The organism is Microcystis sp. 0824 (assembly GCF_003112475.1).
Lineage (GTDB): Bacteria > Cyanobacteriota > Cyanobacteriia > Cyanobacteriales > Microcystaceae > Microcystis > Microcystis aeruginosa_C.
On the sequence record NZ_BDSM01000046.1, the window covers coordinates 197,436 to 254,496 of the forward strand.

The 57,061-nt window shown below is 41.5% G+C and carries 54 protein-coding genes, 2 tRNA genes and 4 pseudogenes (2 of these 60 only partly in view); 36 read left to right on the forward strand and 24 right to left on the reverse strand.

The genetic code is table 11. The annotated features are described in order from the left end of the window. On the reverse strand, positions 1-41 hold the 5' end (the start) of the coding sequence (locus tag N0824_RS14865) for a glycosyltransferase family 4 protein (protein WP_108937299.1). The gene continues 1,186 nt to the left of window position 1, outside the view; the window shows 41 of its 1,227 coding nt (coding positions 1-41); it begins with the start codon at positions 39-41; its stop codon lies off the left edge, out of view. Continuing rightward, positions 38-697 carry an HAD-IIIA family hydrolase gene (locus tag N0824_RS14870; RefSeq protein ID WP_108937300.1) on the reverse strand — a complete coding sequence of 220 codons (660 nt, stop codon included), beginning with the start codon at positions 695-697 and terminating at the stop codon, positions 38-40. The genes N0824_RS14865 and N0824_RS14870 overlap by 4 nt, the downstream gene beginning before the upstream one ends. A gap of 90 nt (positions 698-787) precedes the next feature. Between N0824_RS14870 and N0824_RS14875 the strand changes: the two are divergent. The 4 genes and pseudogenes from N0824_RS14875 to N0824_RS14890 all read left to right on the forward strand — a co-directional run bounded on the left by N0824_RS14875 (position 788) and on the right by N0824_RS14890 (position 5,685). Beyond that, positions 788-1,975, forward strand: a pseudogene (locus N0824_RS14875) (RNA-guided endonuclease InsQ/TnpB family protein). Positions 1,976-3,153: 1,178 nt separating this feature from the next. Then, positions 3,154-3,813, forward strand: a complete 660-nt coding sequence (locus N0824_RS14880) for an SIS domain-containing protein (RefSeq protein ID WP_108937301.1) — start codon at positions 3,154-3,156, stop codon at positions 3,811-3,813. A 37-nt stretch (positions 3,814-3,850) separates the two neighbouring features. Beyond that, entirely contained in the window at positions 3,851-4,876 is a 1,026-nt protein-coding gene (locus tag N0824_RS14885; RefSeq protein WP_108937302.1) for a dehydrogenase, read from the forward strand. Positions 4,877-4,968: 92 nt separating this feature from the next. Next, positions 4,969-5,685 (forward strand): nucleotidyltransferase family protein, encoded by a 717-nt coding sequence (locus tag N0824_RS14890; RefSeq protein ID WP_108937303.1) that lies wholly within the window; start codon positions 4,969-4,971, stop codon positions 5,683-5,685. Positions 5,686-6,248: 563 nt separating this feature from the next. Here the strand turns inward: N0824_RS14890 and N0824_RS14900 are convergent. The 3 genes from N0824_RS14900 to N0824_RS14910 form a co-directional block, all read right to left on the reverse strand. Beyond that, entirely contained in the window at positions 6,249-7,157 is a 909-nt protein-coding gene (locus N0824_RS14900; protein ID WP_108937304.1) for a glycosyl transferase family A, read from the reverse strand. A 10-nt stretch (positions 7,158-7,167) separates the two neighbouring features. After that, complete coding sequence (locus N0824_RS14905; protein WP_108937305.1) at positions 7,168-8,109, reverse strand: transposase; 942 nt, start codon at positions 8,107-8,109, stop codon at positions 7,168-7,170. A gap of 588 nt (positions 8,110-8,697) precedes the next feature. After that, positions 8,698-8,916: a hypothetical protein gene (locus N0824_RS14910; RefSeq protein ID WP_108937306.1), complete on the reverse strand. Its 219-nt coding sequence runs from the start codon at positions 8,914-8,916 to the stop codon at positions 8,698-8,700. 151 nt (positions 8,917-9,067) lie between these two features. Here N0824_RS14910 and N0824_RS14915 point away from each other — a divergent pair, with 151 nt between their 5' ends. The 4 genes from N0824_RS14915 to N0824_RS14930 all read left to right on the forward strand — a co-directional run bounded on the left by N0824_RS14915 (position 9,068) and on the right by N0824_RS14930 (position 11,918). Continuing rightward, positions 9,068-9,994, forward strand: a complete 927-nt coding sequence (locus N0824_RS14915; RefSeq protein ID WP_108937307.1) for a cation diffusion facilitator family transporter — start codon at positions 9,068-9,070, stop codon at positions 9,992-9,994. Between the two features lie 46 nt (positions 9,995-10,040). After that, positions 10,041-11,117: a dTDP-glucose 4,6-dehydratase gene (rfbB, locus tag N0824_RS14920; RefSeq protein ID WP_108937308.1), complete on the forward strand. Its 1,077-nt coding sequence runs from the start codon at positions 10,041-10,043 to the stop codon at positions 11,115-11,117. A gap of 194 nt (positions 11,118-11,311) precedes the next feature. Further along, positions 11,312-11,560 carry a 30S ribosomal protein S16 gene (gene rpsP, locus N0824_RS14925; RefSeq protein ID WP_002780060.1) on the forward strand — a complete coding sequence of 83 codons (249 nt, stop codon included), beginning with the start codon at positions 11,312-11,314 and terminating at the stop codon, positions 11,558-11,560. Beyond that, on the forward strand, positions 11,553-11,918 hold the full coding sequence (locus tag N0824_RS14930; protein ID WP_002801906.1) for a KH domain-containing protein: 366 nt from the start codon (positions 11,553-11,555) through the stop codon (positions 11,916-11,918). Before rpsP ends, N0824_RS14930 begins: the two co-directional genes overlap by 8 nt. A 9-nt stretch (positions 11,919-11,927) precedes the next feature. Here the strand turns inward: N0824_RS14930 and obgE are convergent, their stop codons facing one another. Further along, a complete protein-coding gene (obgE, locus tag N0824_RS14935) occupies positions 11,928-12,956 on the reverse strand; it encodes a GTPase ObgE (protein WP_046660782.1) in 1,029 nt (342 codons plus the stop codon). Positions 12,957-13,151: 195 nt separating this feature from the next. On the opposite strand from obgE, the gene sppA reads away from it, so the two are divergent. Further along, on the forward strand, positions 13,152-14,963 hold the full coding sequence (sppA, locus tag N0824_RS14940; protein WP_108937309.1) for a signal peptide peptidase SppA: 1,812 nt from the start codon (positions 13,152-13,154) through the stop codon (positions 14,961-14,963). 53 nt (positions 14,964-15,016) lie between these two features. Then, the gene (locus N0824_RS14945) at positions 15,017-17,176 is read left to right on the forward strand and encodes a ComEC/Rec2 family competence protein (RefSeq protein WP_108937310.1); all 2,160 of its coding nucleotides are present in this window, start codon (positions 15,017-15,019) and stop codon (positions 17,174-17,176) included. Here N0824_RS14945 and N0824_RS14950 read toward each other — a convergent pair. Further along, on the reverse strand, positions 17,166-17,696 hold the full coding sequence (locus N0824_RS14950; protein WP_108937311.1) for a universal stress protein: 531 nt from the start codon (positions 17,694-17,696) through the stop codon (positions 17,166-17,168). The two genes, N0824_RS14945 and N0824_RS14950, sit on opposite strands and share 11 nt — an antisense overlap. A 744-nt stretch (positions 17,697-18,440) precedes the next feature. Here N0824_RS14950 and N0824_RS14960 point away from each other — a divergent pair. The 3 genes from N0824_RS14960 (at position 18,441) to N0824_RS14970 (ending at position 20,624) form a co-directional block, all read left to right on the forward strand. Then, the gene (locus tag N0824_RS14960) at positions 18,441-19,205 is read left to right on the forward strand and encodes an acyl carrier protein (protein ID WP_233256452.1); all 765 of its coding nucleotides are present in this window, start codon (positions 18,441-18,443) and stop codon (positions 19,203-19,205) included. Between the two features lie 85 nt (positions 19,206-19,290). Then, positions 19,291-19,677 (forward strand): hypothetical protein, encoded by a 387-nt coding sequence (locus tag N0824_RS14965; protein WP_108937312.1) that lies wholly within the window; start codon positions 19,291-19,293, stop codon positions 19,675-19,677. A 2-nt stretch (positions 19,678-19,679) separates the two neighbouring features. Beyond that, the gene (locus N0824_RS14970; protein ID WP_108937313.1) at positions 19,680-20,624 is read left to right on the forward strand and encodes an NAD(P)-dependent alcohol dehydrogenase; all 945 of its coding nucleotides are present in this window, start codon (positions 19,680-19,682) and stop codon (positions 20,622-20,624) included. A 10-nt stretch (positions 20,625-20,634) separates the two neighbouring features. On the opposite strand, the gene N0824_RS14975 is transcribed toward N0824_RS14970, so the two are convergent. Next, positions 20,635-21,870 carry a bifunctional sterol desaturase/short chain dehydrogenase gene (locus N0824_RS14975; RefSeq protein WP_108937314.1) on the reverse strand — a complete coding sequence of 412 codons (1,236 nt, stop codon included), beginning with the start codon at positions 21,868-21,870 and terminating at the stop codon, positions 20,635-20,637. Between the two features lie 211 nt (positions 21,871-22,081). Here N0824_RS14975 and N0824_RS14980 point away from each other — a divergent pair, with 211 nt between their 5' ends. Beyond that, on the forward strand, positions 22,082-23,509 hold the full coding sequence (locus N0824_RS14980; RefSeq protein ID WP_108937315.1) for a glycosyltransferase family 2 protein: 1,428 nt from the start codon (positions 22,082-22,084) through the stop codon (positions 23,507-23,509). 138 nt (positions 23,510-23,647) lie between these two features. Here N0824_RS14980 and N0824_RS14985 read toward each other — a convergent pair whose 3' ends face one another. After that, a complete protein-coding gene (locus tag N0824_RS14985; protein ID WP_108937316.1) occupies positions 23,648-23,866 on the reverse strand; it encodes a hypothetical protein in 219 nt (72 codons plus the stop codon). A gap of 27 nt (positions 23,867-23,893) precedes the next feature. Here N0824_RS14985 and N0824_RS14990 point away from each other — a divergent pair, with 27 nt between their 5' ends. After that, a complete protein-coding gene (locus N0824_RS14990; protein ID WP_108937317.1) occupies positions 23,894-24,853 on the forward strand; it encodes a DUF4351 domain-containing protein in 960 nt (319 codons plus the stop codon). Between the two features lie 150 nt (positions 24,854-25,003). On the opposite strand, the gene N0824_RS14995 is transcribed toward N0824_RS14990, so the two are convergent. From N0824_RS14995 to N0824_RS15005, 3 genes are all read right to left on the reverse strand, one after another. Beyond that, a complete protein-coding gene (locus tag N0824_RS14995) occupies positions 25,004-25,438 on the reverse strand; it encodes a PIN domain-containing protein (RefSeq protein WP_002782003.1) in 435 nt (144 codons plus the stop codon). Continuing rightward, on the reverse strand, positions 25,429-25,641 hold the full coding sequence (locus tag N0824_RS15000; RefSeq protein ID WP_002738971.1) for a DUF2281 domain-containing protein: 213 nt from the start codon (positions 25,639-25,641) through the stop codon (positions 25,429-25,431). Before N0824_RS15000 ends, N0824_RS14995 begins: the two co-directional genes overlap by 10 nt. 94 nt (positions 25,642-25,735) lie before the next feature. Further along, positions 25,736-25,993 (reverse strand): hypothetical protein, encoded by a 258-nt coding sequence (locus N0824_RS15005; protein ID WP_108937318.1) that lies wholly within the window; start codon positions 25,991-25,993, stop codon positions 25,736-25,738. Positions 25,994-26,020: 27 nt separating this feature from the next. On the opposite strand from N0824_RS15005, the gene N0824_RS15010 reads away from it, so the two are divergent. From N0824_RS15010 to N0824_RS15040, 6 genes and pseudogenes are all read left to right on the forward strand, one after another. Continuing rightward, complete coding sequence (locus N0824_RS15010; RefSeq protein ID WP_108937319.1) at positions 26,021-27,001, forward strand: DUF4351 domain-containing protein; 981 nt, start codon at positions 26,021-26,023, stop codon at positions 26,999-27,001. 168 nt (positions 27,002-27,169) lie between these two features. After that, positions 27,170-27,415 (forward strand): UPF0175 family protein, encoded by a 246-nt coding sequence (locus N0824_RS15015; protein ID WP_002739258.1) that lies wholly within the window; start codon positions 27,170-27,172, stop codon positions 27,413-27,415. Beyond that, positions 27,412-27,908 (forward strand): annotated as a pseudogene (locus N0824_RS15020) (DUF3368 domain-containing protein). Before N0824_RS15015 ends, N0824_RS15020 begins: the two are co-directional and overlap by 4 nt. 154 nt (positions 27,909-28,062) lie before the next feature. Continuing rightward, positions 28,063-31,155: a Calx-beta domain-containing protein gene (locus N0824_RS15030; RefSeq protein WP_199224920.1), complete on the forward strand. Its 3,093-nt coding sequence runs from the start codon at positions 28,063-28,065 to the stop codon at positions 31,153-31,155. A gap of 179 nt (positions 31,156-31,334) precedes the next feature. After that, positions 31,335-32,300 carry an o-succinylbenzoate synthase gene (locus N0824_RS15035; protein ID WP_108937320.1) on the forward strand — a complete coding sequence of 322 codons (966 nt, stop codon included), beginning with the start codon at positions 31,335-31,337 and terminating at the stop codon, positions 32,298-32,300. Then, positions 32,276-33,619 carry a 2-succinylbenzoate--CoA ligase gene (locus tag N0824_RS15040; protein ID WP_108937321.1) on the forward strand — a complete coding sequence of 448 codons (1,344 nt, stop codon included), beginning with the start codon at positions 32,276-32,278 and terminating at the stop codon, positions 33,617-33,619. The genes N0824_RS15035 and N0824_RS15040 overlap by 25 nt, the downstream gene beginning before the upstream one ends. A 9-nt stretch (positions 33,620-33,628) precedes the next feature. Here the strand turns inward: N0824_RS15040 and N0824_RS21035 are convergent, their stop codons facing one another. Continuing rightward, positions 33,629-33,769, reverse strand: a complete 141-nt coding sequence (locus tag N0824_RS21035; protein WP_199224921.1) for a hypothetical protein — start codon at positions 33,767-33,769, stop codon at positions 33,629-33,631. 94 nt (positions 33,770-33,863) lie between these two features. Here N0824_RS21035 and N0824_RS15045 point away from each other — a divergent pair, with 94 nt between their 5' ends. Further along, positions 33,864-35,336 (forward strand): NADH-quinone oxidoreductase subunit M, encoded by a 1,473-nt coding sequence (locus N0824_RS15045; protein ID WP_108937322.1) that lies wholly within the window; start codon positions 33,864-33,866, stop codon positions 35,334-35,336. A gap of 62 nt (positions 35,337-35,398) precedes the next feature. Here N0824_RS15045 and N0824_RS15050 read toward each other — a convergent pair whose 3' ends face one another. Continuing rightward, entirely contained in the window at positions 35,399-36,562 is a 1,164-nt protein-coding gene (locus N0824_RS15050) for a cysteine desulfurase family protein (RefSeq protein WP_108937323.1), read from the reverse strand. Between the two features lie 468 nt (positions 36,563-37,030). Between N0824_RS15050 and N0824_RS15055 the strand changes: the two genes are divergently transcribed. Further along, positions 37,031-37,432, forward strand: a complete 402-nt coding sequence (locus N0824_RS15055) for a phage integrase SAM-like domain-containing protein (RefSeq protein WP_052275881.1) — start codon at positions 37,031-37,033, stop codon at positions 37,430-37,432. 120 nt (positions 37,433-37,552) lie between these two features. After that, positions 37,553-38,116 (forward strand): DUF4334 domain-containing protein, encoded by a 564-nt coding sequence (locus N0824_RS15060; RefSeq protein ID WP_108937324.1) that lies wholly within the window; start codon positions 37,553-37,555, stop codon positions 38,114-38,116. Here the strand turns inward: N0824_RS15060 and N0824_RS15065 are convergent. From N0824_RS15065 to N0824_RS15075, 3 genes are all read right to left on the reverse strand, one after another. Continuing rightward, complete coding sequence (locus N0824_RS15065; RefSeq protein WP_104397557.1) at positions 38,095-38,517, reverse strand: Mov34/MPN/PAD-1 family protein; 423 nt, start codon at positions 38,515-38,517, stop codon at positions 38,095-38,097. The genes N0824_RS15060 and N0824_RS15065 overlap by 22 nt on opposite strands. 87 nt (positions 38,518-38,604) lie before the next feature. Then, positions 38,605-39,867, reverse strand: a complete 1,263-nt coding sequence (locus N0824_RS15070) for a glycosyltransferase (RefSeq protein WP_108937325.1) — start codon at positions 39,865-39,867, stop codon at positions 38,605-38,607. Positions 39,868-39,944: 77 nt separating this feature from the next. Beyond that, positions 39,945-40,940: a formylglycine-generating enzyme family protein gene (locus tag N0824_RS15075; RefSeq protein WP_108937326.1), complete on the reverse strand. Its 996-nt coding sequence runs from the start codon at positions 40,938-40,940 to the stop codon at positions 39,945-39,947. Positions 40,941-41,027: 87 nt separating this feature from the next. On the opposite strand from N0824_RS15075, the gene N0824_RS15080 reads away from it, so the two are divergent. From N0824_RS15080 to N0824_RS15090, 3 genes are all read left to right on the forward strand, one after another. After that, complete coding sequence (locus tag N0824_RS15080) at positions 41,028-42,368, forward strand: glycosyltransferase family 39 protein (protein ID WP_108937327.1); 1,341 nt, start codon at positions 41,028-41,030, stop codon at positions 42,366-42,368. A 263-nt stretch (positions 42,369-42,631) separates the two neighbouring features. After that, positions 42,632-44,341, forward strand: a complete 1,710-nt coding sequence (gene menD, locus N0824_RS15085; protein WP_108937328.1) for a 2-succinyl-5-enolpyruvyl-6-hydroxy-3-cyclohexene-1-carboxylic-acid synthase — start codon at positions 42,632-42,634, stop codon at positions 44,339-44,341. A 55-nt stretch (positions 44,342-44,396) separates the two neighbouring features. Then, complete coding sequence (locus tag N0824_RS15090; protein WP_108937329.1) at positions 44,397-45,626, forward strand: hypothetical protein; 1,230 nt, start codon at positions 44,397-44,399, stop codon at positions 45,624-45,626. Positions 45,627-45,632: 6 nt separating this feature from the next. On the opposite strand, the gene N0824_RS15095 is transcribed toward N0824_RS15090, so the two are convergent. Both N0824_RS15095 and N0824_RS15100 read right to left on the reverse strand, forming a co-directional pair. Further along, entirely contained in the window at positions 45,633-46,043 is a 411-nt protein-coding gene (locus N0824_RS15095) for a salt stress protein, Slr1339 family (RefSeq protein WP_108937330.1), read from the reverse strand. 173 nt (positions 46,044-46,216) lie between these two features. Continuing rightward, positions 46,217-46,474, reverse strand: coding sequence for a chlororespiratory reduction protein 7 (locus tag N0824_RS15100; protein WP_108937331.1), 258 nt, complete (start codon positions 46,472-46,474; stop codon positions 46,217-46,219). An 82-nt stretch (positions 46,475-46,556) separates the two neighbouring features. Here N0824_RS15100 and N0824_RS15105 point away from each other — a divergent pair, with 82 nt between their 5' ends. The 3 genes and pseudogenes from N0824_RS15105 to N0824_RS15115 form a co-directional block, all read left to right on the forward strand. Further along, positions 46,557-47,981: a YdiU family protein gene (locus tag N0824_RS15105; RefSeq protein ID WP_108937381.1), complete on the forward strand. Its 1,425-nt coding sequence runs from the start codon at positions 46,557-46,559 to the stop codon at positions 47,979-47,981. Positions 47,982-48,374: 393 nt separating this feature from the next. Then, positions 48,375-48,635: pseudogene (locus N0824_RS15110) on the forward strand (transposase); the annotation flags it as partial. Positions 48,636-48,821: 186 nt separating this feature from the next. Then, positions 48,822-49,196 (forward strand): annotated as a pseudogene (locus N0824_RS15115) (transposase); the annotation flags it as partial. On the opposite strand, the gene N0824_RS15120 reads toward N0824_RS15115, so the two are convergent. Then, positions 49,130-49,564: a hypothetical protein gene (locus N0824_RS15120; RefSeq protein ID WP_199224924.1), complete on the reverse strand. Its 435-nt coding sequence runs from the start codon at positions 49,562-49,564 to the stop codon at positions 49,130-49,132. The pseudogene N0824_RS15115 and the gene N0824_RS15120 sit on opposite strands and share 67 nt — an antisense overlap. A 175-nt stretch (positions 49,565-49,739) precedes the next feature. Here N0824_RS15120 and N0824_RS15125 point away from each other — a divergent pair, with 175 nt between their 5' ends. The 5 genes from N0824_RS15125 (at position 49,740) to N0824_RS15140 (ending at position 53,574) form a co-directional block, all read left to right on the forward strand. Beyond that, complete coding sequence (locus N0824_RS15125; RefSeq protein WP_108937382.1) at positions 49,740-51,743, forward strand: acyltransferase family protein; 2,004 nt, start codon at positions 49,740-49,742, stop codon at positions 51,741-51,743. A 108-nt stretch (positions 51,744-51,851) separates the two neighbouring features. Beyond that, positions 51,852-52,714, forward strand: a protein-coding gene (locus tag N0824_RS15130; protein WP_233256455.1) for an IS5 family transposase whose coding sequence is annotated in 2 segments (ribosomal slippage) — positions 51,852-52,500 and positions 52,500-52,714 — 864 coding nt in all. Because the reading frame shifts where the segments join, the coding sequence is not laid out codon by codon here. Between the two features lie 19 nt (positions 52,715-52,733). Continuing rightward, positions 52,734-52,886: a hypothetical protein gene (locus N0824_RS20765; RefSeq protein ID WP_158269560.1), complete on the forward strand. Its 153-nt coding sequence runs from the start codon at positions 52,734-52,736 to the stop codon at positions 52,884-52,886. Positions 52,887-53,089: 203 nt separating this feature from the next. Continuing rightward, positions 53,090-53,308: a hypothetical protein gene (locus N0824_RS15135; protein WP_108937332.1), complete on the forward strand. Its 219-nt coding sequence runs from the start codon at positions 53,090-53,092 to the stop codon at positions 53,306-53,308. Then, positions 53,305-53,574 (forward strand): type II toxin-antitoxin system RelE/ParE family toxin, encoded by a 270-nt coding sequence (locus N0824_RS15140; protein ID WP_108937333.1) that lies wholly within the window; start codon positions 53,305-53,307, stop codon positions 53,572-53,574. The genes N0824_RS15135 and N0824_RS15140 overlap by 4 nt, the downstream gene beginning before the upstream one ends. Before the next feature lie 62 nt (positions 53,575-53,636). On the opposite strand, the gene N0824_RS15145 is transcribed toward N0824_RS15140, so the two are convergent. From N0824_RS15145 to N0824_RS15155, 3 genes are all read right to left on the reverse strand, one after another. Next, positions 53,637-53,708 (reverse strand) — tRNA-Gly (locus N0824_RS15145). A 261-nt stretch (positions 53,709-53,969) separates the two neighbouring features. Continuing rightward, the gene (locus N0824_RS15150) at positions 53,970-54,824 is read right to left on the reverse strand and encodes a prohibitin family protein (protein ID WP_108937334.1); all 855 of its coding nucleotides are present in this window, start codon (positions 54,822-54,824) and stop codon (positions 53,970-53,972) included. Between the two features lie 3 nt (positions 54,825-54,827). Continuing rightward, on the reverse strand, positions 54,828-55,301 hold the full coding sequence (locus tag N0824_RS15155) for an EVE domain-containing protein (protein ID WP_108937335.1): 474 nt from the start codon (positions 55,299-55,301) through the stop codon (positions 54,828-54,830). Between the two features lie 320 nt (positions 55,302-55,621). On the opposite strand from N0824_RS15155, the gene N0824_RS15160 reads away from it, so the two are divergent. Further along, on the forward strand, positions 55,622-56,971 hold the full coding sequence (locus N0824_RS15160; protein WP_108937336.1) for a cell wall metabolism sensor histidine kinase WalK: 1,350 nt from the start codon (positions 55,622-55,624) through the stop codon (positions 56,969-56,971). A gap of 19 nt (positions 56,972-56,990) precedes the next feature. Here the strand turns inward: N0824_RS15160 and N0824_RS15165 are convergent. Further along, positions 56,991-57,061 (reverse strand) — tRNA-Glu (locus N0824_RS15165) (it continues 2 nt past the right edge of the window).

Genomic DNA, 57,061 nt, shown 5'->3' on the forward strand with positions numbered 1-57,061 from the left:
GGATAGGGAAAGTTATTGCAAGAAAGGACTAATATTCTCATAATTCTGCCTCGGCAGCGGTTTTTGACAACAATTCTACCGTTTCCTTTAGTTGGCCATACACGGGAATCTCAACTGGGTATTTCTCGATCTCCCCAAGGGTGACTTTTCCTCGCCCTGTTAAGAGCAATACGGGCTGACAACCGGCTTCTAGGGCGCATTCTAGATCGCTGGGCGCATCACCGATAAACAACGAGCCAGCTAAGTCGATTCCGTACTGGTGGGCGGCCGTCAGCAGCAGGTAGGGGGAAGGTTTGCGGCACAGACAACCTTCGTCGGGATGGTGCGGGCAGATGGCAAGATCGTGAAAATCCACGCCCAATTGTCGGTATTCCTCAATCATGCGCCCGTGAATCGCCGCCAGATCGTCCCAAGTGAAATAGCCCCTAGCAAGTCCCGATTGATTGGTAATGATGATCAGCAGATAATCGGCATCCTGCCACTGTTTTAAGGCTGCTGCTGCCCCGGCGGGAATGCTCACCTGTTCTGGTTTACTCAGGTAGGGGATATAGTCGATAACTACCCCATCTCGATCGAGAAATAAGGCTTTGTTCTTTTTTGCTCTATCTTCGCTTTCGCGGTCAGAATTGCCGGGAGGTGGCGGAGATGGGTATTTTAGGTCGTCGTCATTGACGGAAATTGCGGGGAAAGGATTCATCGAAAATTTGGGTCTGAAACCCCGCCATTTTACGGCGGCTTTATCTTTAAATACTAGCGCATTTACACGATATATTCTAGAATGCGAGACATGGAAAAAGCTTATTCGTTTCGATTTTACCCCACACCCGAACAAGAGTCGCTATTGCGGCGCACTTTGGGCTGTGTAAGATTAGTTTACAATAAAGCTCTCCACGAACGAACACAAGCTTGGTACGAAAAGCAAGAAAGAGTAGGATATGCTGAAACTTCTTCAATGCTAACCGATTGGAAAAAACAAGAATAATTAAACTTTCTCAACGAGGTAAGCTGTGTACCCTTACAACAAGGGTTAAGACACCTACAAACAGTTTTTACTAACTTCTTTGCTGGTCGTACTAAGTATCCTAACTTTAAGAAAAAACATCAAGGAGGAAGTGCCGAATTTACCAAATCTGCTTTTAAATTTAAAGACAGACAAATCTATTTAGCTAAATGCACAGAACCTTTACCTATTCGATGGTCAAGACACATCCCAGAAAGCTGTGAACCAAGTACAGTAACAGTCAGGCTACATCCATCTGGACGTTGGCATATCTCAATTAGATTTGATGACCCAAGGATTAAGCCTTTACCAGTAACAGATAAAGCCATCGGAATTGACTTAGGAATTAGTAGCCTTGGGATTACCAGCGATGGTGACAAAGTATCTAATCCTAAGCATTTTAAGAAACATTATCGGAGGTTGCGAAAAGCACAAAAAAGCCTTTCTAGGAAGAAAAAAGGCTCAAAAAATCGAGAAAAGGCAAGAATCAAAGTAGCCAGAATTCACGCTCGAATCACCGATAGTAGAAAAGACCATTTACATAAGCTAACCACTCAATTAGTTCGGGAAAACCAAACGATTGTAGTTGAGAATTTAGCCGTCAAGAATATAGTCAAAAACCCGAAATTATCTCAGGCAATATCTGAGTTAGTTGGGGATAAATCACTCGACAATTATCCTATAAATGCCGTTGGTATGGGAGAAATTACATCGAAATAGATAGATGGTTTCCTAGTTCTAAGTGGTGTAGTAATTGCGGGCATATTGCCCTTGAAGATGCCGTTAAATGTTCGAGAGTGGGACTGTCCAAGCTGTGGGACACACCATGACCGAGATATTAACGCCAGTAAAAATATTTTGGCCGCAGGGCTTGCGGTGTCAGTCCGGTTCGCGACCATAAGACCAGAACAGAGTAAAACTGGGGCGGCAGGTGCGGAACCCCGCAAGGGAAAGAAGCAGAAACCTAAATCGTGAGGTTTGGGAATCACCGTCCGTTTACGGCGGCGAGGATGTCAATATGTTGGACTTTTTAGAGTCAGGGACTAGAATTCTCAGTTCTTCTGTCAGGGACGAGAGCTTGAACCGATGGACAGACAAAATTCGAGGGATTGTAGCGATTTGTGCTAGTTTTCTCGGCTAAATTGCTTCTCCTTACTATCTAGGTGTCAGAGTAGAGCAATCAGGGCATACTATACGCCGTCAGGCCTTTGGGCTTTTGATTATATCGGCGGTATTGTCAGGAATTGTTAACATTTTTGTCCAGCCACACAAAAGGCCAAGACTGGCCAAGGTGGAATCCCCCGCTCAGAAATCCCCCATCCCGGCCAGAATACATCAAAAATTTATCAAAATTTTGGGTTTAAAACCCCGTCCTTTTAGGACGGCTTTGTGTTAAACCAATTTACAAGCGAAGATAGATATACATTTCAGCCGTTGAACTATTTATAGCGTTTCCTAAGCTAGTGAGGTACACCTGTTTTTCTTCCCCTTTGCCTTTTGCCTCTTGCATGAGTGCCTAAAACCCATAACTTTTGTACCTCAGCAGACTGAAAAACGCTATAGTTATTACACCAGACAAAGGTAAGCTGTGACTAGGTTGTAATTTTTGGAGATGTCTAATGGTGCTAAGTACCTAAGCAAAATTAATTACACATATCTAACCCCCTCCTTGCCTCTTGCCCCTTGCATGAGTGCCTTTCTTCACTAGGAAATTTATTTTGCACGACTACTTATAGCCCCAGGCGTAGCTTCGTTGGTCGCTTAAGCATTTATACTTATTCCACAAGTGGGATGCTCCCGATTCTGGTCTTTTGATAGTATTCAATGTAATGACAGAATGATTGAGAGTTAAATTTATTCAAGTAATAAAAATTGGAAAATCAAACCTATGCGAATGGTAGAAAAATCAAACAAAAAATTAGATATAGCGTTTCCGGTTCTTCGTTACTTGGTATGGTTCGATAGGGGGGCATAAATCGACTAAATCCTTATCTGGCAAGAGACTTAATTGATTAGTTCGCTCTAGAGCAAAAACAATTAACAAAAATCGCAGTAATGTCTGTTTCTATAAGAGTTTCATCCCTTATAACCCTGTCCGTTGCATGAGACAAACCGAAGAGCCGCGTTTCCTGTTCGCAAGAGGTACATTATCGATGTTGAAAAGCTTAATTAGCAAAGGTTTAACTGTGCCACACAGGTGTGAGAACCGCTATAGTTTCCAGAGTGATCCGTCTCTGTCAATTTTAATCAAGACTGAATTGGAAGAAGCTTATAACCTGAAAAAAAACCTACTAACTGAAACAAAATATCTAGAAAAAATCCAAGAGATTTGCCAAGTATGTATCAATGCTTATCGCAACAACCACAAAGTATTAGTGGCCGGTAATGGGGGCAGTGCCGCCGATGCTATCCATTTTGGCGGTGAGCTGCACGGCCGATTTCTGAAAGAAAGAGAGTCTTTACCGGTTCGCATCCTCAATAGCGATATCGCTAGTTTAACAGCGATCGCTAACGATTATGGTTACGAATATATTTTTAGCCGCCAGATAGAAGCGGAAGGGAATCCGGGTGATGTGTTTATCGGTATTTCCACTTCGGGAAATTCCGCTAATATCCATCAAGCTCTCCAAGTTTGTCAAGCAAAAAGTCTCACTAGCATCGGTTTAACTGGGGCGAAGGGATTAGCTCTAGAGGAAAAAACCGATTATTGTTTGATGATTCCTAGTACCAGTACCCCTCGCATTCAAGAAGGTCATGGTTTTGTTCTCCATATTATTTGTTTAGCGATCGAAGAAGCGCTCTTTACTAACTAAAATCTACTAGCAAAAAATCAACCTAAACAGCCTACCTATGATCATCAGAACCAAAGCTCCTTTAAGATTAGGTTTAGGTGGAGGCGGCACAGATGTAGAGCCTTACTGTAGTCTTTATGGAGGTTACGTTCTCAACGCTACTATCGATCTCTATGCCTACTGTACAGTCACGGAAATTACTGACAAACAGGTCATTTTTGTTGCCGCCGATCGAGGAGAACAACAAATAGAAACCCTTCAGTTTCCTCTCCCCTATAACGGTGTTCTCGATCTGCATAAAGCGGTCTATAATCGTTTGATTAAAGACTTTAATCAAGGGCAACCTTTGCCGCTGCAAATCACTACCTTTTCCGATGCGCCGGCTGGTTCGGGATTAGGTTCTTCTTCTACCCTAGCCGTAGCCATAGTTAAAGCCTTTGTGGAACTGTTAAAATTACCCCTAGGCGAGTACGATATCGCCCATTTAGCCTACGAGATCGAACGAATTGATTTAGGCTGGTTAGGGGGCAAGCAGGATCAGTACACTGCCACTTTTGGCGGTTTTAATTTTATGGAATTTTATGAACAAGATCGAGTCATAGTTAATCCTTTGCGGATTAAAAATTGGGTGATCAATGAATTGGAAGTTTCTCTGATCCTCTACTATACAGGCATTTCTCGCTACTCATCTCAAGTAATTGAGGATCAAATTCAGAATGTCCAAGAAAAAAATGATCAAGCGATCGCCGCTACCCATCAACTCAAAAAAGAGGCAATTCTCTTTAAAGAAGCACTGCTTAAATCAGATTTTATGGGGATAGCAGAAATTCTGAGAACTTCTTGGGAAGCGAAAAAGAAATTATCCAAATTAATTAGTAATCCCCAGATTGATCGCATTTATCAGGTAGCTAGGGAAACTGGGGCCTATTCAGGCAAAATATCGGGAGCCGGTGGCGGTGGTTTTATTATCTTTATGGTCGATCCTACCAAGAAAATCGAAGTAACTAAAGCTTTGAAATCAGCAGGAGGCCAAGTGATTAATTTTCACTTTACCAAATACGGAACCCAAGCATGGACATTATAGCAAACCAAGGATCAACGGGGAAGGATTGTCCCCATAACCCTAAAAATAGTTTTTAAAAGATTGGCAATAATTCAAATTTTTGAGGTGTATCTATGGATGTAATTATTCTGGCGGGTGGGTTAGGAACTAGGTTGCGATCGGTGATCAACAGTTTACCAAAACCCATGGCTCCCGTTGCCGACAGACCTTTTTTAGAATATCTATTAGATTACCTAATCTCTCAAAAAATTACCCAGAAATTTTTAGTTTCTGTGGGCTATGAACATCAGAAGATTATCGATCATTTTGGCGATCAATACAAGGAATACGAGCTAACTTATTTGATAGAAGATACATCCTTGGGAACTGGAGGAGCAATCCGGTTGGCACTCAATAAAATTGAAACCGAACAAGCATTAATTGTTAACGGAGATACCTTATTTAATGTCAATTTATCCGCCTTAATTAATTTACATAGTCAAAAGAAATCCCTGATAACTGTTGCTCTGAAGCCGCTAACTGACTTTGATCGTTATAATAATGTTATGCTAGACGATGACCAAAAAATTATCGGGTTTGAACCCAAAAAATATCAAGATAAGGGCTATATTAATGGCGGCATATATTGTGTATGGAAAAAAATATTGTCTGGCTTTGATCTGCCATCAAAATTTTCTTTTGAGGACGACTTTCTCAAAGTTTATACCGATAAAATTCCTATGTATGGCTTTATTTCTGACGAATATTTTATTGACGTAGGTATCCCTCAAGATTACGAAAAAAGTCAGATTGAATTACCTGAACTTTTTAATTCCCGAAATCGGGTTTAACCTCGCGATTAATAGACTTTTTGTGGTTCTTCGGTTTGTCTTATGCAACGGACAGGGTTATAAGGAATGAAACTCTTATAGAGAAAAACATTTGGCTATTTTTGTAAATTGTTTTCGGCCTAGAGCGAACTAATCAATTAAATCTCTTGCTAGATAATGATTCAGTCGATTTATGCTACCCTATCGAACCATACCAAGGGCTCTTCGGTTTGTGTTATGCAATGGACTGGGGTTATAGGGGATGTAACCCTTATGTAGAAAGGCATTTGGCGATTTTTGTCAATTGTTTTTCATCTAAAGCGAACTCATCAATTAAGTCTCTTGCCAGATAAGGATTTAGTCAATTTATGCCCCCCTATCGAACCATACCAAGTAACGAAGAGCCATACCAAGTAACGAAGAACCAGAAATAATGAGGCAGAGAGTAGTTAAAGAGGAAACCCTGACAGCATATAGCTTATAGAGGCAACTTCAATTGAGCCTAGTAATGGATAAAGCCTATCTAGGTGACTTGAGTGATTCGGAAATAAAACCAGATTAGTAAAGTATCACAGAATAATTAGTCATGGTTTCCAGAGACTTTTGATTTTGGTCTTGATGCCATTGTATAACTCCTCGAAAAAGAGATTCCATAAATAACCATACTGGGGAAATCTTTTGACCAGTAAAGCATCGGAAGGAAAAAGAATTCTTGGGCTTTTCATGGAGTAGGGTTTGACTATATATCTTATTTGATTGGGTTCGGGCATCCAATGGCCGATATATATATCTTTTTCAAAAAACTTCGCTTGCAGAAATAACCCTAAAGCTCTATCAAATCCCCAGAGAGGCAACCAAGTTAAAATTTCTCCTATCCTCATGTTGCGGACAAAATCATCTAAGGCTTCTTTCACTAAGGCAGTCTTCCAAATATTATTATTGAACGGTTCTAGATGACAGCCATGAATATCTTTTCTTTTGCCGTAGGGCCATAAAGCTAGTCTTAACTCGAAAGGATTATCTAGGGGAGCGATAGGAACTTCCACTAAATCTTGGTACTTATTTTGTCTTTTTCTAGAGACATTTAACTGATTGATAGCGGGTAGCTCTGGCCAAGGAGCTTTAATTCTTTCCTCATCGAGATAATCAATTTTCTCCTTATGGAGACGCAAGAGCCAACTTTGGGGAAAATTATCAAAGTAATCTTTCGCTAAGGCAACCACCTCGGGATGCAAGAAATCATCATCATCGAGAGCCAACACATATTGACCGGAAGCATTGAGAAGACCGACGGCCCTCTGGGCCGTTTCTCCCTGATAAAGACTATGAAAAGTTTTCACTCTGGGGTCTTCTACGGAAGGGGTAACTGCTCCGGGAGGATAAACTAAAATAAATTCTACTTCCCCTTGAATTGCCAGAAGTTGTTGCAACCAATGTTCGGAAAATTTGCCCAGAGTTGGAGTAACGATTGATAGAATTGGTGAGTTGGTCATGATTAGCTGACTATCCCTCTTTTCCTAGTCGATAAAGCACATATTTTTTGGGAACTTCCCTGAGATTGGTAATCACCAGATTCCACATATATCCATACTGAGGAAAACACTTGACTAGGAAAATTTCTGATAAAATGCCATAGCGATTTAGTCTTCTATATTCGGGGGGATTGTTCTCCATGCGTAACTGTTCTGGAGATGGCATGAGATGACCGATGATTTTCCCTTGCCCCTGCTCGAAAAACTTAGCTTGAAGAAATAAACCCAAAAGACGATCTAAACACCAAAAGGGAATATACTTAAACGGACCCATTAATGGTAACAAACCAACGATATCTTTGCAGGTTGCTTGTACCATTTGAGTTAGCCAGACTTTTTTATCAAAATTTTCAGTATGAAGACCGTGGTGATCTTTTCTTTCGCGCACAAAGCACATCAAATCTAACTTTCTTTTGTCAAAAGGAACGATGGGAATTTCCTTTAAGTAGCCACTTCGATCTGAGCCATCCTGATTTTTGGAGCTTTTATCCCACACCAGTAGTTCTTCTATCTGGGGCAGCGGTTGCCAGGGAGCGGTCAGTTCTTTTGTTTCTCCATACTGAAATCGCTTAGTACAGAGTCTCATCACCCAGCTATCTGGAAATCGCTGGAAATACTGTAGAACCATGGTCAAGATATCGGGATGAAGAAACTCATCACAATTAATGGTTAGTGTGTAAGGTGCTGTCGCATTCATCAATCCACTAATTCTTTGAATAATTTCTCCCCGCAAGGGACTGACTATTTGCTGTACCCTGGGGTCGGAAGTGGGATACTTAGGTGCTCCTGGTGGATGAACCAAGATAAATTCTATTTCTCCCTTGACCTCGGTCAGCGCATTAAACCAGTGGTCAGCAAATCCTTCTCGGGTCGGAATAACAATTGATAGGCTTGGTGTTGACACCTTGTCCATAATAAAAAATTTTTTCCTCTATTTTTTGATGCCATTGTATCATAGTTCTCCGGCAACGAGGAAAATCTCTGGAAGATCGGAAGGCTGAGAGGTCAAGAGTGGGAATTCAAGAGAAATAAAATCCATATTCAACTTGTTTACATTAGAGTTATTGCCTAATTAATTTTTGATAGTTCAAAAATGAGAAAAATAGGCATAAAATTGCATAAAATCCTTAAATATAGCGTTTCCTAAGCTAGTGAGGTACACCTGTTTTTCTTCCCCTTTGCCTTTTGCCTCTTGCATGAGTGCCTAAAACCCATAACTTTTGTACCTCAGCAGACTGAAAAACGCTATAGAGCATTTAATTGATTAATGATCATTCTTAATTTTCCTGACTCCTGACTACTGGCTCCTTACTCCTCACCTAAGGTCAGATTTTTGATTTTTGCAAGAGGTCTATTCCTAAAATCTGATTTCTAGGTTTTTTTATCTGGCTCTTCGTTCCTGGAGAGTACGAAGTTTAGAGTGGTGAAATCGAGTAATGGTTATGGGGCTAAGTCCAGCAGATCAGGATTGGGGATGGGATCGGGATTGGCGGCAAGTAATTTAGGCAAAAGTGGACTGGGCGGGTTTTGCGAGAAAAAGGCTTGGGCGAGGTTGTTGCGGGGCGAGTAGAGCAATCCGCTCGCTAGGCAAGCCATGGCGGGGAAGAGTGCGAAACCAGCGGGGGAAGTCTGCCCAAATGGTCTTAGGCAATTCTAAACTGAGAACTGGGAGCAAACCAAGGGCAGTAACAAAACCTTCAAAGGCTTCGACTTTAGCCAAAATTTGAGCCTGATCATCCTGGGGATAGTCAGATTTCCCCCCGGCAAGAACTTTGCACTGTCCAGTACTCTAGAAGAGCCAAAAGTAAAAAGGAAAAAAACGGAGATAGGAGTGGGAAAATTAATACTGATAACTGATAACTGATAATCCTGTGGCTGTTTTAAGAGATAATCGGGCTACCGTCCAAAAGGTTCTTTGGATCACCCTGCTGCTGAACATTTTGGTTATGGCGATCAAAGCGGGGGTGGGTTTGAGAATTGGTGCTTTAAGTCTGCAAGCGGATGCTCTCCATAGTGTCACCGATAGTGCGAATAATGTCTTGGGATTAGTAGCGATGCGGTTTTCCTCTCCCTATCCCGATCGAGATCATCCCTACGGACATCTGAAATACGAAGCGATCGGAGCTTTAGCGATCGCCGCCTTTTTGGGAATTGCCTGTTTTGAAATCTTGCAAGGGGCGGTCATGCGTATTATTAAAGGAGGAAAACCCGTCGAGATTGCAGGTCCTGAGTTATGGTTATTAATTATCGTTTTAGGGGTGAATATTTTTGTCACCTATTATGAAAGATCCGTGGGGCAGCGTGTCGGTAGTGCGATTTTGATTGCCGATGCTCGTCATACCATGAGTGACGTGTGGGTGACAATTACGGTTTTATTGGGTTTAGTCGGGGTTTGGGTGGGCAATACGGCTAATATTCCCCAATTACAATGGTTAGATGTGATTTTGTCCTTTCCCGTCGCTTTTTTGGTGTTTAGCAGTGGTTGGAAAGTCCTGATGGAGAATTTACCTTTGTTAGTGGATGAAATGGCGATCGCTCCTGAAGTGATTCATCAAATTGTCCTGGAGGTGCCGGGGGTGCTTAATTGTCATGCGATCGCGTCTCGGGGAGTGGTGGGAAGACAGGTATTTATAGAAATGCACCTAGTTGTCTCCGCTGAAGATGTGGAAACTGCTCACGCAATCACGGAAGCGGTAGAAGCAAGATTAACCCAACAATTTAGCCCTGTGAGAATTTTAATTCACGTTGAACCGCCGGATTATCGCTCCGATCAGATCACTTTTGATGAAGAAGTGTGAAGCAAAAAAGCCTAGAATAAGTAGCGAACTTTTGCTAGAGGTGGCCATGGCGACAGAAAATCAAGCTAGAAGCATAGTAATTACTGGTGGAGCAGGATTTATCGGCTCGAATTTTGTTCATCATTGGTGCGAGAATTATCCTGAGGATCGTGTCATTGTTCTCGATGCTCTTACCTATGCAGGCAATTTGAATAATTTAGGGACACTGAAAGATAGAAAGAATTTCCGTTTTCTGCAAGGGGATATCTGCGATCGAGCTTTAGTTGATGAATTATTTGCTAGTGAAAATATCGATACAGTTGCCCATTTTGCCGCCGAATCCCATGTGGATCGATCGATTCTCGGTCCGGGGGCTTTTGTGCAGACTAATGTGGTGGGAACTTTTACTCTATTAGAAAGTTTTCGGCAACATTGGTTAAGTAATCATCAACCCGATCACTATCGTTTTCTGCACGTTTCCACCGATGAGGTTTATGGCAGTTTAGGAGTAGATGATCCGGCTTTTACCGAAACTACTCCCTATGCTCCTAATAGTCCCTATTCTGCCTCAAAAGCGGGGAGTGATCATCTAGCAAGAGCTTATTTTCATACCTACGGAATGCCGACAATTATTACTAATTGCTCTAATAATTATGGTTCCTATCATTTTCCCGAAAAGTTAATTCCTTTGATGTGTATTAATATTCTTTTGGGTAAACCTTTACCCGTGTACGGGGATGGTCAAAATGTTCGAGATTGGTTATATGTGCGGGATCATTGTCAAGCTTTAGATACAGTTATTCACAAAGGCAAAGCGGGAGAAACCTATAATATTGGCGGAAATAATGAGGTAAAAAATATCGATTTAGTCAGGATGTTATGTGATTTAATGGATGAATTAGCTCCCGATTTACCCGTGAAACCCGCTCAGAATTTAATTACTTTTGTCAAGGATCGGCCCGGACACGATCGCCGGTATGCTATTGATGCCAGTAAAATTCGCACCGAATTAGGTTGGCAACCTCAAGAAACCGTAGAGGGGGGATTAAGAAAAACCATTCAATGGTATCTCGATCATCGGGATTGGTGGCAACCTTTGTTATCCAAAGAATATCAAGAGTATTATGGGAAAGTTTACGGTTAGAGAGGGGTAAAAACTTTAATCTTAATTTTGGGTGTGTTAGCCAAAACTAACACCCTCAAACCTTGTACCTCACTATTAAGATATCGGCGTTATTTTCAATAATATCGAAAGGCTGCCCACCGTTCCCTCGATCGCCACTTGTGGAAATACCGCCTGGATGAGTTAGAATCGGAAAGGAGAATTTTTGAGTAACCATGATCAAATTACGTCTAAAACGCTTTGGTAAAAAACGCGAAGCCAGTTATCGTATCGTTGCGGCCGTTAGCACCAGTCGTCGCGATGGTCGTCCCCTAGAGGAGTTAGGATTCTACAATCCCCGCACCGATGAAGTGCGTCTGGATGAAGAAGGGATTATCCGACGCTTACAACAAGGAGCGCAACCGACGGACACCGTGCGCGGCATTCTCACCAAACAGAAAATTTTCGAGAAAATCAATGCCTAGTACCCCCAATTATCTCGAACTGGTGAAATTTATGATCGAGCCGTTTTTGGAAGATCCAGCCAGTCTGAGATTGGATATCGAGCGCTGTAAGGAAAATGAACGTCTTTGGGTGCGTGTAGCCTTCGATGATGCCGATAAAGGCAAAGTTTACGGCCGGGGAGGACGCAATTTACAGGCGATTAGAACTACCCTAGAAATGGCGGCCGCGAGTGCGGGTCGCTCTCTTTATCTAGAAGTCTATGCGGCCGAAAATGAAGGCGAACAGCGCCGCACCCGTCGTTCTAACGGTAACTTTGAAGGTACGGAAAGAAGACCGAGCAATCGCCGACCACCCGCACCCCGGCAACCCAACAACTAACGAGCAATTTTAGGAAAACAGGGAAGGGGTTTCATCCTCGACCCTCTCCAGTTGCTCTAATTGCTGCCAAACTTTGGCGAGTAAAGTGGTTAATCCGGCTCCCGTAACAGCGGAAATAGTCAAAATCTCCGCATTGGTTATTTTAGCAAACTGCTTTTGATAGTTATCTATCGTTTCCTCGTCCACAGCATCAATTTTGTTGAAAACCAGTATTTGCGATCGCTTTTCTAAGCCTCGACCATAGGCGGCCAATTCTCCCTGGATAATTTGATAATCGGCGATCGGGTCTTCTGATGTCAAGGAGACAAGATGAATTAACAGGCGTGTGCGTTCGATATGGCGTAAAAATTCGTGTCCTAAGCCGATTCCTAGGTGCGCTCCCTCGATTAATCCAGGAATATCGGCGAATACCGTCCCATCTCCCGTGGGTTTGCGTACCACTCCCAAGTTAGGGATAAGAGTCGTAAAGGGATAATCGGCGATTTTGGGACGAGCAGAGGAAACGGCGGAGATTAGGGTGGATTTTCCCGCATTGGGCAGCCCGATCAGTCCCACTTCCGCTAATAACTTCAATTCTAGGCGTAAATGGCGTTTTTCTCCGTCTAAACCGGGTAAAGCGTATTCGGGTGCGCGGTTATTATTGCTTAAAAAGTGGCGGTTGCCTAATCCCCCTTTTCCCCCGGCAGCCACGATTAAAGTCTGTTCGGGAGTGACTAAATCGCCGATAATTTCCTCGCTATCGAGATCGTAAACCACTGTACCACAGGGAACTTTAATAATGCGATCGCTACCGTTGGCCCCGGTGCAGTTGTTCGGACCGCCCCGTTTACCGTCATCGGCCTTAAAATAGCGACTATACTGGAAATCTAGCAGGGTTTGCAGGTTCTGAGTGGCCACAAAAATCACCGAACCACCTTTTCCCCCATTACCACCGGCCGGACCGCCAGCGGGGACGTATTTTTCCCGACGGAAAGCGACAATTCCATCACCTCCCTTACCCCCTTCTACTTCTATTTCGGCGCGATCAATAAACTGCATAAGATTAAATAATTAAAGTGAAAAGTCAAAACCAAAAAACCAATTAGCTGTTAGTGTGCCGCGACCGGTTAATCATACTCCTTAAAATAGAGCGAGAGTAAGTCTTTGGTACATTTGTTTGCAAATAAAAAACTTGTTTCTGGGCGGGGAATCCCTACAATAGGAAAGAGGATAATTAGTAGCAGATGAAAACCGATGGGGCAGTTTTTTAAACAAACTTTCGCTAGTTGCTTGGGAACTTTATTGGGATTATTGGCATTTTCGGTCTTAGGTGTGGGGGGATTAGCATTTTTACTGCTTTCTTCCCTGATTTCTAGCGATAGCTCCTCAGTTAAGGAAAAATCAGTCTTAGTTTTTAACTTAGCCACCAATATCAGCGATGCTCCCCCTAGTTCCAGTTTAGCCGATAGTTTGACCGGTGAGAGTAGGACCACTTTAAATTTGCGACAGGTGATAGCGGCGATCGAAAAGGCCACCCTTGATGATAGTATTGTCGGTCTGTTGCTCTACGGTCGCGGCACTGTCGGTGAATATGGCTATGCTACCCTGACGGAAGTGCGGCAAGCTTTGGCAAATTTTCGCCAATCGGGTAAAAAAATTATCGCCTACGATGTGGAATGGACGGAAAAGGAATATTATCTCGCTTCCGTTGCTGAAAAGGTGATTATTAATCCCGTGGGGAGAATGGAAATTAATGGGTTAAGTAGTCAACAAACCTTTTTTGCCGATGCACTAGAAAAATATGGTGTGGGGGTACAAGTGGTAAAAGTGGGTTCTTTTAAAGGTGCAGTGGAACCCTATACGCGTCAGGATTTAAGTGTCCAGAATCGTCAGCAGCTGCAAACCCTACTCGATACAATTTGGTCTAATTATAGTTCCACAGTGGCCAAAAGTCGCAATTTAACCCCCCAACAGGTGCAAACTATTTCTAATACTCAAGGTATTCTGGAAGCAACCAGAGCGAAAAAGGCGGGTTTTGTCGATGAAGTGGCCTATTTAGATCGAGTAATTGTTTTAGCAAAGGAGTTAACAGGAGAAGCAAAAAATAAAACTAATGAGGAGGTAAATTCTGACTCTTTTTCGCAAATTTCTTTAGCCAATTATGCTAGTTATCTCGATGAGGAGGAAGATAGTAGCAATCAAATAGCGATAGTTTATGCAGAAGGGACAATCGTAGAAGGTCAGGGAGATAGAGGCGAAATTGGTGGGGATAAATTGGCGAAAGAACTGCGAAAATTACAAGGGAAGGAGGAGGTGAAAGCGGTAGTTTTGAGAATTAATAGTCCGGGGGGAAGTGCCACCGCTTCTGAGGTGATTCTGCGGGAAATTAAGCGTTTAGATGCGAAAAAACCAGTAATTATTTCTCTGGGTGACGTGGCAGCTTCTGGGGGTTATTGGATCGCCATGGGGGGTCAAATAATTTTTGCCGATCATGATACAATTACTGGTTCGATCGGTGTGTTTGGATTATTGTTAAATATTCAGAAAATTGCTAATAATAATGGCATCGATTGGGATACGGTGAAAACTGGAAAATTGGCCGATATATCTACTATTACCAGACCGAAAAATCCCCACGAATTAGAAATTTATCAAGGGGCAGTTAATCGGTTCTATGATTTATTTATCGAGACGGTGGCCCAGGGGCGAAAATTATCACCAGATAAGGTTAGAAGTGTGGCCCAAGGTCGCGTGTGGACGGGAAAAGATGCGGTTAAAATTGGTTTAGTTGATCAAATTGGTGGTCTAGAAGCGGCCGTGCAATATGCGGCCAAAACAGCTAAATTAGGGGATGATTGGAGTATTAAAGAATATCCTCGATCGCAAAGTTGGCAAGAAGAACTTTTTTCTAATTTATTGCAAACCTATCTTCCTCCTCTCACTAAAAATAATCATCCTTTGACGCAGGAATGGCAAAATTTTCAGCAGGAATTATTGAAGTTACCTACATTTAACGATCCCCATAGTGTTTATGCTAAGTTACTTTTTAATCTTGATTTTCGCTGATATTATGTAAAAATAATGCCCGCTAATTCTGAAATTCTTTGACAAAAATTTCTATGAATCGCCCTAATAGCGTTATTCTTGGTTTAGCCTATATTCTGGGATTATTATCTACAGGTCTGCTAGATTTTAGTCCCCAGTTAAACCGATGGCAAGAAGTGGTAATTAGAATTATTATTCTTGGTTTAATTACCCTCTTAACCACAATTTTTATCCGTCGTTTTTGGTGGCAAAGTCCCCCGAAAAAAATTTGGCTGATAGCGGGATTAATAGCTATATTTGCTGTTGTTTATCTAGAAATTCGCACTCCTTACCCCAGCGCAAACGATATCAGTCATCTTTTAAAAAATAATGTGGTTAACTCTATTAAAATCACGGGGAATATTAGATCAGAAATCCGTCTCAATCGCCGAGAAAATTTACAATTTTGGTTAGAAGTAAAAGAATTTAGCCTTAGGAATTTACCCACAGAAAAATCCGAAGGTAAACTCTACGTTACTCTACCCAATCTAGCAGAAAATCAGGTTTATTCTGGACAAGAAATAACAGTTAAAGGATTACTTTATCGTCCCCGTCGTGCCAATAATCCCAATGCTTTTGACTTTGCTAATTATCTAGCGCGTCGGGGTGCTTTTGCTGGTTTAAAAGGGGAAATAATTATTGATAAAAAGTCACCAAATTGGGGAGTTTGGCAGATTCGTCAGCGCATTGTTGAGGCACAAATTCAAGGACTAGGCCAAGAAAAAGGGACTTTATTAAGTTCGATTACCCTCGGACGACAAGCAGTTAATTTGCCAGCAAAAATCACCGATTTATTTATTCAAACTGGATTGGCTCACATTTTAGCAGCTTCTGGCTTTCATGTGGCTATTTTGTTGGGATTTGTTTTAACTATTACTCGCAATTTATCCCCTAAAAAACAGTTTATTATTGCCGTTACTATCTTAATAATTTACGGCACTTTAACAGGGTTACAACCTTCAGTCCTGCGGGCGATTTTGATGGGAATTGGGGCATTAATCGGTCTGCTTTATAATCGACAAGTTAATAGCTTAGGTTCCCTGTTACTAGCGGCTACAATTCTATTATTATGGCAACCTCTCTGGATTTGGGATTTAGGATTTCAGTTAAGTTTTTTGGCGACTTTGGGATTAATTATTACCGTTCCCTTACTGAAAAATAAAATTGACTATTTCCCTAATTTAATTGCTGAACCTATAGCTATTAGTCTAGCTGCTAGTCTCTGGACTATGCCTTTATTAATGTTTACATTTAACTCGATCGCTCTTTATAATATCCCCATTAATATTATCACAACCCCCCTAGTTACCCTAATTAGTTTAGGAGGAGTTTTTACTGCTTTTTTAGGCTTAATTTATCCCCCCTTGGGCAGTATCGGCGCTAGTATTCTCTATTACCCTCTAGAGTTACTACTGCAAATTACCACCTTTTTTAGTCGGCTTCCTTTTAGTACCTACTCCACAGGTAAATTATCTTTAGGAGTGATGTTAATTATTTATATTTGCCTTACCTTAATCTGCTTTAATCTCTGGTTTCGTCAACGGTGGCATTTAATCGGGTTATTTATCCTCGCTGTAATTTTAATACCGATTATTTATCAGCATTTTACTTTAACTCAGGTGACAGTTTTAGCCACCAAATCGCAACCAGTAATAATTATTCAAAATCGAGGAAATACTCTCTTAATTAATGGGGAGGAACCCACCACAGCACGTTATACAGTTTTACCCTTTTTGCGACAGGAGGGAATTAATCAAATACAAGGAGCAATAACCGTCAATAATTCGGCGCAATTCTCAACTATAAGTGAGGACATACCGATCAAAAAAACTCTTAATTTATCCCAGTTAGAAAAATTTAATCTCGGCGAAATTACTGGACAATTGATCGAGAAAAATTTATTTAAATTTCAGGTAAAAAATCAATCTTGGCTCTGGATTATCAACCCGAAAAATCCCGTTAATTTATCCCAAAAATTTAGCCCCCTAGTGTTATTATGGCAGGGAAGCAATCTAGATAAACAATGGTTAGAGTCCATTCGACCACAAACAGCGATTGCTGTCACTAACAATCTCTCCCGCAATGCCAGAAATCAACTGAGAAAGGCTAGGATTAAGACTTACTGGACCGGGAGAGATGGAGCGATTCAATGGACAGCAAAAAATGGATTTCAACCCTTTCTAATTAATGAGTGATATGTACCACCAAAACTGAACAGGGAGCATGATGTACCACATAATTACTGACACTACCTAAGATTAACTCAGATAAACCCGATCGACCGTGACGACCAACAATAATTAAATCTATCCCCTCTTGCTGGGCAACTTGACAAATTTTCTGGCCCGGATCACCGATATAATAATCAGCCCGGGCTGTGATATTATCTTCCTTAGCTCGATCAACTAAACCGTTTAACCAAGCTTGTAATTCCGCTTGCATTTCTTCGGTGATTTGTTGTTCTAAGGCGATCATATCGGGGGGATAACCGCCACCATAACCGATCAGATTACCATAAATAAAAGTTTCCGTGTAGGGAGTCAAAGGCTTAGACAGACTATAAACAATTCGCAACTCACTAGCGTAGGTTTTCGCTAAGAGAATAGCCGCATTCAAAACCTCTGGAGTGGGATATTGATAATCCACAGCCACGAGAATTTTATTGTAGAGTTTGTTGGTATCTCGATCGACTGAGAGTGTTTCCGTATTATCCATAGAATTAACCTCCTCGATAGCAGATAACTTCAGGGTTGAAGTTAATCTTTTTTCCCATCGGCTGCCAGCAATACCCTGGGGAAATAGTCAAAAATTGCTGAAAGCTGATGATTAATCCCTGACGATCCCCTACCTCTAGTGTGACATTTTTAGGATAATGTAGCTGAATTACTAAAAAAATTAACAATTTACCCTACTGTCACCTCCCTGTTCTGTCCTAACCCATCAGCATTTGTTGATACAAATCATAGTCAGAATAGGATCGAGATTACATCTATATCGGCGCTAATGGGGGATGATACATTGAAAGCGGATGTTTAAAGCTGTCTAGGCGTGTAAACCTCTTACAAATACACTGTATTTATAAATGTCAGTCCTTTTACACGCCTTTTTTTCCCTTTTTATATACCTCTGGTAAAAATCAAGAATTGTCCCTCAGCTAGATCGAGGCGATAATACAGCAGTTATCTTAATAGTGAGGTATGAGGTTTTCGTTTTGGGGAGACTCCGAGACGATACCCTAGGGTTGATTCAAGGTAGGGTTGATTCAAGGTAGGGTTGATTCATGAATCAACCCTACCCAAACCCCAGAGCGCATTAGCTTTTCGGTGGGATGCTTACAGCCAGATGCTGATACATTTGTAATCATCTAAGAGTCACTGATAATTGCTGATTTTCGGTATTTCTGCAAATGTGAGATGCACCCCTATATTTTTTAGAAAAGTATTTATCTTGAGATACAATATGGTTGAGATTTTTTGCCGCAGAGGAGCTAATCAAATGAATGAAGACAGCAAAAATTATGAGATGCAAATTCTGGCAATGATGATCAATCAGTATTTGGATGATATGGTATCTCTGAGTGAAGAAAAATTAAATCAGCTAGAGGCAAACCGCGATCAGATTGTTTGGGATTTAGCCACAAGAATTTACAAGGAAAGTGGTCATAAAGTAGAATTTCATATAATACGAAACTTAATTAATTCTAGAATTGAAGTTATGAGATATCAGTTATTTTTCAGTCAATCCAGTCTATTAGAATCAAGGAGAATCAATGAAGATAAAGCTATTAAAATAGCAGAACAAAAAGCTAATGCTGTTATTAACGAAAAAAATGATGATACCGATAAAATAACGTCACAAGACAATGAACGAAAATTAGCAATTTTCATCAAAGTTCAAGAGATAATTAGTGATCAATTAGAGGTGGAAAAGTCTGAGATACATATTGATGATGAACTATTTTATTTAAAATCTAAGGAAAACGTCGGTAGTTATAGTTCTTATAGTTCTTATAGTTCTTATCGTTCTTATAGTTCTTGTAGTTCTTTTGTCCGGAATAGTTGGTCTGACTTATTATCAAATTGGGGAGGAGATGAACTTGATACACTTGAATTAATCATGACTTTAGAAGAAGAATTCGATCTAGAACTTTCAGACGAAAAATGCCAAGAATTTACAACAGTGAAAAAGCTAGTTGATTATCTTGCTGAAAATTTAGGCAAGTAACAATATTAATTTTTATCAAAATATCTCAAGTTATCAGCCAAATATAGCTATAATCCGATTAGAGTGAGTTCTAAACCAACAACTTATGATTAGTCGCTACATTGTCGCGTGGCTCCCGATGATCGTAATAGGAATTAGTAACGGTATCCTCCGAGAAACCACCTACGGAAAATATCTCGATGAACTACGCGCTCATCAAATTTCTACCCTGACAGGAATCCTTTTTTTTAGTCTTTATATTGGCACTCTTGTCTATTTTTGGGGTCTAGAATCCTCCAGTCAAGCAATTACTATCGGTTTAATTTGGTTACTATTAACAGTGGGTTTTGAGTTTCTGTTTGGTCATTTTATCGCCGGTCACTCTTGGTCAAGATTAGGGCAAGATTATAATCTTTTAGCGGGACGAGTTTGGATTTTGGTTCTCTTGGTCATTACTTTTGCTCCTCTACTATTTTATCAACTTTTTTCTTAATTATGAAAGCTATTATCATTAATCGCTATGGCGATAGTAATGTTCTCCAATACACCGAAATAGAAAAGCCAATTCCCCAAGAAAAAGAAGTCTTAATTAAGATTATGGCAGCGGGAATTAATCCGATTGATTGGAAGATTCGTCGGGGGATGCTCAAAATAGCCACAGGTAATAAATTTCCCCTGCAATTAGGTTTTGATTATGGGGGAATTATCGTTGAAAAAGGCAGTCAGGTGGAACAATTCCAGATCGGAGATGAGGTTTTTGGTTTTCTCAATCAATTACCCGGTAGAACCTATGCTGAATATGCAATTATTCCCGCTTCCCTATTAGTTAAAAAACCGCATAATCAGAGTTTTATTGAAGCTGCTGCTACTCCTTTAGCCGCTTCTACCGCTTTGCAAGTCTTGCGCGATTTTGGCGGTATTCAAGCAGGAAATCGGATTTTAGTTAATGGTGCATCGGGAGGAGTGGGTAGCTTTGCCGTGCAGATAGGAAAAATTTTCTCCGCGCAAGTAGATGGAATTTGTAGTAGTAAAAATATCGATTATGTCACCTCTTTAGGAGCAGATAAAGTTATCGATTATACCCAAGAAGATTGGAGAAAAACTGAGCAGAAATATGATATAATCTTCGATGCTGTGGCTAAGTCTTCTTTTTGGCACTGTCGTCAGCTTTTAAAACCCCAAGGCACCTATATAACCACCCTCCCAAATCCAGGAATTATCCTCCTAAATTATCTCGGTGCTTGGTTGCCCCAAAAAGGGAAACTGATATTTTTTGCTCAAGCACAAGCGTCCGACTGGCAATTTCTCAAAGAAGCGATCGAATCGGGTAAATTAACTGTTAGAATCGATCGCACCTATACTTTTTCCCAGGTGGTAGAAGCTCATAATTATAGTGAATCGGAAAGAGTGCGAGGAAAAATAGTCTTAATCCCCGATTAAGGACAAATAGTTAGGGATTTTCCCGATTTTTTGGGGAACGAGTAAATAGTTTTAAGTAGGTAGAAACAGAGAATTCTTTAATTGGGAAGGTGATAAAAGTCAAGGGATTAATAGTAATAATAATATTGCGGCTATCCCTCTGTACCGCCTTGATAATCTGTTTAGCCACCCAATCGGCGGACATAATACCCACAGGATTTAAATTACTCTTAAAAGGGCCAAGAATTAGCTTTCTTACCACACAGGGGGCATCTAAACGACGCAGGGTAATCATATCACCGATCGCCCGTTTACTGAGTTCGTAGAGGGGACTAAAGGCAGGATTAACCTCCGCTTCCGAGGTATTCACCCAGACTTCCTTGCGGGCAATTTGCTCGTTAGTGCGGACAGTTTTGAAGAATAATTCCATTAAACGCCAGACGGAAAAAGTATTCACTTGGTAGGCTAATTCGATCGCTTCTGGGGTTCTTTGGCCGTGGACATTAACGCCATGATTTAAAATCAGTATATCTACAGACTTAAATAGGTCCTCAAGTTGCGTTTCTTCACCGATTTGCCATTTTACGGTTTTTACAGGTACTGATTCGCCGTTAATTTCAATAGCGATCGCATTGTCCCCGGAAGTGAGCGCGATCACCTTGGCTCCCTTCAGTTGTAGGTACTTTAACAGCGATCGCCCTAAAGTTCCATTCGCTCCGGTAATGGCGATCGTTTTACCCTTGAGAGAAAGTGCCGTCCCCATCAATTTATCCATAAAGGTGAAAGTTCCACAATAATAAGCCTTTTGGTTATCAAAATGGTGTCGCCAGTGGTAAGTACGATTAACGCGCCATTGAGCCGGTAAACTCTCAAATTGCCCCGGACGATGGGTTAAATCGGTTAATTCCTCCAGATTGGCGATCCCTAAACCTCGACCGATCGCCGTGCTGAGAAAAGCCAAAGTATAAAGGGAACCTAACCAACCCAACCAAGGGCGATCGAAACCCCAAGAGTAGGCCAGTAGTACCGGTAAAACACTGGCAGCCAACATAACCAAGGCCTCCGGTACATCATTGTACCAGTGGGCCCGACGATAAATTTCCTCGCTCATTACCGACAGATCGGGACGAAAAACCCGATGATGCCAGACGTGCAGACGATAAAGGGGCTGCCAATGGTGGGCCAGAGCATGATAGCAATCACGCACGATCTCCACCCAAATAATTGAGCCACAAATCAGTCCGACACAGAGGAGCAGGTTTGACATAGGGGATAAATGTTAAATTTTCTCAACGAATGTAAACAAAGCAATCTTAGCCCAAAAAGCGCATTTATCGGGTAAAAGGAACCAATAGCCTGAAAAACTGGGGTTTCCTTCCCGAAAAAACTTAAGATTCTGTTAAAAATTTTAACAATTTTCGGTAAGATAAAGCAAGAAATAAGCTTCTATTTGAACAGTTACTTAACCTGAGTCGATTATGGCAGAAAATTATTGGTCGCGAGAGGATGATAACGAAGAATTAGACCCGATTGGTTCCCTCCTATCTGACTGGTCCGATCCCGAAGATGAGGAGGACGAATTTAGGAGCGAAATTTTTCAAGGCCGATCGGGACGCAGACAGAAAGCGGCTTTTAGCCTCATGGCGATCTGGACAATAATTATCGGACTTCATTGGCTTAGTTGGGGTTATTGGGCAATTATCGCCTTAACTATGGTACTATCGGGGCAAGCTTTGCGGCTGCTGTTCACCAAACCGGAAACGCCGCCAATTCCTTTACTGGATCAAGATCTAGCCTCTGTCCCCAGGGTGTCCCTCTTAGTAGCGGCCAAAAATGAAGAAACCGTAATCACGAAACTGGTTAATTATCTCTGTCATCTAGACTATCCCCAAGATAAATTAGAAGTTTGGATCGTCGATGACTATAGCACCGATAACACGGGTGCGATTCTCGATCGCCTGGCTCTAGAATATCCCCAATTACAAATTCTCCATCGTCCTGCTAATGCCGGAGGTGGCAAATCCGGAGCCTTGAATCAGGTTTTATCCCTGACTAACGGGGAAATTATCGGCGTATTCGATGCCGATGCGGGATTATCCTCCGATTTACTGCGTCATGTGGTCCCAATGTTCGACGATCGAGAAGTGGGTGCGGTACAGGTGCGAAAAGCGATCGCCAATGCCGCCGAAAACTTCTGGACCAAAGGACAAGCGGTAGAAATGATCTTTGATAGCTGTTTTCAACAGCAACGGATCGCGGTGGGAGGGATCGGAGAATTGCGCGGAAATGGTCAATTTGTCCGTCGTAGTGCCTTAAATCGTTGCGGGGGGTGGAATGAACAAACGATCACCGACGATCTTGATTTAACTATTCGTCTCCATATCGATAATTGGAAAATTAATGTCTTAAATTTTCCCGCAGTAGCGGAAGAAGGGGTGACAACTGCGATCGCTTTGTGGCATCAGCGCAATCGTTGGGCCGAAGGTGGTTTTCAGCGTTATCTCGACTATTGGAAAGCAATTTTAAAGTCTCCCATGCCTTGGCCGAAAAAGTTTGATTTAATTGCTTTTTTGCTCGTTCAATATATCTTACCTGCGGCCGCTATTCCCGATCTTTTAATCACTATTACCCAGCATCAAGCTCCGATTTTAACTCCTTTAACTGGTTTGGCTCTTTCCCTTTCTCTCTGGGGGATGGTGACAGGATTAATCCGAGTCAATACGGGTAGAAAATTCACTTTTGCTCTCGGTTTGGACATCCTTGCTCAAACCATTCGCGGCATGATTTATATGATGCACTGGTTTATTATTATTCCCAGTGTCAGCCTGCGGATGGCTTTGCGTCCTAAACGTTTAAAATGGGTGAAAACCGTTCATCTGGGGGAACATCTCAGCGCCGAAGTTTAATTTTCGAGGATAGACTCCAAAAACTTTGGCTTTATCAGGCCGGAAATCCCTTGTCAGTCAAGGTTACAGCCTTTGGAAACCCCTTTGGGGAAAATTTCCAATTTCCTTAATCATGCTTGCTACCAATAATGTGTTAATTTAGATACAGAATTGAATTCCGTGACAGCACTGGGGTGGCGAAAAGCGCTCGCTCCAGTTTTTTTTCTCGAGAAAACGGGTTTCTTCAAGAAACCCGTTTTCTGTGGGGTTTTTTGCGGGAAGCATCCCCCTCTCCTCGTAGGTTAAAGGGGTGAGGTCATAATAATCCTTTGCCAAAACCGACTTTTCAGAATATAATAAACAAGAGTAGTCATTCATCGCTCAGATTAGTTAAGATGATATTACATGACTAATAATATTGACCATGACCGCTTATTTAAGGAGTTAATCTCCACCTTTTTTGTCGAATTTATTGAGTTATTTTTTCCTCAATTGATGGATTATTTAGATAGGGACTCGATTACTTTTTTAGACAAAGAAGTATTTACCGATGTCACGGAAGGAGAAAGACATGAAAGCGATTTAGTCGCACAGGTTAAGTTTCGAGGAAAAGAATCTTTTTTTCTGATTCATGTCGAGGCGCAGGAAAGTTCTCGAAAATGGTTTAATCGGCGAATGTTTACTTATTTTGCTCGCTTTCATGAGAAATTTGTCTTGCCGATTTATCCGATTGTAATTTTTTCTTATTCAAAGCCAAAAAGAGAAGCAATTAGTCAATATGTAGTCGATTTTCCTGATTTAAAAGTCTTAGAATTTAACTATCAAGTAGTGCAGTTAAATCGATTAAATTGGCGAGATTTTCTCAATCAACCGAATCCGGTTGCTTCAGCTTTGATGGCTAGGATGAACATTGCCGAGAAAGAGCGAGCCAAGGTAAAAGCGGAATGTCTGCGCTTGTTAATTACTTTAAAGTTAAATCCTGCAAAAATGCAATTAATTTCTGGATTTATTGATACATATCTCAATCTAAATCCAGTGGAAGAGAGACAATTTCAAGAAGAGATTAGCACATTTAGTCAACCCGTACAGGAGGGAGTTATGCAAATTACCACCAGTTGGATGCGTCAAGGTATTGAACAAGGTATCGAACAAGGTATTGAACAAGGTATCGAACAAGGTATTGAACGGGAAAAGACATTGATTCTTCGTCAACTTAAACGCAAGTTAGGGGAGATTAATCCTTCATTGGAAACTAAAATCATGCAGTTAAGTATTGATGATGTTGAAGTATTAGGAGAAGCTTTATTCGATTTCTCTACGGTTGAAGATTTAATCAATTGGTTAAATACTTTAATTACCCTGTAAAATTGTCATTTTCAGGTATGAATTTCAGTTAACAGTTAACAGTTATCAGTGTATTTCCCCATCTCCTCGCAGGAGTCGCAATTCCCCCTCTCCTACGAGGAGATGGGGTTAGGGGGAGAGGTAAAATCATTCATTTCCAGAACTGATTCGCTACATTTCATCTACTAGCAATACATTTTGATGAGCTAACTGTTTCCATTGCCTATCATTAGTGATAATGTAGGTTGCTGAATATGCGATCGCTGTTCCCAGTTGAATCGCATCGGGTGTTTTGAGAGTGTATTGGGTACGAAGAGCGATCGCCTCATTAGCAATAGATAAATCGATTGGTAACAGAGTAATTTGGCTCGAACGGGTGAAATATGTCCGGTATTGTTCTACCAACTCCTGATTACCTATCCTTGCTGGATGGGTAACAATTTCGATAAAAGTGATCATCGAAGTGATAACCTTAACCTGATAAATGGAGACATCATAAAATAACTTTTCCATATAAGGAAAAAAGATGGGATGTTGCTCGAAAAAGTAAATAAAAGGAGCCGTATCTAAAAATACAATATTTCCCGTTTGTAAAACTATTCCCATGATGATCGCTCCTGCTGAATATAAGCATCTACATCAATTGATTGCCACATTTCTTGCCCCAATCCTGCCGCATCGCGGAAATCTAATGGCTTATCTTCTAACTCTGGTTTAGCTTGCAAAAACTTTGCAAAATCCAAAATTTTATTCGCTCGATCTTCAGGCATTGATTTCACGATTTTGTAAATTTCGTCGGCTACACTCATAAGTAAATTCTCTCTTGTCTATTATGGACATTTTACCATAGCAATTTCATCGGGTAGTGAACATTACGAGAAACCCGTTTTCTTGTAATAAATGTTAATTTTTGTGATAGCACCCTTGAAAAATTGGGGATTGTTGGGCTAAAACTGTTAGCAATAAACCTTTGCAGTTAATGTCATGACTTCTCCCCTGTTGCCGATTTTTCCTGCTGTTTACGATAGTTTGTTCGATTTTGCTCAATCTGATGGTTTTTGGGCGAATTTGACAATCGCTGTAGGTTAAGGGGGTGAGGTCATAACAATCCGTTGCCAAAACCGACTTTTCAGAATACAATAGAGAAGAGTAGTCATTCATCGCTCAGATTAGTTAAGATGATATTACATGACTAATAATATTGACCACGATCGCTTATTTAAGGAGTTAATCTCCACCTTTTTTGTCGAATTTATTGAGTTATTTTTTCCTCAATTGATGGATTATTTAGATAGGGACTCGATTACTTTTTTAGACAAAGAAGTATTTACTGATGTCACGGAAGGAGAAAGGTATGAAAGTGATTTAGTCGCACAGGTTAAGTTTCGAGGAAAAGAATCTTTTTTTCTGATTCATGTCGAGGCGCAGGAAAGTTCTCGAAAATGGTTTAATCGGCGAATGTTTACTTATTTTGCTCGCTTTCATGAGAAATTTGTCTTGCCGATTTATCCGATTGTAATTTTTTCTTATTCAAAGCCAAAAAGAGAAGCAATTAGTCAATATGTGGTTGATTTTCCCGATTTTAAGGTCTTAGAATTTAACTATCAAGTAGTGCAGTTAAATCGATTAAATTGGCGAGATTTTCTTAATCAACCGAATCCGGTTGCTTCAGCTTTGATGGCGAAGATGAACATTGCCGAGAAAGAGCGAGCCAAGGTAAAAGCGGAATGTCTGCGCTTGTTAATTACTTTAAGGTTAGATGCGGCGAGAATGCAATTAATTTCTGGATTTATTGATACTTATCTCAATCTAAATCCGGTGGAAGAGATACAATTTCAACAAGAGATTAGCACATTTAGTCAACCCGTACAGGAGGGAGTTATGCAAATTACTACCAGTTGGATGCGTCAAGGTATTGAACAAGGTATTGAACGCGGTATCGAACAAGGTATTGAACGCGGTATCGAACAAGGTATCGAACAAGGTATCGAACGGGAAAAGACATTGATTCTTCGTCAAATTAAACGCAAGTTAGGGGAGATTAATCCTTCATTGGAAACTAAAATCATGCAGTTAAGTATTGATGATGTCGAAGCATTAGGAGAAGCTTTATTCGATTTCTCTACGGTTGAAGATTTAATCAATTGGTTAAATACTTTAACTGCCTAGGTTTGACGTTAGCGATCGCATCTTCGCCATGACAAGGGGTAAGATTGCTTCGGAGAGGGAATTTCAGTTAACAGTTAACAGTTAGAAGTGAGGTCTGCCAAAGGGAATTGACAGACCGCAAAACCTAGGATAGCATTTGTATAATTCTTATCAAAATACGGAGAAAATATGACTCTAGTTATTTCCCAAGAAGTGATTAAAGCAAGTGGTTTATCAGAGGATGAACTGTTGAAGGAAATTGTTGTTATGTTATTCCAACAAGATAAGATTAGCTTAGGAAAAGCAAGTGAGTTATTAGGTATTAATCAAATCAAGTTTCAACGGATGCTTTCTGAACGAGGAATTTGTATTCACTATGATGTTGCTGAGTTTCAGCAAGATATTAAGCATTTAAAAGAGAAAGGTTGGCTATGATTATTATTAGCGATACTTCTCCTCTCAGCAGTCTTGCTCTTGTTGGTTATCTGTCAATCTTAAAAGATATTTATACTAATGTTGTTATTCCCCAAGCAGTTGCCAATGAATTAGCCAATTTAACTGAGGAAATATCCGCATTAAAGCGATAATTTCTCTGAAGTGGATACAGGTTAAACAAGCCACTAATTTAGAACTTGTGCCTTGTTTGAGGAATGAATATAATTTAGATATTGGCGAAGCAGAAGCAATCGCTCTTGCCTTAGAATTAAAAGCAGATGAATTGTTAATTGATGAGCGTCTTGGACGGAGGGAGGCTGTGCGTTTGGGGCTGTCAATTACGGGGGTTCTAGGAGTTCTTTTAATCGCTAAAAATAGAGGATTGATTGCTAAGGTTAAACCGATAATGGAGTCTCTAATTAGCCAAGCAAATTTTCGCATCAGTCATCAACTTTATGAGGAGGTTTTGCAAACGGCAAATGAATTAGATTAAGTTGTGAGGAGGGAATTGAGAGACAATATTCAGAAAAACTGATGATTTAGAAATACAGTTTTCCCGATCAATGTTAATTTCTGTTATGGAAGTCTTGACAAATTCGGGATTGTTGGGCTAAAACTGTTAGCAATAAACCTTTGCAGTTAATGTCATGACTTCTTCACTGTTGCCGATTATTCCTGTTGTTGACGATATTTTGTTCAATTTCGCTCAATCTGATGGCTTTTGGGCAAATTTAGCCATCGCTTTTGGCACAAGTTATGATGTGGTTAAGGCGACGCAATTACGACAGCAGTGGCACAGCCGAAATTTTAGTCAACTTCCCCCGATTGAGGTACTTAGTGATGAGGTTTTGGGGACGGCGAATGGTGCATATTCCAGTAGTACCAATAAGATTTATCTATCAGCATCTTTTTTGAATACGGCCTCGTCAGCAACGATAATTAATGTAATTTTAGAAGAAATTGGGCATTATGTGGATGCTCAAATTAATCAGGTGGATAGTGCGGGAGATGAGGGGGCAATTTTTGCGGAGTTGGTGCAGGGAAATAGTCTGGATGTGGCAACCTTGGAGGTATTGAAAGCTGAGGATGATTCAAAGATAATTAATCTTGAGGGAGAGGCGATCACCGTTGAACAAAATGGACTAATCGATCCTAGTAATTTTACCTTAAATAATTCTGCTCAATTCTGGAATTCTTCAGTTTTACGCTTAACTAATGATTATTGGCAAAGTGGTAGTGCTTTTCTCACCAATACAATTGCCTTATCCAATAATACATCCTTTAACTCTTATTTTCAATTTCAAATTACTAATTCAGACGGGTTAGGAGACGATGACGGAGCAGGAGCGGATGGTTTAGTTTTTATCATACAAACAATTGCCAATAATGCCGGTTCTGTGGGCGGTGGAATCGGCTATGAAGGAATTAATAAAAGTCTAGGAATAGAATTTGATACCTATTATAATTCTTCTCTAGGTGACATTAATGGTAATCATGTCGGAGTTGACCTTAATGGAGATATTAATTCTGTTATTGCTCAACCTGTAACCAATCGTTTGAATAATGGCAATATTTGGAATGCTTGGGTAGATTACAATGGCAGCACAGATGTCTTAGAAGTCCGGGTATCAGAAACCAATCAACGACCTACAACACCCTTATTAAGTTACACAGTTGACCTACTTTCTATCTTAGGTCAAAGTAATGCTTTTATTGGGTTTAGTTCGGGCACAGGAGCAGGGACTGGAATTCATGATATTCTCGATTGGGAATTTAATAACACTTCTAGTCCTATCATCACTCTCGCTGTCTCCCCCGCAAGCGTGACAGAAGACAGCACCCCCAACCTAGTCTACACCTTCACCCGCACCACTCCAACGACCAGCGCCTTAACTGTTAACTATACAGTTGGGGGGACAGCTACTTTTAGTACAGATTACACTCAAAGCGGTGCAGCCAGTTTCACAAGTACAACTGGGACAGTGACTTTCGCGGCTGGTTCATCCACTGCGACGGTAACAGTTAACCCCACTGCTGATACTACAGTTGAAAGTGATGAGACTGTCATTTTAACCCTTGCTTCTGGGACAGGTTATACAGTAGGTACGACTACTCCAGTTACGGGGACAATTACCAATGACGATACCAGTATTACTCTTGCAGTTTCTCCCAGTAGTGTTACCGAAGACGGGACAACAAATCTGGTTTATACCTTCACTCGTAGCGGAGTAACAACTAATCCTTTAACGGTTAATTACACCCTCGGAGGGACAGCGACTTTAAATACCGACTACACTCGTACAGGGACTACCAATACTGTCACCTTTGCTGCTGGTTCAGCGACTGCGACTGTAACCGTTGACCCCACTGCTGACACAATAGTAGAAAGTAACGAAACTGTTATTTTAACCCTTGCTGCGGGGACAGGTTATACAGTAGGTACGACTACTCCAGTTACGGGAACAATTACCAATGACGATACCAGTGTCACCCTAGCAGTTTCTCCCGCAAGTGTTACCGAAGATGGGACAACCAACTTAGTCTATACCTTTACTCGTAGCGGAGTAACCACTAATCCTTTAACAGTCAATTACACCCTCGGAGGGACAGCGACTTTAAATACCGATTACACTCGTACAGGGACTAACAATACAGTCACCTTTGCTGCTGGTTCATCCACTGCTACCGTAACAGTTGACCCCACTGCTGACACAATAGTAGAAAGTAACGAAACTGTTATTTTAACCCTTGCTGCGGGGACAGGTTATACAATAGGTACTCCCAACGCAGCCACGGGAACAATTAATAATGATGATACCAGTGTCACCTCGCAACTCTCCATTAATGACATCACCGTAGTGGAAGGTAAAGATAATAATGCCATCCTCACCGTCACGGTTGATAACCCCAATCCGCAACCAATTACCTTCAACTATACCACTGCACCCATTAATGCTACCGCCAATGTAGATTATACTAGCAAAACTGGAACTATCACCATTGCTGCTAATACTTCCACTGCTACTATTAGCATTCCCATCCTCAATGATAACCTCAACGAAGCCGATGAAGCCTTTACAGTAACCCTCTCCAATCCCGTTAATGCTACCATCAATCCCGAAGGAGGAATAGGAGAAGTTATCATTACTGATACTTGGCAAAGCAGTATCACTCGCACCTTACCCAACAATGTGGAAAACCTCAGACTAATTGGCACTAATAATATTAATGGTACGGGTAACGCTGGTGACAATAATATCACTGGAAATAGTGGCAATAATCAAATCAATGGAGGTGCGGGAATTGATACTTTAATCGGTGGTTTAGGTGCAGATATCTTCATCTTCCAATTTGGTCAATCTACCATATCAACAAGCGATCATATCACAGATTTTGCCATCAATAGTGATAAAATTGACTTATTAACTCAAGGTGGAACTGCCATGAATGCGCCTAGTAGTTTCAGTCGTGCTGCTAATAGCACTGTCACCACTTTACAGAATTTAATCAATCAAGTATTTACTGATGCCAATGGAGCGATTACAGGTAATCAAGGATTAGGGGTTAATAGTGCCGCCTTAGTTCAGGTAACAACCGGTGCAATAGCTGGAACTTACCTCGTTATTAATGATAGCACGGCTGGCTTCCAATCCAGCAATGATTTATTAATAAATATCACCGGATTTACTGGTACTTTACCAGCTTTAGGGAACATTCCAGTGGGTAATTTCTTTATCTAAGTTTCTAAGCTCTCCTTCTAAGTCACCTAGAAAACGGGTTTCTCGGAGAAACCCGTTTTCTGGACTTTAAGAAAAAAAAACGTTTCGCTGACAAACTCTATAAAGAACGTAGGTTGGTTTGAAGCATGAAACCCAACGCCTGCTCATGTTAAGCTTTTCACGACTACTTATAGTTAATCATGTATTTCTGGCAATTTCGTGTTTATCAGCGTCCTTTGCTGCATCCCCTACAAACCCATCACGGACTATGGGAAATTAGGGAAGGAATTATTATTCGCTTAGAAGCGGAAGATGGACGTATTGGATGGGGAGAAATTGCTCCTTTACCTGAATTTGGTTCGGAAACATTATCGGCAGCAATATTATTCTGTCAAAGTCTCGAAAATCCCCTATCAATAAATTCAATTTTTTCTATTCCTGAACAATTTCCCGCTTGTCAATTTGCCTTTGAATCAGCTTTAGAAGATTTAAGTATCGAGAATAAATCAAGAGAATTAGAACCGAAAAATTATAGTTATTTATTACCCACCAGTGCGGCAGTATTTCCCTGTCTAGATGATATTTTAGCCGTCAATCAAACTAATACTTATAAATGGAAAATTGCAGTTAATTCTCTCAAGCAGGAGTTAAACTTATTTGAAAAATTAATTGACCGATTACCCAGGGGAATTAAATTGCGTTTAGATGCCAATGGGGGATTAAGTATTGCTGAGAGTAAAATCTGGTTAAAAATTGCCGATGAATCTAAAATAATTGAATTTATCGAACAACCTTTACCCCCGTCTCAATGGTTAGAAATGTTGCAATTAAGTCAAGATTTTACCACGGAGATTGCCTTAGATGAATCCGTAGCCAATCTTCGACAAATAGAGGAATGTTATCAACGGGGATGGCGAGGAATTTTTGTGATTAAACCTGCTATTACCGGTTCAATCCAAGGGTTAAGAAATCTCTGGGAAAAATATCCCTTAGATTTAGTGTTTTCCTCGGTTTTAGAAACTAATATCGGCAGAAAATCCGCTTTACGTCTAGCACAAGAATACCCCAAAAAGGAGCGAGCTTTAGGTTTTGGTGTGCAACAATGGTTTAATGATAGTGACCCCGATTGGTTAGAAAAACTGTGGACGACATCAGCAAACAATTAGCATATCTCAGTCAAAAAGATTGGTTATATGGATACAATAGCCAGAAATTTTATCAATTATATCAGTCCTATTGTCAGAAATTTATCGCCGCAGATAATCCTCGATTAACTATACTGCTTGCTGAAGGCAATCCCCTTAAATTCTTAGCGATATTCTTGGCTGCCGTCAGTGCCAAAAGTTGCCTATTTTTAGCTAATCCCGACTGGAAAACTAACGAATGGGAACAGGTTTTCTCTCTGATGCAACCCGATTATATTTTTGGCGAAAATATCAAGGTTTTTAACTATAATTTTCCTCCTGTCAATCCTTTGACTAATTCTCTGATGATACCCACAGGGGGAACCTCGGGAAAAATTCGCTTTGCTATCCATAACTGGTTAACTTTAACTGCTTCTGTCAAAGGTTTCTCTGAATATTTTCAAGTCAAGCAGGTTAACTCTTTTTGCCTATTGCCTTTATATCATGTTAGTGGTTTAATGCAGTTTCTGAGAAGTTTTTTAACGGGGGGAAATTTTGCTGTTATTCCTTACCATAAAATCAAACAAGAGCGCATAAATAATCTCAATCTTCAAGATTATTTTATCTCTTTAGTTCCCAGTCAATTACAATTTTTTCTAGAAAATGATCCTCAATGGTTAGCCAATTTTAAAACAGTTTTCCTAGGAGGTTCCCCTGCATGGCCATCTTTACTAGAAAAAGCTAGAGAATATAATATTTCTCTGTCTCCTACCTATGGAATGACGGAAACTGCCTCACAAATTGTCACTCTTAAACCAGAATATTTTCGACGAGGCAATAATAGTAGTGGACAGCTATTACCCCATGCTCAGATAAAAATTAATCCCGATAACCAGAAAATTATTATTGAAGCAAAATCTTTATTTTTAGGTTATTATCCCCATCTTAATCAAGCAAGCTACTTCGAGACCGATGATTTAGGTTACTTCGATGAAAGTGGTTATTTATATATAATTGGTCGCGATAGTCAAAAAATAATTACTGGAGGAGAAAACGTTTATCCTCTTGAGGTAGAAACTGCCATTAGACACACTAATTTAGTTAAAGATGTGGTGGTTTTAGGATTGCCAGATTCTCGATGGGGACAGGTAATTGTGGCTTTTTATGTCCCCGTTAATTCTCAGATAGACCAGACAATTATTCAATCCCAGATTAAAGATAAATTAGTCAATTATAAACTGCCGAAACATTGGATAAAATTACCAGAGATACCAAAAAGTCCTCAAGGTAAGATTAATCAAACCACTTTAATTAAATTAGCCGAAACTTTTTTTGACACCGAGTCAAACCCCCGACGATAATTATAGCAGTTATCTTAATGGTGAGTTATGAGGGGTTCCTAAATTGGCTTCATTTTCTCGGCCAAAAGCCAAGGGATTTACTCGGTATATGGCAGCAAAATCGCTGTTTTTTTCTCGACGAATTTCTGGTAATGGTAATCTCTGGCTCATTTTATTAATAAATGTTAAAAGTTGATAGCTATCTTGCTAAAGATTGACCGCTTAGGCAATAATATTAAGTTTATCATCCCCATTAAAGTAAAGAATGCTCAACGCTTTTATTTGGCTACCGATTATAGGGGCGATACTGATTGCCTACACGCCTCTAGAGGCGAAAAAAGTGCGAGGATTAGCTCTAACTCTTGCTGTCGTTCTCTTACTGCTTAATATTCTCCTTGGCTGGCAATTTGACCCTAGTAACCCGCAAATGCAGTTCACGGTTAACCTGCCTTGGATTAATTTCCTCGGTTTCAATTATGCCCTCGGTGTCGATGGATTGTCATTCTCATTACTTTTTCTTAACAGCATCTTGACAATAATTGCTCTTTATGCTAGTGGCACAGAGGTTAACCGGCCGAAATTTTACTATTCTCTGCTCTTGTTACTCAATGCCGGAGTAGCGGGGGCCTTTCTAGCACAGGATTTACTGCTATTTTTCCTATTTTACGAATTAGAAATCGTCCCTCTTTACTTTCTCATTGCCATTTGGGGGGGGCAAAGACGCGGCTACGCGGGCATGAAATTTTTATTATACACGGCAATTTCAGGCTTTTTAGTGCTAATTTCCTTCCTCGGCTTAGTTTGGCTAACCGGTGCTAATAATTTCGCCTATAATCCCCTTTTATCGAACAATTTAGACGTTAAAACCCAATTACTGCTCCTCATACCCCTTCTGATTGGATTAGCAATCAAAATCCCGATTTTTCCCTTTCATACTTGGCTACCGGATGCCCACGTGGAAGCATCTACCCCCGTTTCTGTGCTTTTAGCGGGAATATTACTCAAATTAGGAACCTATGGACTGCTGCGCTTTGGAGTCGGTTTATTCCTCGATGCTTGGGTGACTATCGCCCCTTGGTTAGCAACGATAGCAGCTATCAGCGCCCTCTACGGGGCCAGTTGCGCTATTGCCCAAAAGGATATGAAAAAAGTAGTCGCTTATTCTTCCATTTCCCACATGGCCTATATTTTACTAGCGGCGGCGGCCACCACCAGATTAAGCATCACTGCGGCGATTTTGCAGATGATTAGTCACGGTTTAATTTCCGCTTTATTATTTTTGTTGGTGGGAGTAGTGTATAAAAAAACCGGCAGCCGGGATGTGGATTATCTACGCGGTTTATTAAATCCCGAAAGAGGTTTACCAATCACGGGAATGTTAATGATTTTAGCGGCTATGGCCAGCGCCGGCATCCCCGGAATGGTGGGATTTATCGCCGAATTTTTGGTCTTTCGTGGCAGTTTCCCGATTTTTCCGATACAAACGCTCTTATGTTTGGTCGCTAGTGGTTTAACCGCAGTATATTTTCTCCTGATGATTAATCGGGTTTTCTTTGGTCGTTTAACCCCTGAATTATCGCGCATTCCTCGCAGTACCTGGCCCGAAAGATTTCCCGAAATTGCTTTGGCTTTATTTATTATTGTTTTGGGATTACAACCGAGTTGGATGATTCACTGGAGTGAAAACCAAGCATCAATGTTATTAACTGGCACGGCAATCAGTCAAAAGCAATCATAGAAAGCTTTTCCGGAATTGTTAAAACCTAGACCGAAACTAACTTGTGGATAGGAGCCGAAACGTCAAAAATTTTTGGCCTTGCGGAGGGAATTAACCGTTAAAACCACCTGTTCCCCCACCAGTTCAATTTCTTCTAAAGTGTTAAAACGACTCAACCCGAAGCGCAGGGAGGCATAAGCGAGAGATTCGGGGCGACCCAAGGCAGTTAAAACGTGGGAGGGGGCGGTATGGCTAGAAGAACAGGCAGAACCGGAGGAAAGCGCCACTATTGGCTGTAATCCTAACAATAACGCCGCACCGTCCACCCCTTCAATACTAATATTTAAATTTCCGGCTAATCTTTGGCTAGGATGACCATTGAGATAAATTCTGTCTAATTGACTGATAATCTCCCATAAACGGGCTTTTAACTGATTTAAGTGGCTGGTATCTTCTTCAATCGCTTTGATGCCCAATTCTACTGCCTTGGCAAAACCGACAATTTGCGGTGTAAATATTGTACCCGATCGCAGTCCTTTTTCCTGGCCTCCCCCTTGAATTTGAGCGGCGAGACGGACTCTGGGGTTTCGGCGCCGGACGTACAGCGCACCGATTCCCTTGGGTCCGTGGACTTTGTGGGCAGTTAAGGACATCAAATCTATATTCATTTCCTCCACATCTAGGGGAATTTTGCCGATTGCTTGGGCCGCATCCGTATGAAAAAGTACCTGATACCGGCGACAAATCGCCCCAATTGCCGCTAAAGGTTGAATCACCCCAATCTCGTTATTAGCAGCCATAATTGACAGCAAAATCGTGTCAGGACGCAAAGATTTTTCTAGTAGTTCCAAGTCAATTAGACCATCAGCACCGACGGGTAAAATTGTCACCTCAAAACCCAATTTTTCCAGATAATGACAGGGATCTAAAACGGCGCGATGTTCTGTCACCACCGTAACTATATGCCTTCCCTTGGCGAAATAAGCTTCGGCAACTCCTTTGATAGCGAGGTTATTGGCCTCCGTTGCTCCACTGGTAAAAATAATTTCTTCGGGGCTACTATTAATAGCAGCGGCGATTGTTTCTCTTGCCTGTTTAACCGCGGCCTCGGCTGTCCAACCATAGACATGATTAATACTACTGGCATTACCAAAGTGTTCGGTAAAATAGGGCAACATCGCCGCCAGAACTTGCGGATCTAGCGGTGTTGTGGCGTGGCAATCTAGATAAATCGGCTTTTGAGACATATTTTTCCCCTGCGGGGGATTTGAGAAGGAGATATCCCCTGTTTTAAGAGAATCTCTGAAAGTGTATTGCTAATCTATGTTAACAAAAAAGTATCGGATATTAGTCAACAGCTTACGACTCAGACCAGAACTTTAAGATTTAATAATGAGAGCGCAATCGCTCCATGACAGGGGTTAGAATTGCCCTATCCCAATGCTGTTAAGTAACCCGACGGGATTAATAACACATATTTTTCGGCTCCATCATGGCTAAAAAATCGAAGACATTTAGTGAACTGCTCAGGCTGCAGACAATGTCTCAAGGGTCTGAAAAACCCTTGAAAAGCTTTGAGAAGAAATAAAGGCGATTCAGGTGGTTAGCCGACGTTGACCCTGAGGAGCAAATGGCGGCTTTAGACGCTTAGAAAAAACACCTGATTCATTACCCTATTGACCATCGAGCAGCGATTTGCAGGAGAGAAATTTGAGATGGATGATTCCCAGAAATATGAGGCTGACTGTCAAAAAATAAGAAAAGTCAATCATGAATTACTAAAGGATTTCGAGAGTTGGCTAGAATCATCAGGTTTGTCGGAAAAAACCATTAATAATCATATTTCAAATATAGATTTTTATATCAACGAATATTTACTCTATGAGGATGCAGTAGAAGCTAAAGACGGGGTAGATATGGTCGGTGACTTTTTGGGTTATTGGTTTATCAAAAAGGCACTGTGGGCCAGTCAATCAAGCCTCAAGGCTAACGCAGGTAGTCTGAAAAAGTTCTACACTTTCTTACTTGAAAAAGGCCTAATAGATAAAAATGATTTGCGAGAACTTAAAGAAACCATCAAGGAAGAACTGAGTGAATGGCTGGAAACCCTAGAGTGATACGATGACCCATTGAGTGAAGATATGTGGGATGTTTGGTGATTTTAGCCGAGGGGCAATCCCCCACCCTCTGGCTGGGCAGCTATAATATCATTGTCAGGACACAATAAGAGCGAGACAATGGAAACATTAGAATTAGAAAGCTGCCAGTCGATTCTTAAAGCTGGTCAAACGACCACAGAAATAGCTTTACAATTGTTTGACGCTCTCGAACCCGTGAGTTTAGACTTTATGCTCGGTGTTTGGCAAGGTTCTGGACTTGAGACAAATCACCCAATGGATGGTTTATTAGAGGCATCTAATTGGTATGGTAAAGAATTTGTCGATACTGAGAATGTCCACCCCCTGTTATTTTTAGATGGTCAGGGAAAAATTTTTAAGGTGGCACCCAATCCCACGGCCATGAACTGGATTTTGAAGCTGCCGATACTGAAAAATAATTCTCTGAAACCTTTGCTGATGCTGACCAACTCCTTGCTAAAAACAGAGACAAGTCAGGCTAGACTGCGAATGATGGAATATCGGGGCAAAGTCAGCGCCACAATGATTTATGATTATTTGCCGATTAATGACTCTTTTCGGAAAGTAGATGATAATACGGTGCTGGGAATTATGGATTTCAAAAAGTTTCCCCAGCCTTTCTTTTTTGTTCTCAAGCGATGTCAAAAACATTTTAATTCTTGAGGTTCGATTTGAAATTGTTCGCGCTCGTCCAGTTGCCAAGCTTGTAAATCGATCGCTCGTCCTGAAACTACGGAGACAATTAAATAAGTATATCCTGACCAGGCTAATTGGCGATCAATTTCCGAGGGAATGGCGGCATGATCTGGATGAGAATGATAGATTCCAATAATTTCTAGCTGGTTTTCCCGCGCCGATTTTTGAGCTTGTAAAAGCACTTCTGGGGCAATACTAAAGCGGTTTTTTCTATTGCCTGACCAGTTATTTTCTGTTGCCTGTATGCTGATAACTTCGGCTGCTGTCTCGGTAATTTTTCCTAGGAGTAATCCACAACATTCTTCGGGATAGGTGGATTCTGCGTGGGTGAAAATAGACTGGTAAATTTGGTCTGTAATCAGGATCATAGGGTGGAGTAAACGAGTCGCAAATGCTATGGACAACAGGGTAAGCGCATCTCAATTTTGGCCAACCATTTTCTTGCTTCTAGCTGGCTATTTTGTCACCCGCCAACTGAGTTTAAGATTAACCCAAAAGTTCCAAACCGTGACGATAGCGATGGCGATGAAGTTAGCTAGATAGCGATTGATTCCTAAACCATTAAAGAGAAGGTTGAGCAGCAAGACGTTTAAAATTAAACCGGCTAAACAGATCAAATTGAACTTTAAAAATCTTTTCCAGCGTTTATTCCAACCCCGTTGACGAGCGGATAAATCGCCAAAAGTCCAGCGATCATTCCAGATAAAATTATTAATAATTGCTAATTCGGCGGCGATGATTTTACTGCGGGTTAATCCCCAACCCAAAGCGGCGGGATCACTGAGAAGATAGAGAAAGGCCATATCAACAAAAACCCCGGTTAATCCCACTAAACCGAAGCGAATAAATCTATCTAAAGGTAGATTGACAATTGCATCTAAAAACCTTAGTGGCCTTTGAGAGCGCAAACGCAGCAGATGGAAGATATATTCTAGCCATTGTTTCCAAGTTACCTTACTTTCCCCCTCTAGCCGCTCTTGGAAGACATAACCCACTTCTCCGATGGTTTTGATGCGACCTTTGCCGATGACTTCTAGTAAAATTTTGTAACCGGTGGGATTGAGAATCGGACCGGCGATCGCTTGACGGCGGACCATAAAGTAACCGCTCATGGGATCGGAGACGCGACCGACCACCTCTGGCAGTAGAATTAAACCAAGAATTTGAGCGCCGCGGGAGAGAAATCTTCGCAGCAGACTCCACTCGCTCACTCCTCCTCCTTCGACGTGACGACTAGCAAGAGCTAAATCGGCTCCTTTTTCGATAGTTTCGAGCAGATTATAGAGAATTTCGGGGGGATGTTGCAAGTCTCCATCGATTACTCCTAGTATCTCACCCCTTGACCCTTGCCAACCCCGCACCACTGCCGACGCTAATCCTTTTTCTCCCTGACGACGCATCACCCGCAGTTGCGGGTAATCCGGGGTTAATTTGCTGGCTAATTCCCAAGTGCGATCGGGACTGTCATCATCGACGATAATTAGTTCATACTGACCTGGAATTTTTCGATCGAGTAATTGACTGAGATTCTCGACTAGGGGAATAACGTTATCTCGCTCGTTATAAGTGGGAATAACTAGAGATAATTTGAGTAATTGCGGCGAATCTCTGAGAATATAACTATTATTGCCAATAATTCCTTCAATTTGCTCTAAAAAAGGGATTTGCAAAGAGCCGACGGGGGTGGTTAAAAAGGGATAGGGTGGAGAGTTGGTCACTCGCTTACACTCACAGACTAAAACAGGTTTAGAGACGCACAATTTACCGGCAAAGTTGTTGAAACCAGAATTTTGAGCTAACTACTGGCGATGCGGAATCCTAATACACTATAGCGATTATCGGGGCTAAATTGGCCTCGACTAGCGGAGCGACATTCCCTCAATTCTGTCCCCCAACCACCTCCACGCAGGACGCGATAACGATTGCCGGTGCTATTAGGATCGGCCGGCCATACTTGGTCATCGTTGGGAGCATTGTTATAGTTGCGATGCCAAGGATCGGCACACCATTCGTATAAACTGCCATGTAAATCGTATAATCCGAAGGCATTTGGGGGAAAACTGCCTACAGGGGTGGTTTTAGCTCGAAATTCGCTCTCTCTTTCCACTGCGTAGGGAAATTTAATGGCATAGTAGTTAGCGAATTCACTGGTAAGGGTGGCACCAAAGTAGAAGGGTGTGGTAGTGCCGGCACGACAAGCATATTCCCATTGTGCCTCGCTTGGGAGTCGATAGTTTCTGCCGGTGGCCTTGGCAAGTCGATCGCAAAACTCGATCGCATCATACCAAGAGATGCTATCGACGGGTAAGTTATCCCCTTGGAAGTGGGAGGGATTGGGGTTCAAATCGCGGTTAATTTTGGGCAGATTAGCGACAATTTGCCATTGTTGTTGAGTTATCGGGTATTTACTCAGGTAAAAACTGTTCACCTTGACTAAGCGCTGGGGTTTATCACTACCAGTAAAGTCTCCTTTTTCTCCGTCCGGTGTCCCCATGATAAAAGTGCCAGCGGGGATAGCAATCATCTCTAATCCCGCAAGGGTTTCGCTGTAGTATTCGGCACTGCGGAAATTGCGCTCGATCACGAAACCGCTAGGATCGAGAGTGACGGTTTCAAAGGAAAAGCTTTGTCGGGGGGGAAAAGAGGAATTTTGGGGGGGTTGCGGGGGTATGATTGCTGTAGCGGTGGGGGGGGAAAAAATATTTTTTCTATCTAGAATCGCTGCCAGTCCGACTCCTGCACCGATCAGACTGAGCCACTGGCCAAATTTACGTCTGTTTACTTTAATCATCCCGATTTTTCTGTCATTATCACCCTATCTATTATACCATGAAATTCTGACTCTTATTTAGTCACTGCCACCTATACTTAATAATCGATGCCCAGCTTTTTGACTGTCCATAAACATTGGTTGATTGCAGCAATTATCACCTGCTTAGGTGCTTTTTTGCGAATCTATAATTATGATTCTTTGCCTCCGGATAATTGGACTGCTGACGAATATGCTTTTGCTTGGAGTGGCATGAGTTTATTACAAACGGGTATCCCCACCAGTTGGTCATGGTTGAGTCCCACGGATAATTTTCCTACGGTGGTTTGGGAAGCGAAAAATATCCGTTATCGTTTGGTGACTCCCTGGTTTGATCATCCTCCTTTATTTGGTTTATTGGTGGGTTTATTTGCTCTTTTAGGAGGAGCAAAGACTTTTTTTGATTGCAGTTTAACTATTATTAGAGTCCCTTCTTTACTCTTAGGTATTGCTGCGATAGTTTTGGTCTATTTACTGGCTCTGAAGTTGAGTAATCTATCGATCGCTATAATCGCTAGTTTAATTTATGCCACTAATCCCAATACAGTTTTCCTCTCTCGGTTAGCTATTAGTGAAAATTTAATGATTGTTTTGTGCTTATTGGTTGTCTTACTTTATTGGCAATACTATCAAAATAAGCAGAAAAAATATCTCTATATCGCCGCTTGTTTAGCTGGTTTAGCCTGTTTAGTCAAGGTAACAGCTATATATTTAGTAGTATTATTAATTGTCCTCTTGATTTACGAAAAGCAAGGACGAGAAGCCATTTATGTGACTGTGATCGGTGCTTTCTTTTTCTCTCTCTATTTTCTCTACGGTGCTATCTATGACTACGATTTCTTTCGGAAGATATTTCAAGAACAATCCCTGCGCTTCGAGGACTTTAACTTTGTCAAATATCTAACCACTCCCACGGTATTTTTCGAGGATGGTTGGCTAATTTTTAGCTGGTTAACCCTCTTACCCTTTCTCCGAAAGAATCCCGCTAGTCCCCAAGTTAGATTACTCGCTTTACCGGTAATCCTCTACACCTTAATTTTAGTTGCCACGGGAGCGCAAAGTCACTTCTTTACTTGGTATATAATTCCTTTTTATCCGTTTATGTTTATTATTCTAGCCATCTTTCTCGATGATTTTCGCCAAGAAACGGACGGATTAACTGCCTCAATTATTTTTATCTTTCTGGGAGTTTGGTCGATTCATCTCAACCTGACAGCATGGATTTTAGCTTCTCCCTACGGTCGCTATTATTTTATGATCGGTACGGCAGCAATTCTGGGAGTATTCTATCTCAAGGATATTTTTGGTCTCTTTAAAAAATTCTGGATAGATCGCTTTACTTTCCTGTTATTCTTGGCCCTGCTGGCAGCTAATATCAATGTGGTATTAACCTATAAGTTTTCTGGTTAAAACTTAGCAAGAAGGGAACCCGAAAAGGGATAAATTAGCCTGGGAATCGAGAGTAAACTTAACCTGGATCGCTGACTTGAAAGAGGGTGTAGGGTGTAGGGTGTGGGGTGTAGGGAAGGAACCCTCTTTCATCTGTGGGGGTGAAAATTTTTTCATCGGGACTGACTTAGGAATAACTTATTCTTGGCCAGTTCCGGCCAATGTTAAATTTATTAATAGACTCTTTAACCGATTGTCCCCTAACCTTTGCACTGAAATGATAAATGTCGATCGATTTTCGCAATCTTAATACACTTTGGGGTTCTATTTTAGTCGAAACATTGGCCCGTTTGGGATTGAAGATAGGGGTGGTTTCTCCCGGATCGCGATCGACTCCTTTAACGGTAGCCTTGGCAAGACATCCTCAGATTGAAGCTATTCCCATTTTAGACGAGCGCTCGGCCGCTTTTTTTGCCCTGGGATTAGCCAAACAATTATATCAACCGGTGGTTTTAGTCTGCACTTCCGGCACTGCCACGGCTAATTTTTATCCCGCAGTCATTGAAGCAAAAGAAAGTCATGTCCCTTTATTAATTCTAACCGCCGATCGCCCCCCAGAATTGCGTCATGCTCATGCCGGTCAGACTATCGATCAAGTCAAACTCTACGGTAATTATCCCAACTGGCAAGCGGAAATTAGCTGTCCTAGTGCCAATATCGAGCGTTTACGCTATCTCCGTCAAACTATCATCCACGCGTGGTTGCGCTGTCTCGATCCTGTCCCCGGAGTGGTGCATCTGAACTTACCATTTCGGGATCCCCTCGCACCAACTCCCGATCTAGAAATTAAGAATTTAGAGGCTAATTTTGACCAAGAGGCTTTTTTTAGCCATATATCTCGGCAAAATATCTCAATTAACCACTCAATTCTCGAAATTCCTTCTTTACCCCGCCAAGGAATTATCATCGCGGGATTAGCTTCCCCGCAAAACCCCGAAAGTTACTGTCAGGCGATCGCTAATTTAGCTCGATCGCAACAATATCCCGTCTTAGCAGAAGCTTTATCTCCTCTGCGAAACTATGCAGGGTTAAATCCCCATCTGATCACTACCTATGATTTATTATTGCGGAATCCTGCCATTAAAACCCAATTAACCCCCGATGTGGTCCTACAAATTGGCGAATTACCCACCAGCAAAGAATTACGGACCTGGTTAGAAGAAATCGACTGTCCTCGCTGGATTATCGATCCCCATCCCGATAATTACGATCCTCTACAGGGAAAAACTGGACATCTCAGGGGAAATATCGAGCAATTAGGGGATTTATTCCCAGAAAAACCCGATAATAACCGAGAATACCGAGAATTATGGCAAAAATTCGACCAGCAAGCCAGATTTAAAATCGATCGCCTTTTGGCAGCAGAAACTAAACTGATTGAAGGAAAAATCCCCTGGCTGCTTTCCCAACACCTCCCCCCCCGCACCCCGATCTTTATCTCTAATAGTATGCCTGTTCGCTATGCCGAATTTTTTAACCCGCCTAGCGATCGCCAAATTCGTCCCTATTTTAATCGCGGGGCCAATGGCATCGACGGCAACCTCTCCACTGCGATAGGAATAGCTTATAAAAATGTCCCTAGTCTGCTGTTAACGGGAGATTTAGCCCTATTACACGATACAAATGGTTTTTTAATCAAAAAATATTTTGTTGGCTCCTTGACCATAATTTTAATCAATAACAAGGGGGGAGGCATTTTCCAGATGTTGCCGATCGCCAAATTTGACCCTCCCTTTGAAGAATTTTTTGCCACTCCCCAAAATATCGACTTTTGCCAACTCTGTCACACCTACGGTATCGATTACCATTTAATCAGCGATTGGACTGATTTTCAGCAAAAAATCGCAGTTTTGCCGGAATCAGGCATAAGATTACTAGAAATATCCTGCGATCGAGCTTTTAATACTCAATGGTTCCTCAGTAATTATAGTTAATTGCCTTTTTCGAGAAAGTCAATACAATGGGTGGAAAGCGAGTTAAAAGGGTTCGATGAATCGACAAAGACGGCAAAAATCAAGACAATTTTCTCTCCCTAGATATTCTATCTTTCCCCCGGAACAATGGCGATGGGGAGTGACTTCTCTGGTGATTAGTTTAGTCTTGTCCCTACTGATTTTAAAACTGAATACCTCTAGTCTCTCCACTGCCACCATAAATATTTTTAATCCCTCCACTGTGGGGGAGAATTTAGCCGGTAAGAGCCTAAATGAGTTAGAAAAGCAGAAAATCGCCGAATTTTTGCAAATTTACCCGCCAGAAACCCCCTTAACCTTCGATCGCGTTCCCTTGTTTATTCTCCACGATACAGCTTGGAGTATGACTGCGGGTAACATCGAAGAGCAGAAAAAATATGCTCGCGGTCCGATGAAATTGGGTCCCAATGTTTACATCCCCCGCAAACCGAGTTCTAGGGATAGAGACATTTTAGACTCGATCGCCCGGCCTTTTTTTGAACGTCACCGTCCCACGGCCACTTTTTACGAACAAGCAGCCGAAATGCTGCCCGCAGACACCAGGGATCAATTAGTACGTCAACTGTGGCAAATTACCCCAGAAACTATCCGCGTCAAGGGTTTTGCACTTGCTTTAGAGGGTGTTCCTTTGAGTACGCGATCGGCCCCTGAGTTAGAAAAAAGGGCGAGAATATGGTTAAATACGCCTTCAGAAGCCGTCTTTCGGCGTTTAGTCAAGAAATATCCCACAAATTACTTTGATGGGGCAAAAAGCACCGCATTATGGGCAACAGAAGCGATTTGTCAGCAGCTATCTCACCCTAATTGCGATCGCTTGCAGCCGGTTTTTGCCGAAAGAAATCGTCGGGTCATCTCCAGTGTTAACATTGAACTGGTACAAGCGCCGGGGTCCCACTGTTTGACCAAAGGACGCTTGCAACCCCTCCCCGGTTACAGCGATTTTCAATACCAACAAACGGCGAAATATTATCTCCTCGCAGCCTTACAAACGGGACAATTACCGCAAATTGTCAGCCATTTTGCCGTGGATAGTTTTCTGATTAATCAAGGAAAATATCCCCATTGTGACCCCCGGGGTTTTGATCTACAACGTCTCTACAATCTAATCAGTAAAGCTTTGGATTATGACCCCGGCACTGTTTATGGTATCGTTCCCCGTTACGGCACAAATATTATAGCTGGTGATAATATTTGGTGGCATAATCGAGTTTTTGATGCAGCCAATTTACCCACCACTTTAAATTAGACCTGATCATTTAGAAATATCCACTTCTCCCAAAGCTTCTAGATAGGTAATCGCCGCTTCTAACGGAGAATCGTAGCCATAGGAAAACTCCTCAAACCAGCGTCCTTCCTCCGATTTGGCATCCAATTTATCTAACCATTGCTTCGCCTTTCTAGCTAAAGCTTCTCGCTTGCGCTGCTGTTTTAATGCCGCCGCTTTTTCTTTTTCCGCTGCCTCCTGTTGTTGCCTTTCTTGGTTTTCTAAGGCTAAAGCTTTTAAAAGCGCATCGGTAGAAGAATCGCCGCCATAATTAACCTTAAATTCGGCTGGGGAATGATCTTTTTCTTGGCGAGAAGAAGGGGACGGCATCGGTTTTTCCTGATCCCGTTTCTGGTATTCTGCCTTCATTTGTGCCAGTAAATCTTCTATTTCTCCCATAATGATCAAGTTAGAAAGTAAAAAGTTAAAAAGATAATTAGTCTGATTGCCTCTGCCTTAATAACTAAGTAGCTGGTTATAATTACATTGAAGGTGGATCCCCCCTTAATCCCCCCTTGATAAGGGGGGTGTCTGACAGTTTTTAACACCTAACTACTTAATAATGGGTTCCCTTATTTTTCCAAACGGACCACATACCATTGTAAATAACCCTCCTCACCCAGGTCTAACTCGCAGTAATTATCGCGCAAATAGAGAGCTTTTTCCTCAAAACTAGAGAATTTTGCCAATTGTCGGGGACAAATCTCCGGTTTTGCGGTGATTAAATCTTTTAACTTATCCTGTAACTGGTCGGGAGTCTGGAATTGTTCAGGTTGATCGGCCTCAAGGACAAGAAAATAGTCCCCTTGATACATAATAGAATCGGGCATCGCTGTTTGATAGTCTCAGTAGGAAAATTTTTTGGCTATCTTTATCACTTTATCGCCTCAAAGCTCGATCGACACCACCACTATGACAGACCATCTCACCAATCCCTTTCTCAGTCTCCCTTACGAAAGCGCCATGCAGGACTTGGGGGACCAATACTATGATCAAGTTGCGGCTGCGGATTTTCCCAGTCATATCCTTCGTTTTCGCAATGATGCTTTATTACCTTTGGTGGGAATCCAGCCAGAATTAACCTTAGATGAGCATTTTATCGAGGCTTTTGGTAAATTTCAATCCCTGACCCCTTTTTTGGCCCTGCGTTACCACGGTTATCAATTTGGCGAGTATAATCCTTTCTTGGGAGATGGTCGCGGTTTTCTCTACGGTCAAGTTAGGGGTATTGATGGCAAATTATACGATTTTGGTACGAAAGGATCGGGACGGACTCCCTATTCCCGTCATGCGGACGGTAGGTTAACTCTCAAGGGTGGAGTTAGAGAAGTCTTAGCTGGGGAAGCTTTACGCAGTTTAGGGGTGAATACCTCTCGCTGTCTCAGTTTGGTGGAAACAGGGGAATCCCTCTGGCGCGGTGATGAACCTTCCCCGACGCGATCTTCGGTGATGATTCGAGTTAGTAATTCTCATATTCGTTTCGGGACTTTTGAGCGTTTATTTCATATTAAACGTGGCGATTTAATTAAAAGACTCCTCGATCATGTGATTATTTATTATTATCCTGAAATCGATACTCAAGATAGCGATCGCTATTTAAAATTTTACGCCGCTTTGATTGAAAGAACCGCTAAATTAGCAGCCCAATGGATGGCCGCAGGTTTTTGTCATGGGGTTCTCAATACCGATAATATGTCAATTACTGGGGAAAGTTTCGATTATGGTCCCTACGCTTTTATTCCTTCCTATAACCCCCAATTTACGGCGGCTTATTTCGACTACGGTGGCCGTTATAGTTATGGCAATCAGCCTTTTATCTGTCGTTTAAATCTAGAGTTACTGCAATCTCCCCTGGCCATGGTCGTCTCCTTGTTAGAGTTAGATATGGCTTTGGCTAACTATGACCAGCATTACAATTTTTATTATCAAAAAATGATGCTCAAAAAGTTAGGTTTTGAGGATATTTTTACTCCCGAATCCGCTTTACTGGTCAGCAAAACTGTGGAAGTTCTCCAAGAAACTGGACTGGGTTATCACGACTTTTTCTATCAATTAAGTGAACAATTTAATTACGGTTGGCGAGAAAATAGTTCTCTAATTCTTGAAAATATGGATTTACCGAAAGCTGATTGGCAACGTTGGCGAGAGTTATATAGTTTGGTCTTAAATCAATTACCCTCAGATTCCTTGTCTCAAATTGGCGATACCTTAAAGCATTATAATCCTAAAACTGCTTTACTTAGACCGCTAATCGAATCGGTTTGGGAAGCAATTACTTATAACGATGATTGGCAACCTTTCCAAGAATTAGTGATAAAATTACAGAATAAACAGTAATTAAGTAATAAGTAGTGGTGCAAAAGGTGGTTAAATATGTGTAATTAATTAAACCTCTTGCATAATTTTTTGAGGGTTTAAAAACGACAAGAATAATACCATTTTTCTTTATTCGCGTCACAACGAATGAAGGTTTGGCAAGCATTCGAGCGTGGATGTCTGTCATGGATTTAGAAATTTGGTATAAGGATTAAATGGCATAATATCTGTAAATATACAATTTAATGGCTCTTCGGTAACTGTTATGCAAATAATTAACTTAAAATAAAATTCGATGAGAGTACTTAGTCTCAAAAATAGCTTAGATTCATACAGGGAGAGACTTACGGCACAAACAAGTTAATGCCAAAAGATAGACAATTGAGTTAAGATTTGATATAATAGCCAAAGACCAAAGAGGTGTTAGAGCAAATTGAAGAAGTCAGCATAGACCTTTGGTTGTCCTATAAAAATTTGGTGAAAGAATTGATGCCATCGGCCGAGGTAGTCGCCGATAGATTCCATGTAATGAAACAAATTAATCAAGAGTTAGACGAACAGAGAAAAGCAGAAAAAAGAGCGGTAGAAGCGCAGAAAAATAAAAAACAGAAAGCGGAAAAAGAAGCGAGGCTAGAAGTTTTAAAGCGAAGTAAATATAGCTTGTTAAAAAATGAAAAAGATGGTTCTTCGTTACTTGGTATGGTTCGATAGGGGGGCATAAATCGATTAAATCCTTATCTGGCAAGAAACTTAATTGATGAGTTCGCTTTAGATCAAAAACAATTGACAAAAATCGCTAAATCCCTTTCTATATAAGGGTTATATCCCTTATAACCCCCGTCCATTGCATAACACAAACCGAAGAGCCAAAAAGATTTAACGGAAACCCAAAAAATCAAACTAGAAGCTATCAAAGAAAATTTCCCAAATTTGAAAAAGATGCAGGAATTAAAGGAAGAATTTAGAAAGATTTATGAAACCTCAGAGAATCCGACAGAGGGAATGCTATCTATCTCAGAATGGTTGGCAAAATCCTCCAGTGTTTTTACCAAGAGTTGTCAAACAATCCGAAACTGGTTTGGAGAAATAATTAGTTATTTCGAGCAAAGGACAACGAATGGGGTGGTCGAGGGAATCAACAATAAACTTAAACTAATAAAACGGAGAGCCTATGGCTTTAGAAACTTTCGGAATTTTTGGGTTAGAAGTATGTTATCTTGGCATCTTGTCTGTTGATTTAGCATAAAGGGTAACGAAGAGCCGATTTTAGTAAAGGCAAAAGTTGATTGGAATTTAGGGTCTGCTTGCGAGTACATCTCCACTAAACTTTTGATGTCTGCCTCTAAGTTTGGTAGCAGTTCCTCCGTTTTTTTTCTCCCCCTAGCACGATAATTATCAACGCAAATAATTCCAGTTTCTAGCTCTTTCAATCCCGTTGCTATTGCCTGCCTAGACCATCCCAATTCTGTTTCGGCCCGGCGCGGCGAAGAGCTAAAATAGTCTATAGTTACTTGCGCCATAAAAGCCCTTTTCTTAAAACCTGTCAGCTTTTTTGCCGCATCTTTCAAGCTTGATTTGATTTTTTCAGTCAGTTCAGTTACCATAGTTGAGAGTGGGAGTAACAAGTTGCTTCTCTAGTCTAGATGGTAACTTATTAATACGCAAGTCCCTTATGTCTCAAAAATCTTTATTTTGCGTAAACCCCAGCTTTGAATACCAGTCTGGTGTAGCAGTCGATGTATGTATTTTGGACGAACATGTAAATGTATGGAAGATTCAATGAAACCCATCCCTCAGGCAAAGCAGTCTTCCTATAGACCAGAAATCGATGGTATTAGAGCTTTTGCGGTGACTGCGGTCATCATTAACCACTTCAACAAAGAGATCCTGCCAAGCGGGTATTTAGGCGTAGACATCTTTTTCGTTATCTCTGGATTTGTCATCACTTCTTCGTTAGCGAGTCGTCCTAGCAAAAACTTTCGTGACTTTCTGGCGGGGTTCTATACCAGACGCATCAAACGCTTGGTTCCAGTGCTGGTGTTGTTCGTGCTCGTTACCAGTATTCTGATATGTCTTTTTAATCCTACTCCGGATGCTTCTCTGAAGACTGGTATTGCCTCTCTATTTGGTCTTTCTAATCTCTATCTTCTGCGTCAGTCCACAGATTACTTTGCCGCCTCCACAGAACTAAATGTTTTTACTCACACCTGGTCACTAGGAGTTGAAGAACAGTTCTACTTTCTATTCCCATTTCTAGTTTGGTTCACTGGGTTTGGTCGTCTGGCTACCCAAGGGTCAAGAAATCTGTTCTGGGTGATGGGGGTACTGTCGGTTACTTCCTTGATTGCTTTTATCTACAGCTACAAGACCAACCAACCTGCTGCTTACTTTTTGATGCCAACCCGTCTATGGGAAATGGGTGCTGGGTGCTTGTTGTTTCTTTCTCTGAAGCATTTCAACAGGTTTTTTCGTACCCTTGATAAAGTTCCACCGTTAATAGTCACTGGCGCTGTTGTTGCAGTTTTGTTTGTCCCCCTTCAGTTCGCTGTGCAAGCAACCTTTGCCATTGTGGTGCTCACGGCAGTTTTGATTACCTGTCTTCGCTCAGGAACTGCTGTCTACAACCTATTCACTCATCCGCGAGTAGTTTATATTGGTCTGATTTCTTATTCTCTATATCTCTGGCATTGGGGTGTTCTGTCCCTCAGTCGTTGGACAATTGGCATTCACTGGTGGTCAATGCTATTACAGCTTGCCCTCATGTTGCTGCTATCCATCGCTTCCTATCGGTATGTAGAGACTCCTCTGCGCCGTTCAGATTGGTCTGTTGCTCGTTGGAAGTCCATCGGATATGGATTGGGTGCTTCTGCCATTAGTGCAGTTCTGCTATTTTCTCTTACCAAGATACCCAATCTGTATACAGGTCAGAGTCCTTCATTGGTTGCAGTAGGGGTTCACTCACTGACGAATATGTACTCGCTAAAACAAGTCAATTCGCTGTGGAGAGGTGACAAATGCCTCCTATCTAACAATTCACAGGTTGGCAAGAAAATTCTTGTTGAGGACTGCACACTGGGTAGCTTCTCTAACGCAAAGAAAAGAGTTGTGGTTCTTGGGAACTCCTTTTCGACGGCATTCACACAAGCGTTTGATGACCTTGTGGTATTAGATGGATATTCCGTTACGATTACATCCTCTTGGGGGGCATCTCCTGTAAAGGAAATACCCAATAATACCACTTGGGACAAAGCCAACTACTACTACTGGGAAAGCGTTGTTCCTTCTCTGCTCAACCGACTAAGACCTGGTGACTGGGTATTTCTTATCAATGATATGGCAGAATTTTCACCAAAATATAGGACATCCGAAACAAATGAGATGCTAAAGCAATTGGAGAGTGGATTGGAAGCACTCTCAGGCCAACTCTCAGCAAGAGGTATCCAATTAGCAATTCTACACGGTCTCCCTTTCGCACGTGAAGCACATTGTCAGCCTGTAATCGCAGCAAAGCAGTGGTTCCATCTCTTTGGCGGTCCCTGCCAATTGCCCAGTAGACGTGAGTCGCTTCTACGCCGTGACAATTTGAATAAAGTCCTTGTCTCGCTAGAGGCAGAAGGAAAACTACACATAGTAGACATATTTGATGTTTTTTGCCCCGAAGAGCAATGTACATACAATACTAGGAACGGCCAGATTCTTTACAGAGACGAATTCTCGCACCCGTCAGTTGAAGCCGCTCGTCTGTCTTCCCCAATCATTCGTAAGGTTCTAACTTCTTCGTAAATTCTTAATCTTCACACTTTCTTTTTTAGGCACTGTTGTAGTCTAAGAGATCTCTTGCATAAGTCTAGACAAAATAGGATAAAATAGTCCAAGAGTTAAGATTGAAAGATGACTTACGAACAAGTAAAAACTTTAAAGCCAACAGAGTTCAAACGCTTGTGTGGCGTGTATCCAGATAAATTTAAGGATATGGTAACAGTCCTAAAGGCAGAAAAAGTTTGGCAAAAAAAGACAGGTAGACCTAGCAAATTGAGTACGGAAGATCAACTACTAATAACATTAGAATATTGGCGAGAATATCGCACCTATTTTCATCTGGGAAATAGTTGGGGTGTTAACGAATCAAAGGCGTATATAATTGTTAGAAAAGTAGAGAATATTCTCATCAAATCAGGTCTGTTTAATCTACCGAAAAAAGCCCTATTAGAAAGTAATAGTGAAATAGAAGTAATAGTGGTGGATGTGTCAGAACAGGAGATAGAAAGACCCAAAAAAAAACAGAAATCATGCTATAGTGGCAAGCAGGGATACCACACATTAAAGTCGCAAGTCGTTGCCGATCTCGCGCAGCGAGCGCGTTGCGACCAAAAAAGCGATCAGGTAATCTGTGTCCGTTGTGAGAAAGGAAGAGTCCATGATTTTCGACTGTGGAAAGAGAGCAAAATAAGGTTAAATAAGGAAATAGAAATATTAGGGGATAAAGGCTATCAAGGAATTCAGAAACTCCATCAAAACAGTCAAATTTCTCATAAAAAAAGAAAAAAGAAAAACTAAGTAAAGAGCCAAAAAAAGCCAATCGTCAGTTATCACAACGGCGCATAGTTATAGAACATATTCATCGTCGTCTCAAAATATTTCGGATACTTTCATCAAGATACAGAAATCGCAGACGGCGATTTGGTCTGAGATTGAATTTGATTGCTGGTATCTACAATTACGAACTTCGTTACCGACAAAAGGATATATCTTGATTACTTTTGCAAGAGATCTATGGAAAAACGGAAAGTCCCAATCTCTTTTGTAGAAACTGTCTTAGAAAATCCACAGCAAACTCTTCAACAAGATGAGGAGATCACCATTTATCAATCTCAAATGGATTTTGGCACAGGCAAACTCTACTTAGGGCTTGCTGAAAAAATCTAAAAACCTTGTTGGATAAGGCTTTTAGACTTTTTTTACCTCAAAAAGTGCCGACCATTGGAGGGATCGGGGGGAAAATTCAGGGACTTTTTCCCTGAAAATTAGGTAACTGACTACCTCAAAATCGGTAAAACCCTACACCCCACACCCCACACCCTGCCCCCAGGAACCGAAAATCGATAGAGGAGTAAGCCAAAATGTACTCTATGACTGAACGACTCGATCAGGCGATCGCCCAATTACAAACCTTGTCAAGCGATCAACAGGACGCGATCGCAACCCTAATTTTGGCAGAACTCGAAGAAGAAAAGCGATGGAATGACTCCTTTGCTCGCTCACCAAACTTGCTGGCTAAACTAGCAGCTGAAGCAATGGCAGAACATCGATCGGGTAAGACTCAAGAATTAGACCCAGAAACGTTGTGAAGTCTTTTACCACTGCTGGTTTTCGGGAGATGTTTGCATATCTTCCAAAACCGATTCAAGAGCAGACCCGTAAAGCGTATCGGCAATTCAAAGAAGACCCAAGCTATCCCAGCTTGCGATTCAAGAAAGTCCATCCACAGCTGCCCATCTATTCTGCACGCATCAATAGGGATTATCGTGCTGTCGGTCAATTAGAGGATGAGACGGTGATTTGGTTCTGGGTTGGTTCCCCTGCAGAGTACGATATGCTGCTTGACCAATTGTAGTGCGATGCCGCTCTGGTGGGCCCAGTTGAGGAATGTTAGTGAAGATTCCCATTGTCGTCAGAAGCGGGTAACGCGACTCGAACGCGCGACATTCACCTTGGGAAGGTGACGTTCTACCACTGAACTATACCCGCAAAACCATCCCTAATCATAGCATTGACCCCGCGACAAGAGCAACTGCTCTAGGCTGTTTTTCATCATCGCGCCAGTGGGTCCAAAAACGCTAAATAGACTCGCCAGCGGATGATCAAAAATATTCACCGTTCAACTTCTTCATCCTCAAAGAGTCAAGGAGCTAGAGATTGTTTTAAATGCCATTTGTCGATAATATCACCGGGTAATTTTGAGAGTTTGGCAAGGTTTCTTTGAAAATGCCTCTGAGCTTGGACAGGAATTTAGGGGGTATTTTCTGGAAAAGAATCACTATAATTAAATAAAAATGGTACGCTATTTTTTCCCGATCCATCCATGACTAAAACCCGGGGCATTTGCGCCCCACCTTCGCGCCAAGCTTCGATCGCTTCTTTCTGTAAAACTAATCCTCCCCCCTGTTCTTTTAAAGTTTCTGCTAATAGTCTTTGTGCCTCAGCTTTCCCTTTAGCACGATTAACTTCTGCTTGGGCCTGTTGTTCCGCTTCTTGGGTGATATAAACGGCTCTTTGGGCGCGTTGTTCTGCGATTTGTTTATCTTCGACTGCCCGGGCAAATTCTGGAGAAAAATTCAAATCTACCACACTGGTATCTAAGACTAGAATACCATACTTTTCTAACCGAGTCGATAGGGCATTATCAAAGTCTTCTTTTAACTCACTGCGTCGAGTAATTGCCTCCTCTACTGTTCTTTTAGCGGCGGCAATTTTAAAGGATTCTTGGGTTTGGGGGGCGATAATTTTAGCAACAATATTTTGTAAAGTTCCTTGGGTTCTTCTAATTGCCACTACTTGAGTTGGATCGAGACGAAAATTAATCGCAAAACTAGCGGATAAATCCTGTAAATCTTTAGTGGAACTTTGGGCGGGAACTTCAAATTTTTGCACCGTAACATCGTAGATATCGACACTAGAAACAAAGGGAGGTTTAAAGTGCAATCCCTCCAATAAAACCCCGTCCTTAGCCTTTCCTAAAACACTTAAAACCCCCGCTTGTCCGGGGGTGATAATCACATAGGCATTAAAGGCCGCTAAAATGACAATAGTGGCCAATAATCCCCCAATCAGGGAAAGTAAATTAATAGCATCTTTCTGGTTCACAGTTTATACTCCTTGACGAGCGACTAAAACGAGAATTTTTGTTGCGATCGCTGGATTGACAGGCATCACTGACAGACGATTTCCTGTCCTTACTAATAATAATTCATCGGCGGTAAAATTTTGTTTTAAAATTCCCAGGGGCAGCAGTTGGGGAAAAAGGCGATCAAACTCAACTTTAACCGTCCACCAGCGCGGGCAGTCCGGGGAGGATTTAGGATCATAGTAGGGACTATCACGATCGAATTGTGTGGGATCGATCCTATCGGTTTCCACTACGCGCATCAAGCCGACAATCCCAGGCGGGGTGGTATTAGAATGATAAAAAAAGGCCAGATCTCCCCGTTTCATCTGACGGAGAAAATTGCGGGCCTGATAATTTCGTACCCCCTCCCAAATAGTTTGACCATCTTTTTTTAAATCTCCGATACTATAGACATCGGGTTCAGATTTCATTAACCAATAATTTAAATTCATCATTTATACTTGTTATTAATTCAAATAAGCTCAAAAATATTTTTAGCCGTTCCTGTCAGCCTTGTTGCCATAGGGTTAAATATAATTCACTTTGGCTGCTTTTGTAGTTCTATTCAAACAATTATTGAGGAGAATGTATCTAAAAATACTTTTGTTAGCAGCAATTTTTAAGGACTATGATCCTTCAAGTCTAGCTATTCTTGGCAACCGTCAGTTTTTCCCTATGGCTAAAAATAATTTATTTCCCACTATTAAATCGCTCAAATAAGCTGTAAAATAGGATACATTGCCCTAAAAATCTCTAGCCAATCCATAGATTATCGGTGTTCCAAGCCACTCGCCGCCGTTTAGCCTTATGGTACACTGTTGTCACTGCCATACTACTGCTTTTTCTCGCTACGGGAATGTATTTTTATGTGCGCCATACCCTAGTGGATCGCATTGATGATACCCTCAAACACATCATTGAGGTGGTAAATCGTTCCCTCGTGATCGAATCGATTCCCCCGGATCAAGGACGTTATCGTGTCGATCCCCTAGCAAGTTTTCCCAGTCAGGGTAAATCCGTGGAAGACGATCATATAGATTTGGAATGGTTTGATCCCCAAGGTAATCTACTTTGGTCAACTCTGGCCGAATCCTTAGATATTCCCCTCCATCCCCACCGTCAAGGGGAAACGATTCGCTTATCCGATGATCGTCTGCTGCGACAAGTAACCGAAAGGGTGGAAATCGGTCATTATGTTTTGGGATATCTGCGGGTAAGTCATCCTTGGTTTGAGGTGACAAAACCAATTAGACAGCTATTATTGGATTTAATCCTCGGAATTTGCCTGATGATTGCCAGTGTCGCCTGGATTGGTTGGTTTTTGTCCGGTTTAGCCATTCAACCGGTAAAAGAGTCCTATCAGAGTTTAAAACAATTTACCGCCGATGCTTCCCATGAATTACGCAATCCGATCGCCACTATCCAAACTAACGTGCAAATGGCGATCGCCTATCCCCAAACTGGCCATCAACGCTTGCAAGTGATCGAGCGTTTAACGGAAAGATTGGGCAATTTAGTCAATGATCTGCTTTTTTTAGCCCGTTCCGATAGTGGCATCGTCCAACCGATCGAGCAAGCTGTACCTTTGGATGCTTTATTGATGGAAGTGGTGGAAGAACAGCGTTTAATCGCCGATAAGCAGGGAATTTGCCTCTCTTTGTCGATTGTGGAACCGGACCAAGAGGATTTTTCCTACAGCGATGAAATGTTTACGATGGAGGGAGATTGGGATCAATTAGCCCGTTTATTCACAAATTTAATCTCTAATGCCATAAAACACGCTTTTTTGCCCGAATCTGAGCCGAAAAATGTGGCAGTGGAATTGGAAAAAAGTAAACGCGATCGACAATCGGTGTTACTGGTACGCGTCAAAGATAACGGAATCGGTATTCCCGAGGCTGCTTTGTCCCATATTTTTGATCGCTTTTATCGTCTCGATCCCGCACGACAAAATTCTGCCACTTCCGGGGGAACAGGATTAGGATTAGCGATCGCTTTAGCGATTACCCTCAGTCATCATGGACAAATTAGCGTCGAAAGTCAGATCGATCGAGGAACAATCTTCACCGTCACCCTACCAAAAAGCCATCAACGGGAGAAAAAAACCGAAAAGTCAGAAGCTTAACACTTCTGACTTTTTTTCATACCCCCAAGGGAATTCGAATCCCTGTCGCCTCCGTGAAAGGGAGGTGTCCTAGGCCACTAGACGATGGGG

What these genes read in the sequence shown, in the direction of transcription:
- N0824_RS14870 (WP_108937300.1), bottom strand. Translation starts at nt 697, where the DNA reads ATGAATCCTTTCCCCGCAATTTCCGTCAATGACGACGACCTAAAATAC.
- N0824_RS14880 (WP_108937301.1), top strand. Translation starts at nt 3,154, where the DNA reads ATGTTGAAAAGCTTAATTAGCAAAGGTTTAACTGTGCCACACAGGTGT.
- N0824_RS14885 (WP_108937302.1), top strand. Translation starts at nt 3,851, where the DNA reads ATGATCATCAGAACCAAAGCTCCTTTAAGATTAGGTTTAGGTGGAGGC.
- N0824_RS14890 (WP_108937303.1), top strand. Translation starts at nt 4,969, where the DNA reads ATGGATGTAATTATTCTGGCGGGTGGGTTAGGAACTAGGTTGCGATCG.
- N0824_RS14900 (WP_108937304.1), bottom strand. Translation starts at nt 7,157, where the DNA reads ATGACCAACTCACCAATTCTATCAATCGTTACTCCAACTCTGGGCAAA.
- N0824_RS14905 (WP_108937305.1), bottom strand. Translation starts at nt 8,109, where the DNA reads ATGGACAAGGTGTCAACACCAAGCCTATCAATTGTTATTCCGACCCGA.
- rfbB (WP_108937308.1), top strand. Translation starts at nt 10,041, where the DNA reads ATGGCGACAGAAAATCAAGCTAGAAGCATAGTAATTACTGGTGGAGCA.
- rpsP (WP_002780060.1), top strand. Translation starts at nt 11,312, where the DNA reads ATGATCAAATTACGTCTAAAACGCTTTGGTAAAAAACGCGAAGCCAGT.
- N0824_RS14930 (WP_002801906.1), top strand. Translation starts at nt 11,553, where the DNA reads ATGCCTAGTACCCCCAATTATCTCGAACTGGTGAAATTTATGATCGAG.
- obgE (WP_046660782.1), bottom strand. Translation starts at nt 12,956, where the DNA reads ATGCAGTTTATTGATCGCGCCGAAATAGAAGTAGAAGGGGGTAAGGGA.
- sppA (WP_108937309.1), top strand. Translation starts at nt 13,152, where the DNA reads ATGGGGCAGTTTTTTAAACAAACTTTCGCTAGTTGCTTGGGAACTTTA.
- N0824_RS14945 (WP_108937310.1), top strand. Translation starts at nt 15,017, where the DNA reads ATGAATCGCCCTAATAGCGTTATTCTTGGTTTAGCCTATATTCTGGGA.
- N0824_RS14950 (WP_108937311.1), bottom strand. Translation starts at nt 17,696, where the DNA reads ATGGATAATACGGAAACACTCTCAGTCGATCGAGATACCAACAAACTC.
- N0824_RS14960 (WP_233256452.1), top strand. Translation starts at nt 18,441, where the DNA reads ATGGTTGAGATTTTTTGCCGCAGAGGAGCTAATCAAATGAATGAAGAC.
- N0824_RS14965 (WP_108937312.1), top strand. Translation starts at nt 19,291, where the DNA reads ATGATTAGTCGCTACATTGTCGCGTGGCTCCCGATGATCGTAATAGGA.
- N0824_RS14970 (WP_108937313.1), top strand. Translation starts at nt 19,680, where the DNA reads ATGAAAGCTATTATCATTAATCGCTATGGCGATAGTAATGTTCTCCAA.
- N0824_RS14975 (WP_108937314.1), bottom strand. Translation starts at nt 21,870, where the DNA reads ATGTCAAACCTGCTCCTCTGTGTCGGACTGATTTGTGGCTCAATTATT.
- N0824_RS14980 (WP_108937315.1), top strand. Translation starts at nt 22,082, where the DNA reads ATGGCAGAAAATTATTGGTCGCGAGAGGATGATAACGAAGAATTAGAC.
- N0824_RS14985 (WP_108937316.1), bottom strand. Translation starts at nt 23,866, where the DNA reads ATGAATGACTACTCTTGTTTATTATATTCTGAAAAGTCGGTTTTGGCA.
- N0824_RS14990 (WP_108937317.1), top strand. Translation starts at nt 23,894, where the DNA reads ATGACTAATAATATTGACCATGACCGCTTATTTAAGGAGTTAATCTCC.
- N0824_RS14995 (WP_002782003.1), bottom strand. Translation starts at nt 25,438, where the DNA reads ATGGGAATAGTTTTACAAACGGGAAATATTGTATTTTTAGATACGGCT.
- N0824_RS15000 (WP_002738971.1), bottom strand. Translation starts at nt 25,641, where the DNA reads ATGAGTGTAGCCGACGAAATTTACAAAATCGTGAAATCAATGCCTGAA.
- N0824_RS15005 (WP_108937318.1), bottom strand. Translation starts at nt 25,993, where the DNA reads ATGAATGACTACTCTTCTCTATTGTATTCTGAAAAGTCGGTTTTGGCA.
- N0824_RS15010 (WP_108937319.1), top strand. Translation starts at nt 26,021, where the DNA reads ATGACTAATAATATTGACCACGATCGCTTATTTAAGGAGTTAATCTCC.
- N0824_RS15015 (WP_002739258.1), top strand. Translation starts at nt 27,170, where the DNA reads ATGACTCTAGTTATTTCCCAAGAAGTGATTAAAGCAAGTGGTTTATCA.
- N0824_RS15030 (WP_199224920.1), top strand. Translation starts at nt 28,063, where the DNA reads ATGACTTCTTCACTGTTGCCGATTATTCCTGTTGTTGACGATATTTTG.
- N0824_RS15035 (WP_108937320.1), top strand. Translation starts at nt 31,335, where the DNA reads ATGTATTTCTGGCAATTTCGTGTTTATCAGCGTCCTTTGCTGCATCCC.
- N0824_RS21035 (WP_199224921.1), bottom strand. Translation starts at nt 33,769, where the DNA reads ATGAGCCAGAGATTACCATTACCAGAAATTCGTCGAGAAAAAAACAGC.
- N0824_RS15045 (WP_108937322.1), top strand. Translation starts at nt 33,864, where the DNA reads ATGCTCAACGCTTTTATTTGGCTACCGATTATAGGGGCGATACTGATT.
- N0824_RS15050 (WP_108937323.1), bottom strand. Translation starts at nt 36,562, where the DNA reads ATGTCTCAAAAGCCGATTTATCTAGATTGCCACGCCACAACACCGCTA.
- N0824_RS15055 (WP_052275881.1), top strand. Translation starts at nt 37,031, where the DNA reads ATGGATGATTCCCAGAAATATGAGGCTGACTGTCAAAAAATAAGAAAA.
- N0824_RS15060 (WP_108937324.1), top strand. Translation starts at nt 37,553, where the DNA reads ATGGAAACATTAGAATTAGAAAGCTGCCAGTCGATTCTTAAAGCTGGT.
- N0824_RS15065 (WP_104397557.1), bottom strand. Translation starts at nt 38,517, where the DNA reads ATGATCCTGATTACAGACCAAATTTACCAGTCTATTTTCACCCACGCA.
- N0824_RS15075 (WP_108937326.1), bottom strand. Translation starts at nt 40,940, where the DNA reads ATGATTAAAGTAAACAGACGTAAATTTGGCCAGTGGCTCAGTCTGATC.
- N0824_RS15080 (WP_108937327.1), top strand. Translation starts at nt 41,028, where the DNA reads ATGCCCAGCTTTTTGACTGTCCATAAACATTGGTTGATTGCAGCAATT.
- menD (WP_108937328.1), top strand. Translation starts at nt 42,632, where the DNA reads ATGTCGATCGATTTTCGCAATCTTAATACACTTTGGGGTTCTATTTTA.
- N0824_RS15090 (WP_108937329.1), top strand. Translation starts at nt 44,397, where the DNA reads ATGAATCGACAAAGACGGCAAAAATCAAGACAATTTTCTCTCCCTAGA.
- N0824_RS15095 (WP_108937330.1), bottom strand. Translation starts at nt 46,043, where the DNA reads ATGGGAGAAATAGAAGATTTACTGGCACAAATGAAGGCAGAATACCAG.
- N0824_RS15100 (WP_108937331.1), bottom strand. Translation starts at nt 46,474, where the DNA reads ATGCCCGATTCTATTATGTATCAAGGGGACTATTTTCTTGTCCTTGAG.
- N0824_RS15105 (WP_108937381.1), top strand. Translation starts at nt 46,557, where the DNA reads ATGACAGACCATCTCACCAATCCCTTTCTCAGTCTCCCTTACGAAAGC.
- N0824_RS15120 (WP_199224924.1), bottom strand. Translation starts at nt 49,564, where the DNA reads ATGGTAACTGAACTGACTGAAAAAATCAAATCAAGCTTGAAAGATGCG.
- N0824_RS15125 (WP_108937382.1), top strand. Translation starts at nt 49,740, where the DNA reads ATGAAACCCATCCCTCAGGCAAAGCAGTCTTCCTATAGACCAGAAATC.
- N0824_RS20765 (WP_158269560.1), top strand. Translation starts at nt 52,734, where the DNA reads ATGGAAAAACGGAAAGTCCCAATCTCTTTTGTAGAAACTGTCTTAGAA.
- N0824_RS15135 (WP_108937332.1), top strand. Translation starts at nt 53,090, where the DNA reads ATGACTGAACGACTCGATCAGGCGATCGCCCAATTACAAACCTTGTCA.
- N0824_RS15155 (WP_108937335.1), bottom strand. Translation starts at nt 55,301, where the DNA reads ATGATGAATTTAAATTATTGGTTAATGAAATCTGAACCCGATGTCTAT.